The 56168-nt window shown below is 74.6% G+C and carries 51 protein-coding genes and 1 riboswitch (1 of these 52 running past the window's edge); of the genes, 29 read left to right on the top strand and 22 right to left on the bottom strand.

Annotated features, from left to right (window positions below):
* From ABZ945_RS24105 to ABZ945_RS24085, 5 genes are all read left to right on the top strand, one after another.
* Window positions 1-235, top strand: partial view of a S8 family serine peptidase gene (locus ABZ945_RS24105; RefSeq protein ID WP_361273088.1) — the 3' portion only. Its footprint begins 1304 nt before the window's first position; the window shows 235 of its 1539 coding nt (coding positions 1305-1539); its start codon lies beyond the left edge, outside the window; it ends in the stop codon at window positions 233-235.
* Between the two features lie 176 nt (window positions 236-411).
* On the top strand, window positions 412-1878 hold the full coding sequence (locus tag ABZ945_RS24100; protein WP_361273085.1) for a CoA transferase: 1467 nt from the start codon (window positions 412-414) through the stop codon (window positions 1876-1878).
* A gap of 204 nt (window positions 1879-2082) precedes the next feature.
* On the top strand, window positions 2083-3072 hold the full coding sequence (locus ABZ945_RS24095) for a DEDDh family exonuclease (protein WP_361273082.1): 990 nt from the start codon (window positions 2083-2085) through the stop codon (window positions 3070-3072).
* 54 nt (window positions 3073-3126) lie between these two features.
* The gene (locus tag ABZ945_RS24090) at window positions 3127-3363 is read left to right on the top strand and encodes a hypothetical protein (protein ID WP_248634632.1); all 237 of its coding nucleotides are present in this window, start codon (window positions 3127-3129) and stop codon (window positions 3361-3363) included.
* A 707-nt stretch (window positions 3364-4070) separates the two neighbouring features.
* Window positions 4071-4916, top strand: coding sequence for an SURF1 family protein (locus ABZ945_RS24085; protein ID WP_361273080.1), 846 nt, complete (start codon window positions 4071-4073; stop codon window positions 4914-4916).
* A gap of 63 nt (window positions 4917-4979) precedes the next feature.
* Here the strand turns inward: ABZ945_RS24085 and ABZ945_RS24080 are convergent, their stop codons facing one another.
* The gene (locus ABZ945_RS24080; protein ID WP_361273077.1) at window positions 4980-6413 is read right to left on the bottom strand and encodes an SPFH domain-containing protein; all 1434 of its coding nucleotides are present in this window, start codon (window positions 6411-6413) and stop codon (window positions 4980-4982) included.
* Window positions 6414-6560: 147 nt separating this feature from the next.
* Window positions 6561-7067 (bottom strand): hypothetical protein, encoded by a 507-nt coding sequence (locus ABZ945_RS24075; protein WP_361273074.1) that lies wholly within the window; start codon window positions 7065-7067, stop codon window positions 6561-6563.
* A gap of 281 nt (window positions 7068-7348) precedes the next feature.
* Here ABZ945_RS24075 and ABZ945_RS24070 point away from each other — a divergent pair, with 281 nt between their 5' ends.
* Window positions 7349-9208, top strand: a complete 1860-nt coding sequence (locus ABZ945_RS24070; protein WP_361273071.1) for a glycoside hydrolase family 15 protein — start codon at window positions 7349-7351, stop codon at window positions 9206-9208.
* Window positions 9209-9212: 4 nt separating this feature from the next.
* Complete coding sequence (locus ABZ945_RS24065) at window positions 9213-9977, top strand: SDR family oxidoreductase (RefSeq protein ID WP_361273068.1); 765 nt, start codon at window positions 9213-9215, stop codon at window positions 9975-9977.
* A 485-nt stretch (window positions 9978-10462) separates the two neighbouring features.
* Here the strand turns inward: ABZ945_RS24065 and amaP are convergent, their stop codons facing one another.
* The 5 genes from amaP to ABZ945_RS24040 form a co-directional block, all read right to left on the bottom strand.
* Window positions 10463-11026, bottom strand: coding sequence for an alkaline shock response membrane anchor protein AmaP (gene amaP, locus ABZ945_RS24060; protein ID WP_361273066.1), 564 nt, complete (start codon window positions 11024-11026; stop codon window positions 10463-10465).
* Between the two features lie 31 nt (window positions 11027-11057).
* The gene (locus ABZ945_RS24055; RefSeq protein ID WP_361273063.1) at window positions 11058-11639 is read right to left on the bottom strand and encodes a DUF6286 domain-containing protein; all 582 of its coding nucleotides are present in this window, start codon (window positions 11637-11639) and stop codon (window positions 11058-11060) included.
* Window positions 11640-11725: 86 nt separating this feature from the next.
* Complete coding sequence (locus ABZ945_RS24050) at window positions 11726-12217, bottom strand: Asp23/Gls24 family envelope stress response protein (RefSeq protein ID WP_361273061.1); 492 nt, start codon at window positions 12215-12217, stop codon at window positions 11726-11728.
* A 4-nt stretch (window positions 12218-12221) separates the two neighbouring features.
* Complete coding sequence (locus ABZ945_RS24045; protein WP_105870093.1) at window positions 12222-12413, bottom strand: hypothetical protein; 192 nt, start codon at window positions 12411-12413, stop codon at window positions 12222-12224.
* A 126-nt stretch (window positions 12414-12539) separates the two neighbouring features.
* A complete protein-coding gene (locus ABZ945_RS24040) occupies window positions 12540-13043 on the bottom strand; it encodes an Asp23/Gls24 family envelope stress response protein (protein WP_361273056.1) in 504 nt (167 codons plus the stop codon).
* Between the two features lie 223 nt (window positions 13044-13266).
* Here ABZ945_RS24040 and ABZ945_RS24035 point away from each other — a divergent pair, with 223 nt between their 5' ends.
* Window positions 13267-14052, top strand: a complete 786-nt coding sequence (locus ABZ945_RS24035; RefSeq protein ID WP_361273053.1) for a hypothetical protein — start codon at window positions 13267-13269, stop codon at window positions 14050-14052.
* Between the two features lie 44 nt (window positions 14053-14096).
* On the opposite strand, the gene ABZ945_RS24030 is transcribed toward ABZ945_RS24035, so the two are convergent.
* The 3 genes from ABZ945_RS24030 to abc-f all read right to left on the bottom strand — a co-directional run bounded on the left by ABZ945_RS24030 (window position 14097) and on the right by abc-f (window position 17438).
* Window positions 14097-14912, bottom strand: a complete 816-nt coding sequence (locus tag ABZ945_RS24030) for an enoyl-CoA hydratase/isomerase family protein (RefSeq protein WP_361273050.1) — start codon at window positions 14910-14912, stop codon at window positions 14097-14099.
* 245 nt (window positions 14913-15157) lie between these two features.
* Entirely contained in the window at window positions 15158-15382 is a 225-nt protein-coding gene (locus tag ABZ945_RS24025; protein WP_248634645.1) for a helix-turn-helix domain-containing protein, read from the bottom strand.
* Window positions 15383-15839: 457 nt separating this feature from the next.
* Window positions 15840-17438: a ribosomal protection-like ABC-F family protein gene (gene abc-f, locus ABZ945_RS24020; protein WP_361273047.1), complete on the bottom strand. Its 1599-nt coding sequence runs from the start codon at window positions 17436-17438 to the stop codon at window positions 15840-15842.
* A 236-nt stretch (window positions 17439-17674) separates the two neighbouring features.
* Between abc-f and ABZ945_RS24015 the strand changes: the two genes are divergently transcribed.
* Window positions 17675-18565, top strand: coding sequence for a neutral zinc metallopeptidase (locus ABZ945_RS24015; protein ID WP_361273169.1), 891 nt, complete (start codon window positions 17675-17677; stop codon window positions 18563-18565).
* A 132-nt stretch (window positions 18566-18697) separates the two neighbouring features.
* Window positions 18698-19099 (top strand): VOC family protein, encoded by a 402-nt coding sequence (locus ABZ945_RS24010; RefSeq protein ID WP_361273044.1) that lies wholly within the window; start codon window positions 18698-18700, stop codon window positions 19097-19099.
* Between the two features lie 215 nt (window positions 19100-19314).
* On the opposite strand, the gene ABZ945_RS24005 is transcribed toward ABZ945_RS24010, so the two are convergent.
* The 3 genes from ABZ945_RS24005 to ABZ945_RS23995 all read right to left on the bottom strand — a co-directional run bounded on the left by ABZ945_RS24005 (window position 19315) and on the right by ABZ945_RS23995 (window position 22891).
* Entirely contained in the window at window positions 19315-20682 is a 1368-nt protein-coding gene (locus tag ABZ945_RS24005) for a hypothetical protein (RefSeq protein WP_361273041.1), read from the bottom strand.
* A 238-nt stretch (window positions 20683-20920) separates the two neighbouring features.
* Window positions 20921-22051, bottom strand: a complete 1131-nt coding sequence (locus tag ABZ945_RS24000; protein ID WP_361273038.1) for an alpha/beta hydrolase — start codon at window positions 22049-22051, stop codon at window positions 20921-20923.
* Between the two features lie 132 nt (window positions 22052-22183).
* Window positions 22184-22891 (bottom strand): class II aldolase/adducin family protein, encoded by a 708-nt coding sequence (locus ABZ945_RS23995; protein WP_361273035.1) that lies wholly within the window; start codon window positions 22889-22891, stop codon window positions 22184-22186.
* Between the two features lie 218 nt (window positions 22892-23109).
* On the opposite strand from ABZ945_RS23995, the gene ABZ945_RS23990 reads away from it, so the two are divergent.
* The 9 genes from ABZ945_RS23990 (at window position 23110) to cobC (ending at window position 33569) form a co-directional block, all read left to right on the top strand.
* Window positions 23110-24399, top strand: a complete 1290-nt coding sequence (locus tag ABZ945_RS23990; RefSeq protein WP_361273032.1) for an inorganic phosphate transporter — start codon at window positions 23110-23112, stop codon at window positions 24397-24399.
* A gap of 19 nt (window positions 24400-24418) precedes the next feature.
* Window positions 24419-24640, top strand: a complete 222-nt coding sequence (locus tag ABZ945_RS23985; protein ID WP_248634653.1) for a hypothetical protein — start codon at window positions 24419-24421, stop codon at window positions 24638-24640.
* Between the two features lie 220 nt (window positions 24641-24860).
* Window positions 24861-24944: riboswitch (cobalamin riboswitch) on the top strand.
* A 101-nt stretch (window positions 24945-25045) separates the two neighbouring features.
* The gene (locus tag ABZ945_RS23980) at window positions 25046-26083 is read left to right on the top strand and encodes a cobalamin biosynthesis protein (RefSeq protein WP_361273029.1); all 1038 of its coding nucleotides are present in this window, start codon (window positions 25046-25048) and stop codon (window positions 26081-26083) included.
* On the top strand, window positions 26080-27621 hold the full coding sequence (locus ABZ945_RS23975) for a cobyric acid synthase (protein ID WP_361273026.1): 1542 nt from the start codon (window positions 26080-26082) through the stop codon (window positions 27619-27621). The genes ABZ945_RS23980 and ABZ945_RS23975 overlap by 4 nt, the downstream gene beginning before the upstream one ends.
* 88 nt (window positions 27622-27709) lie before the next feature.
* Entirely contained in the window at window positions 27710-29776 is a 2067-nt protein-coding gene (locus tag ABZ945_RS23970; protein ID WP_361273024.1) for a putative cobaltochelatase, read from the top strand.
* Window positions 29777-29828: 52 nt separating this feature from the next.
* On the top strand, window positions 29829-30428 hold the full coding sequence (cobO, locus tag ABZ945_RS23965) for a cob(I)yrinic acid a,c-diamide adenosyltransferase (RefSeq protein WP_248634657.1): 600 nt from the start codon (window positions 29829-29831) through the stop codon (window positions 30426-30428).
* Window positions 30422-31771: a cobyrinate a,c-diamide synthase gene (locus tag ABZ945_RS23960; protein ID WP_361273020.1), complete on the top strand. Its 1350-nt coding sequence runs from the start codon at window positions 30422-30424 to the stop codon at window positions 31769-31771. Before cobO ends, ABZ945_RS23960 begins: the two co-directional genes overlap by 7 nt.
* Window positions 31768-32289, top strand: a complete 522-nt coding sequence (locus tag ABZ945_RS23955) for a cobalamin biosynthesis protein (RefSeq protein ID WP_361273017.1) — start codon at window positions 31768-31770, stop codon at window positions 32287-32289. The genes ABZ945_RS23960 and ABZ945_RS23955 overlap by 4 nt, the downstream gene beginning before the upstream one ends.
* A 221-nt stretch (window positions 32290-32510) precedes the next feature.
* Entirely contained in the window at window positions 32511-33569 is a 1059-nt protein-coding gene (gene cobC, locus ABZ945_RS23950) for an Rv2231c family pyridoxal phosphate-dependent protein CobC (protein WP_361273014.1), read from the top strand.
* 78 nt (window positions 33570-33647) lie between these two features.
* Here the strand turns inward: cobC and ABZ945_RS23945 are convergent, their stop codons facing one another.
* The gene (locus tag ABZ945_RS23945; RefSeq protein ID WP_361273011.1) at window positions 33648-34598 is read right to left on the bottom strand and encodes an SCO1860 family LAETG-anchored protein; all 951 of its coding nucleotides are present in this window, start codon (window positions 34596-34598) and stop codon (window positions 33648-33650) included.
* 477 nt (window positions 34599-35075) lie between these two features.
* Window positions 35076-36161, bottom strand: coding sequence for an amidohydrolase family protein (locus ABZ945_RS23940; protein WP_361273008.1), 1086 nt, complete (start codon window positions 36159-36161; stop codon window positions 35076-35078).
* Between the two features lie 184 nt (window positions 36162-36345).
* Here ABZ945_RS23940 and ABZ945_RS23935 point away from each other — a divergent pair, with 184 nt between their 5' ends.
* Entirely contained in the window at window positions 36346-37449 is a 1104-nt protein-coding gene (locus tag ABZ945_RS23935; RefSeq protein ID WP_361273005.1) for an aminotransferase class V-fold PLP-dependent enzyme, read from the top strand.
* A 70-nt stretch (window positions 37450-37519) separates the two neighbouring features.
* Here the strand turns inward: ABZ945_RS23935 and ABZ945_RS23930 are convergent, their stop codons facing one another.
* Window positions 37520-38542, bottom strand: coding sequence for a LysR family transcriptional regulator (locus tag ABZ945_RS23930; RefSeq protein ID WP_361273003.1), 1023 nt, complete (start codon window positions 38540-38542; stop codon window positions 37520-37522).
* Between the two features lie 649 nt (window positions 38543-39191).
* On the opposite strand from ABZ945_RS23930, the gene ectA reads away from it, so the two are divergent.
* The 4 genes from ectA to thpD all read left to right on the top strand — a co-directional run bounded on the left by ectA (window position 39192) and on the right by thpD (window position 42506).
* Window positions 39192-39752, top strand: coding sequence for a diaminobutyrate acetyltransferase (ectA, locus tag ABZ945_RS23925; RefSeq protein ID WP_361273000.1), 561 nt, complete (start codon window positions 39192-39194; stop codon window positions 39750-39752).
* 100 nt (window positions 39753-39852) lie between these two features.
* Entirely contained in the window at window positions 39853-41121 is a 1269-nt protein-coding gene (gene ectB / locus ABZ945_RS23920; protein ID WP_248634668.1) for a diaminobutyrate--2-oxoglutarate transaminase, read from the top strand.
* An 86-nt stretch (window positions 41122-41207) separates the two neighbouring features.
* The gene (locus ABZ945_RS23915; RefSeq protein ID WP_248634669.1) at window positions 41208-41606 is read left to right on the top strand and encodes an ectoine synthase; all 399 of its coding nucleotides are present in this window, start codon (window positions 41208-41210) and stop codon (window positions 41604-41606) included.
* 3 nt (window positions 41607-41609) lie between these two features.
* Entirely contained in the window at window positions 41610-42506 is an 897-nt protein-coding gene (gene thpD, locus ABZ945_RS23910) for an ectoine hydroxylase (RefSeq protein ID WP_361272995.1), read from the top strand.
* Between the two features lie 124 nt (window positions 42507-42630).
* Here the strand turns inward: thpD and ABZ945_RS23905 are convergent, their stop codons facing one another.
* Window positions 42631-43707, bottom strand: a complete 1077-nt coding sequence (locus tag ABZ945_RS23905) for an alkene reductase (RefSeq protein ID WP_361272993.1) — start codon at window positions 43705-43707, stop codon at window positions 42631-42633.
* Between the two features lie 173 nt (window positions 43708-43880).
* Here ABZ945_RS23905 and ABZ945_RS23900 point away from each other — a divergent pair, with 173 nt between their 5' ends.
* Window positions 43881-44438, top strand: a complete 558-nt coding sequence (locus ABZ945_RS23900; RefSeq protein ID WP_361272990.1) for a MarR family winged helix-turn-helix transcriptional regulator — start codon at window positions 43881-43883, stop codon at window positions 44436-44438.
* 350 nt (window positions 44439-44788) lie between these two features.
* Here ABZ945_RS23900 and ABZ945_RS23895 read toward each other — a convergent pair whose 3' ends face one another.
* Window positions 44789-45838: an aminotransferase class V-fold PLP-dependent enzyme gene (locus tag ABZ945_RS23895; RefSeq protein WP_361272988.1), complete on the bottom strand. Its 1050-nt coding sequence runs from the start codon at window positions 45836-45838 to the stop codon at window positions 44789-44791.
* Window positions 45839-45936: 98 nt separating this feature from the next.
* Between ABZ945_RS23895 and ABZ945_RS23890 the strand changes: the two genes are divergently transcribed.
* A complete protein-coding gene (locus tag ABZ945_RS23890) occupies window positions 45937-46563 on the top strand; it encodes a hypothetical protein (RefSeq protein WP_361272985.1) in 627 nt (208 codons plus the stop codon).
* A gap of 28 nt (window positions 46564-46591) precedes the next feature.
* Here the strand turns inward: ABZ945_RS23890 and ABZ945_RS23885 are convergent, their stop codons facing one another.
* Window positions 46592-47659 (bottom strand): methyltransferase domain-containing protein, encoded by a 1068-nt coding sequence (locus ABZ945_RS23885; RefSeq protein WP_361272982.1) that lies wholly within the window; start codon window positions 47657-47659, stop codon window positions 46592-46594.
* A gap of 163 nt (window positions 47660-47822) precedes the next feature.
* Between ABZ945_RS23885 and ABZ945_RS23880 the strand changes: the two genes are divergently transcribed.
* A complete protein-coding gene (locus tag ABZ945_RS23880) occupies window positions 47823-49274 on the top strand; it encodes a penicillin-binding transpeptidase domain-containing protein (protein ID WP_361272979.1) in 1452 nt (483 codons plus the stop codon).
* A 37-nt stretch (window positions 49275-49311) separates the two neighbouring features.
* On the opposite strand, the gene ABZ945_RS23875 is transcribed toward ABZ945_RS23880, so the two are convergent.
* Window positions 49312-49617, bottom strand: a complete 306-nt coding sequence (locus ABZ945_RS23875; protein ID WP_361272977.1) for an STAS domain-containing protein — start codon at window positions 49615-49617, stop codon at window positions 49312-49314.
* Window positions 49618-49812: 195 nt separating this feature from the next.
* On the opposite strand from ABZ945_RS23875, the gene ABZ945_RS23870 reads away from it, so the two are divergent.
* The gene (locus ABZ945_RS23870; RefSeq protein WP_361272975.1) at window positions 49813-51093 is read left to right on the top strand and encodes a TerD family protein; all 1281 of its coding nucleotides are present in this window, start codon (window positions 49813-49815) and stop codon (window positions 51091-51093) included.
* Window positions 51094-51185: 92 nt separating this feature from the next.
* Here ABZ945_RS23870 and ABZ945_RS23865 read toward each other — a convergent pair whose 3' ends face one another.
* Window positions 51186-52046 carry an RNA polymerase sigma factor SigF gene (locus ABZ945_RS23865; protein ID WP_248634678.1) on the bottom strand — a complete coding sequence of 287 codons (861 nt, stop codon included), beginning with the start codon at window positions 52044-52046 and terminating at the stop codon, window positions 51186-51188.
* Between the two features lie 213 nt (window positions 52047-52259).
* Window positions 52260-53795 (bottom strand): hypothetical protein, encoded by a 1536-nt coding sequence (locus tag ABZ945_RS23860; protein ID WP_361272970.1) that lies wholly within the window; start codon window positions 53793-53795, stop codon window positions 52260-52262.
* Window positions 53796-54165: 370 nt separating this feature from the next.
* On the opposite strand from ABZ945_RS23860, the gene ABZ945_RS23855 reads away from it, so the two are divergent.
* Window positions 54166-56013 (top strand): endonuclease/exonuclease/phosphatase family protein, encoded by a 1848-nt coding sequence (locus tag ABZ945_RS23855; RefSeq protein ID WP_361272967.1) that lies wholly within the window; start codon window positions 54166-54168, stop codon window positions 56011-56013.
* Window positions 56014-56168 lie beyond the last annotated feature (155 nt).

The following is a 56168-nucleotide window of genomic DNA, read 5'->3' as shown; positions in this document are numbered from 1 at the left end:
GATGGCCTCCCCGCATGTGGCCGGTGTGGCCGCGCTGATCAAGTCCACCCACCCGGGCGCCTCGGCGGACAAGGTGGAGCGGCTGCTCACCAGCCAGGCCGAGAGCACCGCCTGCCCGGAGCCGTACGACATCAACGGCGACGGCACGGTGGACGCGGTCTGCACCGGCGGTGTGGACGACAACAGCTTCTACGGCGCCGGTCTGACCAACGCGCTGAGGGCCGTCCGCAAGTAACGGGCCCGCGGGTCCCGTTCCCGTAGGTCATGGGGGGCTTCCCGGAGGTCGAGGACACCGGGAAGCTCCCTTCGCGTACGCCGGGAGGCCCCCTCCGTGTACGCCGGGAGGCCCCCGCTCGTATTCGCCGGGTGGCACCATTCCGCCGCCCGGCGCCGGGTGCCATCCTCAAGATCATGGAACCTCGGGAAGAAGCGGTCGGCATCGGCGGTGGTGCCGCGGGGGCATGGCGGGCGCTCGACGGCGAGCCCGCGCTCCTCGACCGTGTCACCTACCTCGCCGCCCTCGGTGGTGGCGGTCCGCTGCCCGCCCGGCTGCCGGTGCGGGAGCTGGCCCGCTCGGCGGTGGCGGTCTGCTCGCTGGCCGCCGCCGAGCTGGCCGCGATACGCGCCGGGCGGCGATCCGTCCCCCCGGTCTCGGTGGACGACGGGGCGGTGGCCGCCGCCTTCGTCAGCGACCGGCTGGTCCGGCTGGACGGCCGGGCCTGGGACACCTTCGCCCCGCTCTCCCGGTTCTGGCGCGCTTCGGACGGCCTTGTCCGCACCCACGCCAACTACCCGCACCACCGCGCCCGGCTGCTTGCCGCCCTCGGGCTGCCGGACGGCGGCGACGGGCTCCCCGCCCTGGTGGCGCAGGCGGTCGCCGCCCGGACCGCCGAGGAGGTGGAGGAGGCGGTGTACGCGGCCGGGGGCCTCGCCGTGGCGGTACGGTCCCCCGACCGCTGGGTGGCCGGCGAGCAGGGCGCCCTCCTCGCCGGGCAGCCGCTGCTGACGAGGGAGCGCACCGGCGGGTCCCTCCCGCTCCCGGCCGCCGCCGACCCGCTCGCCCAGCCGTGCGCGGGCCTGCGGGTGCTGGATCTGACCCGGGTGCTGGCCGGGCCGGTCGCCACCCGGACGCTGGCGCTGCTCGGCGCGGAGGTGCTGCGGATCGATGCCCCCTTCCTGCCGGAGAGTCAGGAGGCGCACAACGACACCGGGCTCGGCAAGCGGTCGGCCCTGCTCGACCTGGGCCGGGCGGCCGACCGCCGGACCTTCGCAGACCTCCTCGGGCAGGCGGACGTGGTGGTGACCGGGTACCGCCCCGGCGCCCTCGACCGGTTCGGGCTCGGCGCCCGGAAGCTGGCCGCCGCCCGCCCCGGGCTGGTGGTCGCGGAACTGTCCGCCTGGGGCCGCCAGGGGCCCTGGCGGGGACGGCGCGGCTTCGACAGCCTGGTCCAAGCCGCCACGGGCATCGCCGAGCTGGAGGGCTCCCCGGCCGCCCCTGGCGCCCTTCCGGCACAGGCGCTGGACCACGGTACGGGCTACCTGCTGGCCGCCGCCGTGCTCCGCTCGCTGACCGAGCGGCACCAGGACGGCGGCGGTGCCCTCGCCCGGCTGACCCTCGCCCGCACCGCGCACTGGCTGCTCCGCGAACTGCGCCCGGAGCACCCCCCGGCGGCGGGGCCGTCCGGGAGAGGGGCTGCCCGGGAAGCGGACGACCGGGGTGGGGGCGAGCCCGGGCGGTGGATGCGGGAAAGGGTCGGGCCTCTCGGTCTGCTGGGCTATGTGCGCTCACCGGTGTCCTACCAGGGCGGCCCGGTGGACTGGGCCCGTCCGTCGGGGCGATGGGGAGCGGACCCGGCGCGGTGGACGGACCACGGATGACGACGGCCAGCGGCGGCGGCCGACGCCCTGACGATCCATCACGCCCGCCACCACACCCACCACCCCACCCGCCGGCACCCCCGGCACCACACTCCCGTACCGCAATGAAACGGACATTCCACTCGGTCAATCCGCCCATGCCGTACGGGTGTCCGGGCCGCCCGCCGACCGCGTTGTCGGTGGCGGGCTCTATTCTCGGGAACCATGCTCGACGATCCGACGACAGCAGGCATCTGGCCCTCCGCCTACCCGCAGGGGTACGCGGTGGTCGACGTGGAGACCACCGGGCTCGCCCGCGACGACCGGATAGTGTCGGCTGCCGTCTACCGGCTGGACGCCCGGGGCGAGGTGGAGGACCACTGGTACACCCTGGTCAACCCCGAGCGCGACCCGGGCCCGGTGTGGATCCACGGACTGACCAGCGAGGTGCTGGAGGGCGCTCCGCTCTTCGCGGAGATCGCGGCCGAGTTCTCGGCGCGGCTCGACGGGCGGGTGCTCGTCGCGCACAATGCGGTCTTCGACTGGTCGATGATCGCGCGCGAGTACGCCCGGGCGGAGCGCACCGCTCCGGTCCGCCAGCGGCTGTGCACCATCGCGCTCTCCAAGGAGCTGGGCCTGCCGCTGCCCAACTTCCGCCTGGAGGCGCTGGCAAGCCACTTCGGCGTCGTGCAGCAGCGCGCGCACCATGCCCTGGACGACGCCCGGGTGCTGGCGGAGGCGTTCCGGCCGAGCCTGCACGCGGCCGCCGCCGGGGGTGTGCGGCTCCCGCTGCTGGAGTGCCTGCCGCTGACCGAGTGGGCCTCCGGCCCCGCCACCCCGCGGGTCGGCCGGCAGGCCTCGTACCGCCCGGGCGGCTGGCGCCCCACCAAGAAGCGGACGCCCTGCCCGTATCCGAACCCTGGCCGCTACGAGGTCGGCGGGGCGCTGGTGCAGGGGATGCGGGTGGCCTTCTCCGGTGACACCTCGGTGGAGCGGGAGCTGCTGGAGGACCGCGCGGTCGAGGCCGGGTTGCACATCGCCACCAGTGTTTCCCGGCTCACCAGTGTGCTGGTCACCAACGACCCGGACTCGGCCACCTCCAAGACGGTCAAGGCGAAGGCGTACGGGACCCCGGTGATCGACGAGGCGGCCTTCACCCAGCTGCTGCGGGACGTTGCCCCGGCCCCCGGCGGGAGCGCGGCGGCAGACGGGTGACGGACCGGGCGTTGCTCCCCGGCGGGCAGGGTGCCGCGCCGCACCCTGTGGCGCATGGCACGTTGTGAGGTCTGCGGAAACGACTACGGCATGTCCTTCGAGGTGCACGCGCAGGGCGCGGTGCACGTTTTCGACTGCTTCGCCTGCGCCATCCACCGCATGGCGCCGATCTGCGAGCACTGCCGGGTCCAGATCATCGGGCAGGGCGTCGAGGTGGAGGGGCACTGGTTCTGCGGAGCGCACTGCGCCCGCGCGGAGAGGGGGGCGGTCGGCATCGTCGACAAGGTCTGAACGACGCGGTGTCGGGCGCGCCCCGAAGCCGGCCGGCATCACCGCCCGGGCCCACCTCCGCCGAATCGTCGCCGGGGGCGGGCCCGGGCGGCCGCCTGACCCCGCCCCGAACCATCGGCGCGGGGTCCGGCCCCGGGCCCGTAGGGCAAGGTCGGCTAGGCCGTTTCGTTCGGATCTCTGGTCGCAGGATGGGGTGTCCACGTGCACAGGGGGCCGACCGTGGGAGCCGAGTCGGGATCCGTCTGTTGAGTCGGCCCATCACATGGCCTTCTTCTCCTCGGTGACCATCACGGCCACCGATTCCGGTAGATCGGGATCAGCCCGACCCGTAAACCGTTGTCGGCCCGGACCGTAGGCCGAGGTCAGCCGGACCGTCGGCGCGGGGCGGCCGGGAGCGCTGGCCGGGGCCGGGCCTGAGTCGTCCGCCAATCACGGCCTGGGCCCGTAGACCGAGGTAAGCCGGGGTCGTCGGCCGAGCTCGCCCCGGGCCGTCAGCCGGGTGCGGGCCGGACCACCGGGCGGCGGCGTGCGGAACGGACCACCGGGCGGCCGGCTCCGGGCCCGGACCATCGGGTGGCCCCAGTCGGTTCGCCGGGCGACCGGGGCCCCACCCGGGGCGGGCTCCCGGCTCGCGCCTCCCCCGCTTCGGGCGGGCGGTCCGGGACCCCGGGCCTGGCGGGCCGGGGCCCGAGTTGTACGGTCATGGGGTGTACCGCTTCCTGTTGTCCCGGCAGTGGGTGATCCTCACCCTGCTGGCCCTCGTGCTCATGCCCGTGATGGTCGAGCTGGGCTTCTGGCAGTACCACCGGCACGAGCACCGGGTCGAGCAGAACCGGCTGATCGAGGACAACCTGCGGGCGGAGCCGGTACCGGTGACGGAGCTGACCTCCCCGGGCCACACCGTGCCCCGTTCGGACTACTGGCGCCGCACCAGCGTGACCGGCACCTTCGACGCGAAGCACGAGGTGGTGGTGCGCCGCCGCACCTCGGCCGACGAGCGGATCGGTGTGCTGGTGCTCACCCCGCTGGTGCTCCCCGACGGCCGCGCGGTGCTGGTGAACCGCGGCTGGGTCCCCGCCGCCCCCGACCAGATGACCTACCCCGATGTGCCGCCCGCGCCCAAGGGCCGCGTCACGATCACCGGTCGGCTCAAGGCGGACGAGACGACCGGGGCCAGCGGGATCAAGGACCTCAAGGGCCTGCCACCCCGCCAGGTGATGCTGATCGACAGCGAGCAGGCGGCGAAGACCCTGGGGCGGCCGGTGCTCGGCGGCTATGTGGAGCAGACCGCTCCGACGCCCGCCGACGGCCGGCCCGAGCAGATCCCCGAGCCCGACCACGACTCCATCGGCCCCCATATGGCGTACGCGGTGCAGTGGTGGCTGTTCGTCGCCGCCGTGCCGGTGGGCTGGGTGGTGCTGGTCCGGCGTGAGCGCCGCGACCGGCTGGCCGCCGCCGCGGCCGAAGCGACGGCGGCGGAAGCCGAGGGCGCGGGGGGCGCGGACGGCGAGCGTCCGGAGGCGGTGGCGGGGGCCCCGGGCACCGCCTCCTGACCCCTGCCCCCTGACCCGGGCCCCTCCGGACACGCCTGGCCGAGGGCCTCGGCTCCGTCGGCGTCAGCCGACCTGCTCGGCCCTGCCGCCGGACGGGGCGGACTGCTCCGGCACGGGCGCCGTGCCGAGGCTGCGGGCGGTGAGCCCCTTCAGCAGGTCCGCCAGATCGAGACCGGTGGCGGAGTTCAGCAGCTCCATGCCCTGGGCCACGTTGTCCGTGACGGTCCGGGTCAGCTTGGTGGCGCCGTCGGTGGAGATGACCGTCATCTTGTCCACGGCGCTCAGCGGTTCGGCCGCCTTGCCGACGACCTGCGGCAGCACCTCGACCAGCATCTGGAGCACCGCCGCGTCTCCGTACTGGGCGAACGCGTCGGCCTTCTTCCGCATCGCCTCCGCCTCGGCCGAACCCTTCGCGGCGATGGCCGCGGCCTCGGCCTCACCTTCGATCCGCACCGCGTCGGCCAGCGCGGCCCGGTGGGCCTTCTCGCCCTCACCGGTCAGCCGGGCCCGCTGGGCGTCCGCCTCGGCCTCCTTGACCTGGGCGATCCGACGGGCCTCGGCCTCCTGCTCGGCCTGGTAGCGGGCGGCGTCGGCGGGCTTGCGCACCTTGGTGTCCAGCTCCCGGTCGGTGAGCGCGGCCTGCCGCTCGGCGACCTTCTCCTGCTGGCTGAGGATCTCCTGCTGCCGGTCGGCCTCGGCGAGCGGCCCGGCGGCCGCGGCCTTCGCGGCCGCCTCGTCGGTCTCGGCCTTGATCTCGGCCTGCTTGAGCGCGAACGTCCGCTGGGCGATCGCGATCTCCTCCTCGGCCTTCAGCCGGGCCTGCTCCGACGCCCGGCGGGCGACGGCCTCGGCGATGTCGGCCTCCTGGCGGGCGCGGGCGGCCTCGGGCCGGCCGAGGTCCTCCAGATAGGAGCCCTCGGTGGTGATGTCCTGGATCTGGAAGGCGTCCAGCACCAGGCCCTGCCCCGACAGGCTGGCCTCGGCCTCCTCGGCGACCTGCCCGGCGAAGGCCGCCCGGTCGCGGATGATGTCCTCCACCGACATCCGGCCCACGATGGACCGCAGCGCGCCCGAGAGCACTTCCTGGGTGAAGCCGACGATGCCGTTCTGCTGCATCAGGAACCGCTGGGCGGCCGCCCGGATCGAGTCCTCGCCGCCGCCCACCTTGACGATGGCGACACCTTCGAGGTTGGCCTTGACCCCGCGCAGGGTCACCGCACCGCGCACGGCGACGGGGATGTGCCGGGAGGAGAGGTCCAGGGTGAACCGCTGCTGGACGAAGGGGACGACGAAGACCCCTCCGCCGACCACGACCTTCTGGCCGCTGTTGTCGGTGAAGACCCGCCCCGTCTCCGGGTCGGTGGACTTCTTGCCGCGGCGGCCGGTGATGATGAACGCCTCGCTGGGACCGGCGACCTTGTAGCGCGTGATCACGACGAGGCCGAGCAGCACCAGGAGTACGACGACTCCCACCACTGCGATGGCGACCGGACTCATAGGGCGTCTCCCTCCTGCCGTCCCGAGGAGGCAGATCGTTGGGGCTGATATGCGGAAAGGAATGAAGGAAGGGGGCGTACGGAGGAGAAAGGCGGGAGGAGGTGGGAGGGCCGGAGGACGACGGCGGCAGCGGGAGGAAACGACCCGTCAGCGTTCCACCGGGCGGACCAGGACCGCGCTCGGCGACAGCGCCTGCTCGACCCACACCTCCGCGCCGCGCCCGACCGGGCCGGCCGATCGGGCGGCGAACTTCACCGGCTGGCCGGCCACCCGCAGCAGCACCTCGCCGTACCCCTCGCCGGGGATGGCGGTGACCACGGTCCCGGTGGTGCCGATGAGGTCGTCGCCGCGCGGAGCGCCCGTACCCCCGTCGTTCATCAGGGCCCGGCTGACCCGCCAGGTGAGCCACCCGGCGCCGGATCCGGCCACGGCTCCGACCGCGGTGGCGGGGCCCGCGCCCAGCCCGGTGGTGCCGAGCACGATCGCCCCGGTGAAGCCGAGCATCGAGACGAACCCGGCGATCACCGGCAGGGAGAGCCAGCCGTCCAGCAGGCCGCCCACCCCGTCGAAGACGCCCTCCAGCACTCCGTCGAGCACCAGCGAGGCGACGAGCAGCACGATCCCGGCGATGCCCAGCCCGAGGAATACCCCCATGTCCCCCGCCCCCTTCGTACGGACCCCGGTACGGGACGTACCGGCGTACCGGCCCTGCGCACCGCCCCGGAAGGCTTCCCGGGGCCGGACCCATGATCCCACCCGCGCTCGGGCCCTGTCATTGCCGTATCCCGGCAGTTTCGGCGGGCCGCGGCTGCCCGCCGGACCCACCCTCCCCGCACCGCGGCTTCCGGGCGGCCGGACATGGTCCCTCGGCCGGGCGGGGGCGACCGCCACGGCGGCGGGCTTAGCCGTCGTACCAGGTGGGAAGACGCCTGAGCGTGACGCAACGTATCGAGGACTACGCCCTCATCGGCGATCTGCAGACCGCCGCGCTGGTGGGCATGGACGGCTCCATCGACTGGCTGTGCCTGCCGCGGTTCGACTCGGCGGCCTGTTTCGCCGCGCTGCTGGGCACGGAGGACAACGGGCACTGGCGGCTCGCCCCCCAGGGCGCCGGGCGGTGCACCTCGCGCGGCTACCGGGGCGAGTCCCTGGTACTGGAGACGGTCTGGGAGACCCGTACCGGCACCGTGAAGGTCGTCGACTTCATGCCGCAGCGCGACCAGGCCCCGGACGTGGTGCGGATCGTCGAGGGCGTCAGCGGCACGGTGGAGATGTCCTCGGTGCTCCGGCTGCGCTTCGACTACGGCAACATCGTGCCCTGGGTGCGCCGGGTGGACGGGCACCGGGTGGCGGTCGCGGGCCCCGACTCGATATGGCTCCGCAGCGAGCCGGAGGTACGCACCTGGGGCCAGCAGTTCAGCACCTGCTCGGCGTTCGAGGTGTCGGAGGGCGAGCGGGTGGCGTTCGTGCTGACCTGGCACCCCTCGCACGAGGTGCGCCCCTCGCAGATCGACCCGTTCGAGGCGCTGGAGCACACCCTGGAGGACTGGGCCGAGTGGGCGGGGCGCTGCACCTACCAGGGGCCGTACCGGGAGGCGGTGCTCCGCTCCCTGATCACCCTGAAGGCGATGACCTACGCCCCCACCGGCGGGATCGTGGCCGCGGTGACCACCTCGCTGCCCGAGGAGCTGGGCGGTGTACGGAACTGGGACTACCGCTTCTGCTGGCTGCGGGACTCCACGCTCACGCTCGGCGCGCTGATCGCCGCCGGCTATCTGGACGAGGCCGCCGAGTGGCGCGACTGGCTGCTGCGGGCGGTGGCGGGCGACCCGGCGGACCTGCAGATCATGTACGGGCTGGCGGGCGAACGGCGGCTGCCGGAGGCGGAGCTGCCCTGGCTGCGCGGGTACGCGGGCTCCACCCCGGTCCGTACCGGGAACGCCGCCGTGGAGCAGTTGCAGATCGATGTCTACGGGGAGGTCATCGACTCGCTGTGGCTGGCGAAGGAGGCCGGGCTGCCGGCGCAGCGGCACGCCTGGAACCTCCAGCTGAGCCTGCTGGGCTTCCTGGAGTCGACCTGGCGCCAGCCGGACGAGGGGCTGTGGGAGGTACGCGGGCCGCGCCGGCACTTCGTGCACTCCAAGGTGATGGCCTGGGTGGCCGCGGACCGGGCGGTGCGGACCATGGAGGACGACCCCTCACTGCCCGGTGACGTCAACCGCTGGCGCCGGATGCGCGACGAGGTGCACCGGGACGTGTGCGAGAACGGGTACGACCCGGTCCGCAACACCTTCACCCAGTCGTACGGCTCCAAGGAGCTGGACGCGGCGGTCCTGCTGATGCTGCGCTTCGGCTTCCTGCCGCCGGACGACCCGCGGGCGATCGGCACGGTGGACGCGATCCGCGAGGAGCTGGGCCACAACGGCTTCATCCACCGGTACAGCACCGAGGGGGCGGCCGTGGACGGGCTGCCCGGTGAGGAGGGGACGTTCCTGGTCTGCTCGTTCTGGATGGCGGACGCGCTGCTGATGACCGGGCGGGTGGAGGAGGCCCGGGAGCTGTTCGAGCGGCTGCTGGCGCTGCGCAACGACGTCGGACTGCTGGCGGAGGAGTACGACGCCTCGGCCGGCCGCCAGCTCGGCAACTACCCGCAGGCGTTCAGCCATATCGGGCTGGTGAACACCGCCCTCGCGCTGGAACGGGAGAACGTCGATGCCCCGGCCGCCCCGGCCGCCCCGGCCGGCACTGTGGCCGAGGCCCCCGACGGGGCGGGGACGGCGGACACGGCAGGATAGGCGCATGGATCTGGGACTGAAGGACCGGGTGTACGTGGTGACCGGCGCCTCGCGCGGACTGGGCCACGCCTCCGCGCGGGCGCTGGCGGCCGAGGGTGCGAAGGTCGTCCTCTCCGCACGGGACGAGAAGGCGGTCGCCGCGGCGGCCGAGGGGCTGGGGCCGAACGCGGTGGGCGTGGCCCTGGACAACGCCGACCCCGATGCGGCCGAACGGTTGATCGGGACGGCGAGGGAGCGGTTCGGCCGGTTCGACGGCACCCTGGTCAGCGTGGGCGGCCCGGCGCCCGGTTCGGCGCTGGGCAACACCGACGAGCAGTGGCGGGCCGCCTTCGAGTCGGTCTTCCTGGGCGCGGTCCGGCTGGCCCGCGCCTCGGCGGCCGCGCTGGCCGAGACGGGTGACGGCGGGGCGATCGGCCTGGTGCTCTCCGGCTCGGTGTACGAGCCGCTCCCGGGGCTGACCATCTCCAACGGGCTGCGGCCCGGGCTGGCCGGTTTCGCCGCCTCGCTGGCGGACGAGGTCGGGCCGCGCGGGGTACGGGTGGTCGGGCTGCTCCCCGGCCGGATCGACACCGACCGGGTCCGCGAGCTGGACGCCCTCGGCGGCGACCCGGCGGCCTCCCGCGCCGCCGCCGAGCAGCGCGTTCCGCTGGGCCGCTACGGCACCCCGGAGGAGTTCGGCACGGCGGCCGCGTTCCTGCTCTCCCCGGCGGCCTCGTACATCACCGGGGTGATGGTCCCGATCGACGGCGGCAGCCGGGCCGGCTTCTGAGGGGCCCCGGCGGGCGGGGCGGGGACCGGGTTCTACGTTCGCGGGGGAGGTCGGGGCCTGACGGTGCCCCGGGGGGGCGAGGCCCGAGGCCGGGTTCTGGCATTTCGCGACGCCTGGGCCGGTGCCGTGGCCCGGTACGAACGACTCCAGGCTGGAGTCCCGGTCCGGGGGCAAGAACTGAAACCCGGCCCGGGCGGGCGACCGGGGCTCATGACAGCGACCCGCTCCAGGACAGGGCGGCCACCCGCTCCCGGACAAGGCGCCAATCCTCACCCGGGCAGCGCGCCGACCGACCCCGGCAGGACGCCGGACGTCACCTCCCGGGGTGCCGGGCCGGGCGCGTCGCCCCCGGGAGTGCCGCGGCCGAGCGCCCCGGGGTGAAGGACGGGCACCGGCTGCCTTCGGGATGCCGGACCAGGCGCCGGGGCCTCCCGGGTGACGGGACGGGTCCCGGCGGGCGGGGCTTTGGCTGGAGGTGGCCGGCGTCAGCTGACGCGGCCGGAGGGGTGGCGGGCGGCGCGTAGGCGGGCTTCGGTCGGCAGGGCGGGCAGGTCGGCCGACTCCCGGGCGTGGCGCAGGGCGCCGTCCGCCAGCCGGGTCAGGGCCTCACCGGGTGCCGCGTACGGCTCCATCAGCAGCGAGACCCGGGCGGCCGGTGCGGCACGGCGGCCGGTCAGCCGGACCCGGGCCCGGGAGACCCCGTCCATGGCCTCGGCCTCGGCGGCCACCGCGTCCTCCAGGGCGCGCCCGCGCAGCACGGCGCCCTCGCCGTCGCCGGTGTCGACCAGCACCTCCGCCAGCCTCGGCCGGCGCAGTTGGGCGAGCAGCCAGATCAGGGCGAGCACCATGAGGGCGGCCGAGCCGGCGACGGCCGCCGCCCAGGGCACCCGGTCCCGTGCGGCGTCACTCAGCAGCACGGAGTCCGGGCCGTGCCAGGGCCACCAGGACGGCACGTCCAGCCCCAGCGCGGCGGCGAGCAGCACGCCGCCCGCGCCGAGCAGCACCAGTCCGAGCAGGCCCACCAGGGCCCGGTTCGCTCCCCGCAGCATCCCTGCCACCTCTCTGCTCCCGTCTCGCCCGTCACCGCTGGCGCGGTGGGCGTACGACATGCACCGCCAGCGCCGGAGGCCGGGCCAGGCCCAGCTCCCGTACCCCGGCGGCCAGTGCCGCCTCCACGTCGCCGCGCACCTCGGGCAGTTCGCGGAAGTGGGCGACGGCCCGGACCGCGGCCTTGTGGCGCTTGGCCCGTACCCGTACCGAACGCACTCCGGGAACCGCCATCGCCCGGTCGTGCAGCACCCGCTCCACCACGTCCCGGCCGAGGCCGGCGCGCAGGCCGTTGGGCCCGGGCCGCATCGTCAGCACCGCCCGCAGCCCGGGGGTAAGGGCGAGGGCCAGCAGCCATACGCCGAGCGCCACCGCCACCGCCGCGGCGACGACCGTCCACACGTTGTCCAGGGGGCGGGTGGCCAGGTCCTCGGTCAGTACCCGCCGCCACCGCATGCCCGGGCGTCCGGCGCGCACCGACGCCAGGTCGTACAGCAGCAGACCCGACCCGCCGAGCAGTACCAGCGCGAGCAGCGTGGCGGGCACCCGGCGTACCGACCAGAAGCGTCCGGGGTGGCGGGAGGCCGGGGCTTCGGCGGCCGGCGTCTCATCCATACCCGACGTGTCCGTTCCTTCGGCCCCGGTCTTCGTCATCGCTACCGGCCGGGTGGGTGCCGGGTCCGGGTCCGGTTCGGCCGCGTTCATCGGACCCTCCCGCCGCTCACGCTCTTGTCCGAGGTCTGCGCCGAGTGCAGCCGTTCCACATGCACCGCGACCTCCTGTACGGCCAGTCCGGCCAGGGTCTCCACCCGCCGGGTCACCTGCCGGCGCACCGCGGCGCACCGGGCGCCCAGGTCGCAGGGGTAGCCCAGCTCCAGGCTGACGTGCACCCGGGCGCTGTCCCGGTGCACGACCACCGTGGTCCGGGGCGGCCCGGCACCGGGCGGCAGGCCGCCACCCTGCTCGGCCCGGTCAGCCGTCCCGGCAGCGGGCCCGGAGGCGGTGCCGAGCGCCTCCCGCGCGGCCCGGGCGGCGATCTTCGCCACCACCCGGTCGGCGATACTGGTCGCCCCGCGTTCGGCGGCCCTGACCCGGCCGCCCCCCGCTCCTCCGCCCAGCCCGGAACCGTCGTCCGCCTCTCCGCCTTCCGCCGTACGCCGGGCGCCGGGCGGGGAGGCCGTCGCCCCCGCCATCCCGTCACCGCCGCCGGTCGTCGCGGTCGCGGCTCCGGAAGAACTCGCCCGGTTCCAGGTCGCCCTCCAGGAACCGGCCCGCCACGAAGCCGATCGCGCCCAGAGCGGCGACCAGCACGAACGCGCCGAATCCGCCGAAGTAGCCGGCGAAGCCCAGCGCCATACCGGCCAGCAGGCCGACCACCGCCATGTTCATGCGTCCGTTCCTCTCGCACGCTGCCCACACTGCCCGTACTTGACCGCACCGGCCTCAGCGGCCGTACGGTCCCCGCCCGCGCCCGCCGCCGGGTCCTCGCCGCCTCGGCGATCGCCCGGCCGGGCGCTATCGGATCCGGGTCTCCTGCTCCTCGTCCTCGTCCTCCTCGTCCGGCAGCTTCACATCGCTGACGGCGATGTTGACCTCGACGACCTCCAGCCCGGTCATTCGCTCCACGGCCGAGACGACGTTCTCCCGGACGGCGCCGGCGACATCGGAGATGGAGACGCCGTAATCGACGACGATCTCCAGGTCGAGGGCGGTCTGCACCTCGCCGACCTCGGCCTTGACTCCCCGGGACACGCTGGACTTGCCCGGGACCCGGTCGCGGACGGCGCCGAAGGTGCGGGACAGCCCGCCGCCCATGGCGTGCACGCCGACGACGTCGCGGGCCGCCATGCCGGCGATCTTCTCGACCACGCCGTCCGCGATGGTGGTACGGCCCCGGGTGGCCGGGTCGCCGCTGCGGCGCCCGCCGGGCGCCCTTCTGGTCTCCTCGGCCGCCGGCTCCCTGACCCGGGACGCCCTCTCGGACTGGGCCGCCTGCGCGGACTGCGACGTGTCGGTCATCAGCGTCCATCCCTTCCACTCCACGTCACGCCGGAAGCCGATCCGATCCCGATCCCGATCCCGATCCCGATCTTGACCCTGATCTTGATCTCGATCTCGATCCTGATCTTGATCTCGATCCTGATCCCGGCGGAGTCTGGTGCTCCTTGAGTCGAATGCCCTCTTTTGACCACATTACGAGTGGTTCGCGTGTCGCGCGTCGGGGATGCGGCAGGGTGGAGGAATGAGTACGGGAGTGGGCAGGGAGACGGCCGAGGGCGACGCGGGCGGGGACGCCGGTGTGGGGAGCGAACAGGGGCGCCCGGGCGGCGGTGGCTGGACCGCCTCGGTCCGGGGCGCGCTCGCCCCGGGGCTGCTGCTGCCGCTGGGCGATCTCGCGGACGGGGCGTGGATCGCCGAGCGGGCGGCCGCGGAGGTGCTGAGCGAGGCGATGGGCCGGGCGGCGCCGGAGGCCGCGCCGGGCAGAGTGCGGGTGCGCTCGGCAGCGGGCTCGCCCGCGGCGGAGCCCGAAGCGCCGAAACCCGAAGCGCCGGAACCGCCCGGTGCGCTGCCGCGGGGGCCGCTGCGGGTGGAGGCGGACTTCGCGGCGGTGGCCGGGACGGTGCTCCCCGAGGTGGCGGAGCGGCTGCGCACCGCGCTGTTCGCGGCGGCGGACGAGTTGCTGGGGCTGCGGGTGGACGCGGTGGACCTGCGGGCGACCGCACTGCTGGACGCCCTGCCGGAGCACCCGTCCGCCGAGGCCGAGGGCGCGCCCGGGTCGGAGACCGGGGCGGCCGGGGCGGAGGTGGGTTCACCCGAGGCGGTGGCGGCGGCCGTTCCCGGTGTCGCACGGCTGACCGGCACCTTCGGCCGTCCGGTTCACCGGACGGCCGATCAGCTGCGGGTGGAGCTGGCCACCGCCGCGGGCCGCCGGGCGCTGGATGTCGCCCGGGCGGTGCGCGGTGCTCTACGGGCCGCGACGGCGGAGGACGGACCGCCGGTGGTCGTGGTGGTCACCGGCACGCACTGAGGGCGACCGGCCCCCTCCGGCAGGGCGGGCAGGACCGGCAGGGCTCAGTCGGTGAGGCCGGCGAGGTCGCGCAGCCGGCGGGCCTGGGCGGCGCGCTCGGCGGTGCGCTGCTCCTCGTAGGTACGGGCCTGGGCGCCCCGCAGCAGGGCCTTGGTCTCCACGACCGCGTCCCGGGGGGCCGCCAGCAGCGCGGCGGTGAGGTCCCGTACCGCACCGTCGAGTTCGCCGGTGGGCACCACGATGTTGGCCAGCCCGATGCGCTCGGCCTCCTCGGCGTGGACGAACCGGCCGGTGGCGCAGATCTCCAGCGCGCGGGCGTAGCCGACGGCGGCGACCAGCGGATGCGTGCCGGTCAGATCGGGTACGAGTCCGAGGCTGGTCTCGCGCATGGCGAACTGCACGTCCTGCGCGGCGACCCGGAGGTCGCAGGCGAGGGCGAGCTGGAAGCCGGCACCGATGGCATGGCCCTGGACCGCGGCGATGGAGACGATGTCGTTCCGGCGCCACCAGGTGAACGCCTCCTGGTACTCGGTGATGACCGCGTCCAGCTCGGCGTCCGAGCCGCGCGCCAGGTCCAGGAAGGACGGCTCGCCGTCGAAGCCCTCAGGGGTGAAGGCCTGCCGGTCGAGTCCGGCGGAGAAGGACTTGCCCTCACCGCGCAGCACGACGACCCGGACGCTGCCGGGCAGCGAGCGCCCGGCCTCCACCAGCGCCCGCCACAGGGCGGGCGACTGCGCGTTGCGCTTGGCCGGGTTGGCCAGCGTCACCGTGGCGACGGAAGTCTCCACGGTGAGCCGTACGCCGTCCTTCTCGAACACGTCGGCGGGGGCGGGCACATCGGCAGGGGCGGGCGAGGTCATGGCTCCTCCGGATCCTGTGCGGTGGCCGTGGCACGGCCGTGCGTCACGGCAGCGCGCGACGGCCGACCGGCCGCACAGGACGGTCGGCCGTCACACAAGTGACTGCACAGTAACCACCCGGTCGGCGGCGCCGCGGACCGGGTGGACCGGTGACCACGACAGCGCCGTCCGGCGCGCGCACCCGGAGGACCTCCCTCCGCGGGCCCGGAGGCTCGTGGAGGGGGACGGCCTCACGATGCGGAGCGTCAGTCCGTCGAAGCGGCCTTCTTGCCCCGGGTCGCTCCGCCGCGTCCCCGCAGTGTGACTCCGGACTCGCTCAGCATCCGGTGCACGAACCCGTACGAACGGCCGGTTTCCTCGGCCAACGCACGGATGCTCGCACCGGAGTCGTACTTCTTCTTCAGGTCTGCCGCGAGCTTGTCGCGCGCGGCGCCGGTCACCCGGCTGCCCTTCTTCAGAGTCTCGGCCACCCGTGCCTCCTCATGGGAAGTGCGCTCTGGTCTTCTCATGATCACCCCTACCGGCGCTCCTGGCCACCCATTCGACAAGGTCCGTACGGCACGGAGCCGGGTCCGGACGGCCCGAGGAGGCGGCCCCGGCCGCTCCGGAATCGAGAGCGGGGGAAGAAACAGCAGGTCAGAGCGGCGTGATGCAGGCCACATCGGGGGCGGAGCGGAATCCGGGATTCAGTCGCCGCCACGCCGGAGTACCAGACGCGCTCACTCAGATGATGGATCACGCCTAGGCCGAATGATCCATACCGGGGGTGGCCGGAGGGTGGCCGAACGTGTCCGGCGCGGCCGCCGGGCGCGAACCACTGGCGGCCGCGCCGGGCATCGGGCGGGCGGGAAACCGTCGGCGGTCCCGCTCGGGTATCGGACGGGCGCGAACCACGGCCACCGCGCCGGACACCGGACGGGCGTGATGTCAGGCGAGGGCGACCAGGTCGGCGTAGTCGGCGCCCCACAGGTCCTCGACACCGTCGGGGAGGAGGATGATCCGCTCCGGCTGGAGCGCGTCCACCGCGCCCTCGTCGTGGGTGACCAGGACGACGGCGCCCTGGTAGGTGCGCAGCGCGCCGAGGATCTCCTCGCGGCTGGCCGGGTCGAGGTTGTTGGTGGGCTCGTCCAGCAGCAGCACATTGGCCGAGGAGACGACCAGGGTGGCCAGCGCCAACCGGGTCTTCTCACCGCCGGACAGCACGCCCGCCGGCTTGTCCACGTCGTCGCCGGAGAACAGGAACGAGCCGAGCGTCTTGCGGACCTCGACCAGATCGAGGTCGGGCGCGGCGGAGCGCATGTTCTCCAGGACGGTGCGGTCCGGGTCGAGGGTCTCGTGCTCCTGCGCGTAGTAGCCCATCTTGAGGCCGTGACCGGGGGTGACCTCGCCGGTGTCGGGCTTCTCCACCCCGGCGAGCAGCCGCAGCAGGGTGGTCTTTCCGGCACCGTTGAGGCCCAGGATGACGACCCGGGAGCCCTTGTCGATGGCCAGGTCGACGTCGGTGAAGATCTCCAGCGAGCCGTAGGACTTGGAAAGCCCCTCGGCGGTCAGCGGGGTCTTGCCGCAGGGCGCGGGCTCCGGGAAGCGGAGCTTGGCGACCTTGTCGGACTGGCGGATGTCCTCCAGACCGGACAGCAGCCGCTCGGCGCGGCGGGCCATGTTCTGCGCGGCGACCGTCTTGGTGGCCTTGGCGCGCATCTTGTCGGCTTGGGAGTTGAGCGCGGCGGCCTTCTTCTCGGCGTTGGCGCGCTCGCGCTTGCGGCGCTTCTCGTCGGCCTCGCGCTGCTGCTGGTAGAGCTTCCAGCCCATGTTGTAGACGTCGATCCGGGAGCGGTTGGCGTCCAGGTAGAACACCTTGTTGACGACCGTCTCGACCAGGTCGACATCGTGGGAGATGACGATGAAGCCGCCGCGGTAGCTCTTGAGGTAGTCGCGGAGCCAGACGATGGAGTCGGCGTCGAGGTGGTTGGTCGGCTCGTCCAGCAACAGGGTGTCGGCGTCCGAGAAGAGGATGCGGGCCAGCTCGACCCGGCGGCGCTGGCCGCCGGAGAGGGTGTGCAGCGGCTGGCCGAGCACCCGGTCGGGCAGCCCGAGGGCGGCGGCGATGGTGGCGGCCTCGGCCTCGGCGGCGTACCCGCCCTTGGTCAGGAACTCGGTCTCCTGCCGCTCGTACTGGCGCAGCGCCTTGTCGCGGGTGGCGCCGGTGCCGTTGGCGATGCGGTCCTCGTTGGCGCGCATCTTCTTCAGCAGCACGTCCAGGCCGCGGGCGGACAGGACGCGGTCGCGGGCGAGCGTGTCGAGGTCGCCGGTGCGCGGGTCCTGCGGGAGGTAGCCGACCTCGCCGGAGCGGCTGATCGTGCCGCCGGCGGGCTGGCCCTCGCCGGCCAGGCACTTGGTGAGGGTGGTCTTGCCCGCTCCGTTGCGGCCGACCAGGCCGATGCGGTCGCCCTTGGCGACTCGGAAGGAAGCGGACTCGATGAGGACGCGGGCACCGGCGCGCAGCTCGATACCGGAAGCGGTGATCACGGACAGACTCCAGGGCGGCGGAAGGGGCGGAACGGCGGAAGGACGGCTCGGCGGGGCTTCGACGCCGCTCTAATGCGCAAGGAGAATGGCCATACGGGCCAGTCTAACGGGCGCCTGCAACTGCTTTTCGGCCATGCTCGCGGGAGGAGACCGCCGGCCCCGGCGGCAGGGTCCGGGGTGTGCCGGCGGCAGCCGGCCGCTTCGGGTCGGCGGCGGAGGAGGGCGGTGGGCCGGCCGTGCGGTTCGACGATGACGCGGACCTGGACACCTCCGAAGTGTCGGATGTGCGGGGCAGCCGGGTGCCCGGCGGCCGGGCGACGGTGGGCGGCGGGATCGTGGGGGTGATCGCGCTGCTGCTAGGGCTGTTCTTCGGGGTGGGGCCGGAGGAGCTGGGGCTGACCGAGGAGGGCCCCGATCCGGCGGCGAGTTCCACGGCGGCGGAGGGGGTGGCGGCCGCCTGCCGCCGGGGCTCGGACGCCAACACCCGGGAGGACTGCCGGATCGTGGGGGTGGTCAACAGCGTGCAGGACTACTGGCGGGCGGAGTACGCGCGGCGCGGCGGCCGGTACGAGACGGCGCGGACGGTGCTGTTCAGCGAGCGGGTGGGCACGGCCTGCGGGACGGCGACTTCGGCGGTGGGCCCGTTCTACTGCCCGGGGGACGCCCGGGTCTATCTCGACCTGGACTTCTTCGGTGAGCTGCAGTCCCGGTTCGGGGCGCGGGGCGGGCCGTTCGCGCAGGCGTATGTGGTGGCGCACGAGTACGGCCACCATGTGCAGGACCTGATGGGCACGCTGCGGCGGGCGCAGGACGGGCGGCAGGGCGCGGGGAGCAACGCGGTACGGGTGGAGCTCCAGGCCGACTGCTACGCGGGGGTGTGGGCGCGGCACGCGACCACGGCGCCGGACGAGCGGACCGGGCGGCCGGTGCTGTCCGGGCTGGCCGAGGAGGACGTACGGGACGGGCTGGACGCGGCCGCGGCGGTGGGCGACGACCGGATCCAGGAGCGGGCGCAGGGGCGGGTGACCCCGGAGAGCTGGACGCACGGCTCGGCGGCGCAGCGGCAGCAGTGGTTCGCCACCGGCTACCGGACCGGCGACATGGCGCGGTGCGACACCTTCCGGTGACCCTGCGGGCCCTGGCCGGCCGGCGCCCGGGAGGCGTTGTCAGTGGGGGGTGCCAGACTGGGAGTCGTTGGTGATCCAGGTCACAGCACCCTGGTGGGGAGGGGTGCGGTGTGAGGGTGAGGAGTGGTCGGTATGGCGGATGCGGCGACGATCAGCCCGACGCTGCTGTACGAGGACGCGCGGGCGGCGATCCGGCTGCTGGTGGACGGCTTCGGCTTCCGGGAGCTCGCGGTGTACGAGGGTGAGGACGGCTCGGTGGTCCACGCCGAGCTGGCGATGGGCGGCAGCGTGGTGATGCTAGGCAGCAAGGGCCGGGGCGGGGTGTTCGGCGAGGCGATGGCGGGCGCGGGGCCGGCCGGGGTGTACGTGGTGGTGGCGGACGCCGACGCCCACCACCGGCGGGCCGCGGAGTACGGGGTGGAGATCCTGATGCCGCCCACCGACCAGGACTACGGCTCCCGCGACTACATGGCACGGGACGCGGAGGGCAATGTGTGGAGCTTCGGCACCTACGCGCCGGAGATACCCGGGTAGGTCGGGGGCCGGGGCGGGGCAGCGCCCGGGTGGGCCCGGGAGACCGGGGCCGGACCGGGGACGGGCGATAGCCGGGTGGGACCGGGACCGGACCGGGGACTGGCGTTAGCCGGCCGGACCGGGGACTGGGCGTTGGCCGGGTGGGGCCGGGACCGGGGGCGGGGCGGGTGGCCCTTTCCCCGGTCCGGGATCCTCCCCGGGGCGTGCCGGGTGGGTCAGGAGCCGCCGGTGTGGACCTGGAAGGCGGCGCGGCGGACGGCCTTGGCGAGGGCCGGGTCGGGGTGCGCGGCGGCGAGCGCCACCAGGACCTGCACCGTCCTGGGGTGCCCGACCGCGCGGACCTCGTCCAGCAGGGCCGGCACGGTGCCCTGGACGGCGGACTCCAGGTGCCGCACCAGCAGGCTGGTCTCGCCGTGGTCGGCGACGGCCGCCGCGGTGTCCACCCAGAGCCAGGTGGACTCCTCCCGGGTCAGCGTCTCGGCGGCCTCCTCGGGGTCGGCTCCCTCGTACTCGGCGAGCCAGAGCAGCGCGTAGGGGCGCAGCGAGACCTCCTCGGCGGCCGCGCGGACGTCGGCCTCCGCGGGCGCGCCGACGACCCGCAGCGCCTCGAAGGCGAGGCCGCGCAGCAGGGCGTCCTCGCCGCGGGCGGCGGTGAGCAGCTCGGTGACGGCGCCGCGGACCGGGCGGGCGGCGAGCCAGGCGCGGTACTCGGCCCGGGCCGGGCCGGGGGTGAGCCGGGCGCAGCCGCGCAGCATGTCCTCGGCGGGCTGCTCGATATGGCCGGCCGGGCTCTGGGCGGCGACGCAGATCTGCTCCAGCTTGACCCAGACCGCCCAGTTGCCGAGCGGGGTCAGGGTGGCCTGGCGCTCGCCGGAGAGCAGGTCGCCGAGGGTCAGCGCGCCGACCTCGGCGAGCCGTTCCAGCGCCCAGTCCAGCAGCAGGGCGAGGGAGTCGGGGCCGGGCGGCGGGGCGGGCACGGGCCCCTCGGGGACCTCGCAGCGCTCCTCGCGCAGTTCGGCGACGCGCTGCTCCAGCAGATCGAACAGCACCGGCACGGCCACCGGGCCGGCGGACAACTGGAGGAGGGAGAGGACCTGGGGCAGGGCTTCCACGACCTCGGCGACGGCGGCCGGGGCGGTGCCGTCGGGCGCGGGCCGCACCAGCGACCAGGCGTCGAAGAGGGCGACCCAGCCGCGCAGCACGGCGGAGTCGTCGCGGTCCCAGGCGCGCAGCCGCCAACCGGGGCGGGCGGTGTCGCCGTGGAGCTCGACCAGCCCGGCGAGGCGGGCGCGGTCCCAGCCGGCGCGCACCTGGTCGGTCGTCAGGCCCAGCGCGGCGGCCGCGCGTTCCGTGGCCGTGACGGCGGTGACGGTGGCGGGGCCGGGACCGGAGCCGGGGCCGGTGAGGGCGCCGGTGGTGTCCTGGCCCGCCGAGCGGCCGCGGCCGCGGTCGCGTTCGACGGCGGCCCAGCGGGCGATGCGTACGGCGTCGTGCAGGACGGCCCGGGCCTGCCGGGCCAGTTCGGCGGGTGCGGGAGTGCCCTCCGGCGGCCGGGGCACCGGCCGGGTGCGCCGGGTGGTCACGGCCCGCCGGGCCGTGGTCAGGGGCCGCGGACGTACGAGTCGGAGTCTGGAGTTGCGCGCCAGTTGCTCATCAGGCTTTCGAGACGTCACAGGGGCAGTCTTCCCGCTGACGCCCCGAAAGCCCAAACGCGCCGCGATCGGGCGGCCACGGGGAGCCGCCGGGGCGCGGAAAGGGGGCGGGGAAGAGGGGCGTTTTCGGACGGGAGGGTGAAGAGAGGGGTGTTTCGGACGGGAGGGTTCACACCAGCGAGACCAGGAAGCGGCGGAGGTTCTCCTCGTAGCGGGCGGGGTCGGCGTTCCACATGGCGGCGTGCGGGGCGTCCCGGACGGTGTGCAGGGTGACCAGGTCGGGGCGGCGGGCGGCCAGGTCGCGGGAGAAGCTCCAGGGCGCGACGCGGTCGGCGGGGCCGTGGAACACCAGGGTCGGGACGCTCAGCCCGTCCGGGGCGGCGGCCTCGGCGAGCCGGTCGCCGTGCACCCCGGTGGTGCCCTTGGCGGCCCGTACGGCGAGCGGCAGCAGGGCGGCGGGGACGCGGCGGGCGCCGGCCAGGGCGCGCAGGGTGGTCTCCCAGTCCAGCACCGGGGAGTCCAGCACCAGTCCGCCGATGACCTCGCGCAGCTCGGAGCGGTCGGCGGCATGCAGGGCCATGGCGGCGCCGGTGGACCAGCCGTGCAGGATGACGCGTTCGGCGCCGGAGGCCATGGCGTGGCGGATCGCGGCGTCCAGGTCGCGCCACTCGGAGTCGCCGAGGTGGCCGAGGCCGCCGCGCGGGCGGGGCGCTCCGGGGTCGCCGCGGTAGGCGGGGGCGAGCACCGGCAGCCGCATCCGCTGCCAGAAGTCCATCAGGTTCATGGTGTGCGCGCGGGTGGTGCCGAGCCCGTGCACGGCGATCACCCAGGTGGAGCGGAGGGCGGGCACCTGCCAGGCGGGCAGGGGGCCCAGCTCGCCGGGGACGGTCTCGTCCCGGTGCTCCAGGCCGAGCGCCGAGGTGGGGTCGCCGGTGTGCAGCTGGGGGGTGATCCGGACCCGGGCGCCGGTGTCCAGGGTGCCGCCGGTGACGCGTTCCAGGCGCCGGACCACGGTGTCGGCGGAGTGCTCCACATCATCGAGGACGGGGCCGACCACGGCATGGACGCCACCGGGCCCGGCCAGCCCCCAGGTGCCGGGGCGCAGCGAGGTCAGATCGCGGGTGAGGCTGATCTGGCCGGCCGCGGTGGCGTGCACGGTGAGCCGGGACTCGCCGGGCAGGGGCCGGTCGGAGGGCACCTTCAGTGCGACGCCGCCGGCGTAGCGGCCGGCCGCGACGGCGGCCGCGCCGGCACCGACCAGGGTGGTGACGGCCGCGGCCGTCACGGTTGCGGGGCGCATCAGACCAGTGTCGGCGCGGCCGCCGCGGGCTGCCAGTGGACGGGCACCGCCAGGGGTGTGGGCTCGGGTCACACCGACCGTGTGCCCGTCGCCGCCGCTCCGACTCCTCCGCCGCTCCGACTCCTCCGGGGCTCAGGCGCCGTCCGGGTCCGCGGCGGGCTGGCCGTAGGTGCGCAGCCGGGTGGCGACGTCGGCCAGCTGGGCCTCGGTGAGGAGGGCGGGGGTGCGGCCGGGGACGGAGGAGGCGGTGAGCCAGACGCGGCACATCCACTCCAGCTGGGCGGTGCGGTCGTAGGCCTGGTCCAGGGTGTCGCCGTGGGCGAGGGTGCCGTGGTTGCGCAGAAGGCAGGCGCTGCGCCCTTCGAGGGCGGCGCGGGTGTGGGCGGCCAGCTCCTCGGTGCCGTAGGGGGCGTAGGGGGCGACCCGGACCGGGCCGCCGAGGGCCGCGGCCATGTAGTGGATCAGCGGCAGCTCGTCGACGAGTGTGGAGACGGCGGTGGCGTGCACCGCGTGGGTGTGGACCACCGCGCGGGCGGAGGTGGTGCGGTAGACCTCCAGGTGGAAGGGGAGCTCGCTGGTGGGGACGAGCCTCCCGTGCGCCGGGTGGCCGTCGAGGGTGACGGCGAGCAGGTCGGCGGCGGTGAGCCGGTCGTAGGGGACGCCGGTGGGGGTGACCAGCACCAGGTCTCCGACCCGTACCGAGACATTGCCGGAGGTGCCGACCACCAGCCCGTCGGCGACGGTGCGGCGGGCGGTGGCGACGAGGTCGGCCCAGGCCCGCGCCAGCGGCTCCGGGACGGGGAGGGAGGGGTCGGAGGCGGGCGAGGGGGCGGAGGGCATGGGGGTGATCCTGCCATTCGGCGACCGTGACGCTGAGTGAGGGGATGGGGGCCGGTAGCCATACCCGGTGCTGGGGGCACCCGGCCCGGCTCCGCGGCGGTAACCGGAATGGACCACTCCTAGTTGGGGTCACCATGAAGCCCGGCTCAGTTCACCTTCCGTTCACTCAGGTTCCCTACGTTCACCAAGCCACTGACGTCGAACGATTGCCTGGGTTGATGGAACACTTCACGCTGCTGCTCGCCATTGTGGTCGTGACAGCTCTCGTGTTCGATTTCACAAACGGTTTCCACGACACCGCCAACGCGATGGCGACGACCATCTCGACCGGCGCGATGAAGCCCAAGGCGGCGGTCGCCATGTCCGCCGTGCTCAACCTGGTCGGCGCCTTCCTCTCGGTGGAGGTCGCCAAGACGATCTCCGGCGGCATCATCAACGAGAACGGCATCGAGACCTCGGTCATCTTCGCGGCGCTCGTCGGCGCCATCCTGTGGAACCTGCTGACCTGGCTGCTGGGCCTGCCGTCCAGCTCCTCGCACGCGCTGTTCGGCGGTCTGATCGGCGCGGCCGTGATGTCCGCCGGTTTCTCCGCGGTCAACGGCGGCACCATCGTCACCAAGGTCCTCATCCCGGCCGTCGCCGCCCCGCTGGTGGCCGGTATCGCCGCGATGCTCGCCACCCGGCTGACGTACCGCATCGGCGGCACCACCCAGAACAAGTCCACCTCCAAGGGCTACCGCGCCGGCCAGATCGCCTCCGCGGGCCTGGTCTCGCTGGCCCACGGCACCAACGACGCGCAGAAGACCATGGGCGTCATCACCCTGGCCCTGGTCACCGGCGGCGTCCTCGCCCCCGGCGCCAACCCCCCGATGTGGGTCATCGTCTCCGCGGGCGTGGCCATCGCGCTGGGCACGTACCTCGGCGGCTGGCGCATCATCCGTACCATGGGCAAGGGCCTGACCGACCTCCAGCCGCAGCAGGGCTTCGCCGCCCAGACCAGCGCCGCGACGGTCATCCTGGCCTCCTCCAACCTCGGCTTCTCGCTCTCCACCACCCAGTCCTGCTCGGGTGCGGTGATGGGCGCCGGCCTCGGCCGCAAGGGCGGCATGGTCCGCTGGTCGACCGCCACCCGGATGTTCGTCGCCTGGGGCCTGACCCTGCCGGCCGCCGGCGCGGTCGCCGCCGTCGCCGAGCTGCTCACCAAGCAGGGCACCTGGGGCGTGGTGGTCACCGCCGCGCTGCTGATCGCCGGCTCGGGTGCCATCTGGCTGGCCTCCCGCCGCGAGCCGGTGGACCACACCCACGTCACCGGCGACGAGATCCCGGCCGGGGCCACCACCGGGACCGGCCCGGCCGCCGAGCCGGAGCCCGCCGGGGTCATCACCGCCGCCATCGCGGCCGTCTCCCCGCCGCCGGCCGGCCCCACCTCCGCGGTGGGCGGCCACGCGCCCGAGCTGGCAACCGCCGGCTCCTCCTCCCACACCCCGGCGCCCGCCGCCACCGTCTGAGCCTCCGAGGAAACCGCACATGAAGATCGACTGGGCCGCACTCGGCACCGTCTTCGGCGTCAGCCTCGCCGCCACCATCGCCCTGGTGGGCCTGTTCACCCTCGGTATCGCCGGTCTCTCCCGGCACGAGGCGGCCGGTGCCCGCGGCGGCTCCGCCACCCTGGCCCGCACCGGCGCCTTCGCCTGCTTCGGTCTCTGCGCGGCGGCCGTCTCGTACGGGATCTATCTGATCGTCGTCTGAGCACACGGCCCCAGGACATCGAGTGGAGCGGAAGGGCCCCGTCCCCCGCTCCTCCGGCGCCCCGGGAGGCCCAGCCGCCTCCCGGGGCGCCGCCGTGTCACGGCCCGCGCCACCACCCGCCGCACGGCCCGCCCCGGCGGACGGTCTCGCAGGTCAACGGCGAGTTGACGGGCGTTCGCGGGGCGTGGTGGACTGCCGGGGCCATTGACGGCGGCACACGAGAGGAAGCCCGGTGAGAGCCCGGCGCGGTCCCGCCACTGTGAGCCCGATCCGCGCCCGCGCGGCCCGGGTGAGCCAGGAACTCTCGCCGCCGGACACGTCGAACCAGGGCGCGGACCCTGAGTGAGGACCTGAACCCCATGCCGGGCCGCCCTGCCCCGGGGTCGAGAGCGTCGGGCTCCCCCGATGCGCGCTGACCCCACCGCCTCCCCCGCCCTCGACCCCGTATCCCTCCGCCCCGCCGTCTTCGCCGTCGGCGCGGCCGCCGGACTGCTGGTCGACGCACTGCTCGGCGACCCCCGCCGGGGCCACCCGGTGGCCGCCTTCGGGCGCGCCGCGGCCGGGGTCGAGCAGGCGCTCTGGCGCGACCACCGCGGCTGGGGCGCCCTGCACACCCTGCTCTGCGCCGGGGGCACCGCCGGTGGAGTCGCGCTGGCCGCCCGGGCGGTACGCGGCCGGCCCGCCGCCGCCACCGCGCTGACCGCCGCCGCGGTCTGGGCCGTGGTCGGCGGCACGACGCTGGGCCGGGAGGCCCGGGCGATCGGCGGCGCGCTGGACGCCGGGGACCTGGAGGTCGCCCGGGAGCGGCTGCCGCATCTGTGCGGACGCGATCCGCAGGCGCTGGACGGCCCGGCGATGGCCCGCGCGGTGGTGGAGTCGGTCGCCGAGAACACCTCCGACGCGGTGGTCGGCGCCCTGGTGTGGGGCGCGCTCGCCGGGGTGCCCGGGCTGGCCGGGTTCCGGGCGGTGAACACCCTGGACGCCATGGTCGGCCACAAGTCGCCGCGCTACCGCCGGTTCGGCTGGGCCTCGGCCCGGCTGGACGACCTGGCCGGCTGGCCCGGCGCCCGGCTGACCGCGCTGCTGGCCGCCGCCATGGGCGGGGACCCGGCCGGGGCGGTACGGGCCTGGCGGGCCGACGCGCACCGGCACCCGAGCCCCAACGCGGGCCCGGTGGAGGCCGCCTTCGCCGGGGCGCTCGGCGTACGGCTGGGCGGCACCCTCTCCTACGGCGGGCGGGTCGAGCACCGCCCGGTGCTGAACGAGGACGGGCGGGCCGTGCAGACCGCCGACATCGAACGGGCGGTACGGCTCTCCCGCCGGGTCTCCCTGGGCGCCCTCGCGGTGTGCGCGGGCGGCCGGCTGGCGGTGGCGGCGGCCCGTACGCGACATAAGAGCGGCCGGCCGACGGCTCGCGGGCGGCGGAAGGCGGGTACGGCATGAGCGGCGGCGGGCCCGGGACGACGGGGGGCACACGGGGCGGCGGGCTGCTGGTCGCGGGGACGACCTCCGACGCGGGCAAGAGCGTGGTCACCGCCGGGATCTGCCGCTGGCTGGTGCGCCAGGGCGTGAAGGTGGCGCCGTTCAAGGGGCAGAACATGTCCCTGAACTCCTTCGTGACGAGGGAGGGCGCCGAGATCGGCCGCGCCCAGGCGATGCAGGCCCAGGCCGCCCGGGTGGAGCCGACCGCGCTGATGAACCCGGTGCTGCTCAAGCCCGGTGGCGACCGCTCCAGCCAGGTGGTGCTGATGGGCAAGCCGGTGGGCGAGATGAGCGCCCGCGGCTACCACGGCGGGCGCCAGCGGGACCTGCTGGAACCGGTGCTGGACTGCCTCCAGCAGCTCCGCGACACCCATGACGCGGTGATCTGCGAGGGCGCCGGCAGCCCCGCCGAGATCAATCTGCGCCGTACCGACATCGTCAACATGGGCGTGGCCCGGGCGGCCCGGCTGCCGGTGCTGGTGGTCGGGGACATCGACCGGGGCGGGGTGTTCGCCCAGTTCTTCGGCACCACGGCGCTGCTGGCGCCCGAGGACCAGGAGCTGGTCGCGGGCTATCTGGTCAACAAGTTCCGCGGCGATGTGACCCTGCTGGAGCCGGGGCTGGACATGCTGCTGGGGCTGACCGGGCGGCGCACCTACGGCGTGCTGCCGTACGCGCACGGGCTCGGCATCGACGAGGAGGACGGACTGAGGCTGTCGCTGCGCGGCGCGGTCCGCGAGTCGGTGTCCGCCCCGCCGCATGGCGAGGACCTGCTGCGGGTCGCGGTCTGCGCCGTACCGCTGATGTCCAACTTCACCGATGTGGACGCGCTGGCCGCCGAGCCGGGGGTGCTGGTCCGCTTCGTGGACCGGCCGGAGGAGCTGGCCGACGCCGACCTGGTGGTGGTGCCCGGCACCCGCGGCACCGTCAAGGCGCTGGCCTGGCTGCGTGAGCGCGGGCTCGCCGGAGCGCTGGCCCGGCGGGCCGCCGAGGGGCGGCCGGTGCTCGGGATCTGCGGCGGCTTCCAGCTGCTCGGCGAGCGGATCGAGGACGAGGTGGAGTCCCGGGCCGGTCTGGTGGACGGGCTGGGACTGCTGCCGGTACGGGTGCGGTTCGCCCGCGAGAAGACCCTCGCCCGGCCGTCCGGCACCGCGCTGGGCGAGCCGGTGGAGGGCTACGAGATCCACCACGGGGTCGCCGAGGTGCTGGGCGGCGAACCGTTCCTGGACGGCTGCCGGGTCGGCGCGGTCTGGGGCACCCACTGGCACGGCTCGCTGGAGAGCGACGCCTTCCGGCGGGCGTTTCTGCGCCGGGTCGCCGAACAGTCCGGCCGCCGTTTCGTACCCGCCCCGGACACCGCCTTCGGGACGCTGCGCGAGGAGCAGCTCGACCGGCTCGGCGACCTGATCGAGGAGCACGCCGACACCGGTGCGCTCTGGAAGCTGATCGAGAACGGGCCGCCGGCCGGCCTGCCGTTCGTCCCGCCGGGGGCGCCGTGAGACCCCCGGCCCCCGTGAAGCGTTTCCGTATCCCCGTCCGCCGTATCCCCGTCCGCCGCATCCGCGTCAGTGAAGGGAGCGCCCGCTGATGGCCTCCGTCCCCTATCCGTTCACCGCCGTCGTCGGCATGGACGACATGCGGCTGAGCCTGGTGCTCAACGCCGTCTCCCCCGCGATCGGCGGGGTGCTGGTCCGAGGTGAGAAGGGCACCGCCAAGTCGACGGTGGTCCGCGGGCTGACCGCGCTGCTGCCCGCGCTGGAGGTGGTCGCGGGCTGCCGGTTCTCCTGCGCGCCGGACTCCCCCGACCCCCAGTGCCCGGACGGGCCGCACGAGCCCGGCCCCGGGGTCTCCCGGCCGACCCGGCTGGTCGAGCTGCCGGTGGGCGCCTCGGAGGACCGGCTGGTCGGCGCGCTGGACATCGAGCGGGCGCTGTCGGAGGGCGTGAAGGCCTTTGAACCCGGTCTGCTGGCGGCCGCCCACCGCGGCATCCTCTATGTGGACGAGGTCAACCTGCTCCACGACCACCTGGTCGACCTCTTGCTGGACGCCGCCGCGATGGGCGCCTCCTATGTCGAGCGGGAGGGCGTCTCGGTCCGGCACGCGGCCCGGTTCCTGCTGGTCGGGACGATGAACCCGGAGGAGGGCGAGCTGCGGCCGCAGCTGCTGGACCGCTTCGGGCTGACCGTGGAGGTGGCCGCCTCCCGCGAGCCGGAGCAGCGGGTGCGGGTGGTGCGGCGCCGACTGGCGTACGACGAGGACCCGGCCGCCTTCGCCGCGCGCTGGACCGCCGAGGAGGGCGAGCTACGGGAGCGGATCGCCGCCGCCCGGGCGCTGCTGCCGAGTGTGCGGCTCGGCGACGGGGCGCTGCGGCAGATCTCGGCGACCTGCGCCGCCTTCGAGGTGGACGGGATGCGCGCCGACATCGTGATGGCCCGTACCGCGACCGCGCTGGCCGCCTGGGCGGGCCGCACCGAGGTGGACTCCGACGACGTACGGCAGGCCGCGCTGCTGGCCCTGCCGCACCGCCGCCGGCGCAACCCGTTCGACGCGCCCGGGCTGGACGAGGACAAACTCGACCAGACCCTGGAGGAGTCGAAGGGCGACGATGACCCGGAGCCCGACCCGGACCCGGGTGACGGCGGTCCGGACGGCGGCCCCGATGGCGGCGGCCCCGGTGGAGTTCCCCCGCAGGGCGGCCCGCAGGAGGGCGGCCCGGCCGAGGGCGGTACGCCGGAGGGGCGAGCCGACGAGTCCGCCGAGGCCCCGGCCGGACAGGCCCCGGCCCCCGCTCCCTCCCCCGCCGCCGAGCAGCCCGCCGCCTCCGCCGCCGAGCCGTTCCGCACCAAGGTGCTGAGCGTGCCGGGGCTGGGCGAGGGGGCGCAGGGGCGGCGTTCCCGGGCGCGTACCGACCATGGCCGGACCACCGGCGCGCGCCGCCCGAACGGGGCGCTGACCAAGCTGCATCTGGCGGCGACCGTGCAGGCGGCCGCCCCGCACCAGCGGGCCCGCGGCCGGTCCGGGCCCGGTCTGGTGGTACGACGGGACGACCTTCGGCAGGCGGTCCGGGAGGGGCGCGAGGGCAACCTGGTGCTGTTCGCGGTGGACGCCTCCGGCTCGATGGCGGCCCGCAAGCGGATGGGCGCGGTCAAGGGCGCGGTGCTGTCCCTGCTGCTCGACGCCTACCAGCGGCGGGACAAGGTGGGCCTGGTGACCTTCCGCGGCTCCGGCGCCGAGCTGGCGCTGCCGCCCACTTCCTCGGTGGACGCGGCCGCCGCCCGGCTGGAGCGGCTGCCCACCGGCGGCCGCACCCCGCTGGGGGCCGGGCTGCTGAAGGCCCATGACGTGCTGCGGGTGGAGCGGCTGCGGGACCCGGCGCGGCGCCCGCTGCTGGTGGTGGTCACCGACGGGCGGGCCACCGGTGGCCCGGAGCCGCTGAAGCTGGCGGCCCGGGCGGCCGGGCTGCACGCGGCCGAGGGGATCGCCTCGGTGGTGGTGGACTGCGAGACCGGCCCGGTGCGGCTCGGGCTCGCCGCCGAACTGGCCCGTTCGCTGGGCGGCACCGCGGTCACCCTGGACGAGCTGCGGGCGGACGCCATCGCCGGGCTGGTCCGGGACGCCCGCGGGGACTCCCGGGGCGCGGGCAGGGCCGCCTGATGCCCCGTACCGGAATACCGGACACCGACCTCATGGACAGGAGCGTGGCGTAGTGCCGCAGGGACAGCCGGCCGTCGTACCGCAGGACGGCCTCACCACCCGCCAGCGCCGCAACCGGCCGCTGGTGATGGTCCACACGGGCATCGGCAAGGGCAAGTCCACGGCCGCGTTCGGGATGGCGCTGCGCGCCTGGAACCAGGGCTGGCCGGTCGGGGTGTTCCAGTTCGTCAAGTCGGCGAAGTGGAAGGTCGGCGAGGAGAACGCGCTCAAGGTGCTCGGCGCCTCCGGTGAGGGCGGCCGGGTGGACTGGCACAAGATGGGCGAGGGCTGGTCCTGGATCCAGCGGGACTCCGAGCAGTCCAACGAGGAGAAGGCCCGGGAGGGCTGGGAGCAGGTCAAGCGGGACCTGGCGGCCGAGACGTACCGTTTCTACGTCCTGGACGAGTTCGCCTATCCGCTGCACTGGGGCTGGGTGGACACCGCGGAGGTGATCGAGGTGCTGGCGAACCGGCCCGGCACCCAGCATGTGGTGATCACCGGGCGCAACGCCCCGGCCGAGCTGTGCGAGTTCGCCGACCTGGTGACCGACATGTCGAAGGTCCGGCATCCGATGGACGCCGGGCAGAAGGGCCAGCGGGGCATCGAGTGGTAGCACGTCTCGTCATCGCCGCGCCCTCCTCGGGCGCCGGCAAGACCACGGTGGCGACCGGTCTGATGGCCGCGTTCGCCGGCCGCGGGCTCGCCGTGTCCCCGCACAAGGTGGGCCCGGACTACATCGACCCGGGCTACCACGCGCTGGCCACCGGCCGCCCGGGCCGCAACCTGGACGCCTTCATGTGCGGTACGGGTCTCATGGCGCCGCTCCTGGCGCATGGCGCGGCGGGGGCGGACCTGGCCGTGGTCGAGGGTGTGATGGGGCTGTTCGACGGGGCCTCCGGGCAGGGCGAGCTGGCGTCCACCGCGCAGGTGGCCAAGCTGCTGCGGGCCCCGGTCGTCCTGGTGGTGGACGCCTCCTCGCAGTCCCGGTCGGTGGCCGCGCTGGTGCACGGTTTCGCCTCCTGGGATCCGGAGGTGCGGATCGGCGGGGTCATTCTCAACAAGGTGGCCACCGACCGGCACGAGCATCTGCTGCGGGAGGCGCTGGGCGGTTCCGGGGTGCCGGTGCTGGGGGTGCTGCGGCGCGCCCCGGCGGCGGCGACGCCGTCGCGGCACCTGGGCCTGGTGCCGGTGGCCGAGCGGCAGGCGGCGGCGGTGGAGGCGGTGGCCGCGCAGGCCGAGCAGGTACGGGCGGGCTGCGACCTGGACGCGCTGCTGGCCCTGGCCCGTAGCGCTCCCCCGCTGTCCGCGCCCGCCTGGAGCCCGGAGTCGGAGGCCCCGGCCGATCCTCCCCGGGAGCGCCCGGTGGTGGCGGTGGCCGGCGGGGCCGCGTTCACCTTCTCGTACGCCGAGCACCCCGAGCTGCTGGCGGCGGCCGGTGCCGAGGTGGTGCCGTTCGACCCGCTGCGGGACGAGGAGCTGCCGGAGGGCACCCGGGGGCTGGTGATCGGCGGCGGCTTCCCCGAGGTGTACGGGGCGGAGCTGTCCGCCAACGAGCGGCTGCGCAAGGCGGTCGCCGAACTGGCCCGCTCGGGCGCCCCGGTGGCCGCCGAATGCGCCGGACTCCTCTATCTGGCACGGTCGTTGGACGGTCGGCCGATGTGCGGGGTGCTGGACGCGGACGCCCGGATGACCGAGCGGCTGACCCTGGGCTACCGGGACGCGGTGGCACTGGGCGACAGCCCGCTGGCGGCGGCCGGGACCCGGATGCGCGGCCATGAGTTCCACCGCACGGTGCTGGAGCCCGGCGCGGGGCCTTCCCCGGCGTGGGGACTGAGGCAGCCGGAGCCGCGGGTGGAGGGCTTCACCCGGGGCGGGGTGCACGCCAGTTATCTGCACACCCACTGGGCGGCGGTGCCGGGCACGGCCCGCCGGTTCGTGGAGCACTGCGCCCCATGAGCAGCCCGGAGGATACGGGGGCCCTGTTCGTCGGGGTCGGGGCGCGGCGCGGGGTGACCGCCGCCGAGGTGCTGGAGCTGGTCGCCGAGGCGCTGGCGGGCGCGGGGCGCGCGGTGTCCGGCGTTCTGGCGCTGGCCACCGCCGAGGAGAAGGCCGCCGAGCCGGGGATCGCCGAGGCGGCCGAGCATCTCGGAGTGGCGCTGCTTCCGTTCCCCGTACGGGAGTTGGCGCCCATCGCCGTACCGAACCCGTCCGCCGAGGTGGCGGCGGCGCTCGGCACCCCCTCCGTCGCGGAGGCGGCGGCATTGGCGGCCGCGGCGGCCGAGGCCCGGGGGCCCGCCGCCGTGGAACTGCTCGTTCCCAAGCGGGTGTCCCGGTCCGGGCGGGTGACCTGCGCGGTCGCGCGCGGGCGGTTGTCGAACCAGGGACGCGGGTACACGGGCGAGGAGGAACCGGGCTCGTTAGGGTCTCCCGTCCAGGAGGCCCTGGCCCCCCGGCAGGCACCGGCTCGGCGGTAGGGCCCCGCCGAGCGGCCGCCTGGCGGGAGGGCCCGACGGCAGGCGCCGGCGCACCCTGTACGCGTACCGGCGCCTGGCAGGCAACAAGCACCTGGTAGACGTACGAGCACCTGGTAGACGTACCGCACCGACCCGCACCGGAGAACTGCCGGCGACCGCCGGTCCCCTGGACCACCCGCACCAGCCCTCCCCCACTTCCGTCACCCACCCCCCAGGCGGCCATGTACTCCCACCCCCACACCCCCGATCTGCGGCACCACGGTGACGCGGAGGTCAGAGACGAGAAGCTGGTCGATCTCGCGGTCAACGTCCGGTCGGACACCCCACCCGACTGGCTGCGCGAGCGCGTGGCCGCCTCCCTCACCGGGCTCGCCGCCTACCCCGACGGGCGGGCCGCGCGGGCCGCGGTCGCCGAGCGGCACGGGCTGCCGGCCGCCCGGGTGCTGCTGACCGCGGGCGCGGCCGAGGCGTTCGTCCTGCTGGCGCGGGCGCTACCGGTGCGCCGGCCGGTGGTGGTGCACCCGCAGTTCACCGAGCCGGAGGCGGCACTGCGGGACGCCGGGCACGAGGTGCACCGGGTGCTGCTGCGGGCCGAGGACGGCTTCCGGCTGGATTCGGCCGCGGTGCCGGAGGACGCCGATCTGGTGGTGGTGGGCAATCCGACCAACCCGACCTCGGTGCTCCATCCGGCTGCCGTGCTGGCGGAGTTGGCGCGGCCGTGGCGGACCCTGGTGGTGGACGAGGCCTTCCTCGACGCGGTGCCGGGCGAACGGGAGGCGCTGGCCGGGCGGACCGATGTCCCGGGGCTGGTGGTGCTGCGCAGCCTGACCAAGACCTGGGGGCTGGCGGGGCTGCGGATCGGCTACGTCCTGGCGGATCCGGGGACGGTGGCCGCGCTGGAGCGGGCGCAGCCGCTGTGGCCGGTGTCCACGCCCGCGCTGGCGGCCGCCGAGGCCTGTATGAGCCGGGAGGCGCTGGCGGAGGCGGCTGAGGCGGCCCGGCGGGTCGCCCTGGACCGGGAGCATCTGCTGGCCGGGCTGGCGGAGTTCGACGAGGTCACCACGGTGCCGGGGGCCGAGGGGCCGTTCGTGCTGGTCCGGATCGAGGGCGCGGACGCGGTACGGGAGCGGCTGCGCGCCCTGGGCTTCGCGGCCCGCCGCGGGGACACCTTCCCGGGCCTGGGCCACCAGTGGCTGCGGCTGGCGGTGCGGGACCGGGTCACCACCAACCGCTTCCTGCTGGCCCTGGACCAGGCGCTGGTGATGGCCGCGGGTCGGTGAGCGGCGACTGAGCTGTGGGGCCATGGGGCTGTCCTTCCCCGAGGATGGGACGGGGCAGCCCCGATGGCCCCGGGCGGGTCAGCCCTGGCGGTTGGCGCGGGCGCGGCGGGTCAGGGCCAGGGCGCCGCCGCCGGCGGCGAGCAGGGCGAGGGCGCCGCCGGCCAGGTAGGGCGTCAGTGAGCTGCCGCCGGTCTCGGCCAGCCCGGCCTTCTCCGGCTCGGCGCCGGTCTGCGGCCTGGGGTCGGCCGGGGTCGGGTCGGCCGGCTCCGGGGTGGGGGCGGTGGAGGCGGGGGCCTTGGGGGTCTCGCACGTGGCCTCGGCGAGCACCACCGAGCCGTTCACCTCGGCGACGTTGAGCTTGAGCGGGTTGACGGAGACGTCGAGGGAGAGTGCGGTGGCGGCCGCGGTGCGCGAGGTGGTGGCGGTCCTGGAGAGCTGGAGTGTCACCTCGCCGACCCCCGGTACCTCCACGCGGGTGGGCCCGCCGGCGCTCAGCGTGGTCCGCTTGCCGAGCACGGTGACGCTGCCGAGTACATCGGCCTCCGCCACCGGCCGCTTGCCCGTCTCGCAGAGTGCCCGCGAGGTGACCTTCTCCAGGTGCAGCAGGGAGAGCAGGGGCAGGCCGGGGACGTTCAGCCGGGCGTCGGCCAGCTCGGCGCGGCCCTCGGCGCGCCGCTTGTCGGCGGTGGCGGAGGCGGTGGCCACCGCGGCGCGCAGCACCTGGACCGGTCGGCCCTGGTCGACACCGTCGAGGGTGACGGTGAGCGCGGTCTTCTCGGCGCTGGCCGGGGCCTGCACCTCGTTGAGGGTGGCGGCCAGCGGCACCCGTACGGAGCCGCCGAGCAGGGCCACGTCGAGGTCGGTACGGAGCACCACGGCGCTGGAGCGGCCCTGGTCGCCGCCGGTGGCGTACGCCGTGGGCGCGGCGAGGGCGGCGGGCCCGGCGGTGAGGGCCAGGGCGGCCGCCACGGCGGCGGTGCGGCGTACGGCGGGCGTGCGGAGGGTGCGGGTGCAGGTGTCGCTGTTCATGGGGGTGGGACTCCCGGGAAAGACAGGGCAGGGGTCGCCGGCGCCGGATCCACGGGGACACGTGGAGGCGGCGGCGACCGGGACACCCGGATTCTTTACGCACGGAGAGTGAACCGGCCCACACCTGCGGTGAGTTCACCCCAAAGTATGGTTTCCGGCCGGGCTTTCGAATCCTCGCGGCTCCTGCGGAGCAGACGTTCGCTCGCGTCCCGCGTGTCATGCTCGGGGCCCGTAGCGGGCGTTGAGTGGGAAACGAGACAACTCGGGTGTTCGTCACGCCCGGTCAACAACCGGCCGCTCAGGCACCGGTGTCCGCAGCGGAGGGCAGCCGGGTGGCCGGTCGGCCGTGGCCGCGGACGGCAGTTCTCGCCGGGGCGAGCCGGTGGTCGCTGGGAGGGACCGTCTGTTCGTCCGTATGCCGGTCGCCTGTCCTCACCGGACGCACCGCCTGTCCGTCACCGAGCGGCGCGCCGTCCGTCACTGGACCACCCGGCCGTTGACGATGACCCGGCGGGGCGCGGCCAGCACCCGGACGTCGGCGCGCGGGTCCTCGCCGTAGACGACCAGGTCGGCCGGGGCGCCCTCGTCCAGCGCGGGGCGGCCCAGCCAGGACCGGGCGCGCCAGGTGGTGGCCGACAGGGCGTCCAGCGGCGGGATGCCCGCCCTGACCAGTTCGGCCACCTCGGCGGCGACCAGGCCGTGGGCCAGCGAGCCGCCCGCGTCGGTGCCGACGAAGACCGGGATACCGGCGTCGTAGGCGGCGCGCACGGTGTCGTAGCGGCGCTCGTGCAGCCGCCGCATATGGCCCGCCCAGTCCGGGAACTTCGCCTCGCCGGAGTCCGCCAGCCGCGGGAAGGTGGCGATGTTGACCAGGGTGGGCACGATGGCGACGCCGCGCTCGGCGAAGAGCGGGATGGTCTCCTCGGTCAGCCCGGTGGCGTGCTCGACGCAGTCGATGCCCGCCTCCACCAGGTCCCGCAGCGACTCCTCGGCGAAGCAGTGCGCGGTGACCCGGGCGCCCAGCCGGTGCGCCTCCGCGATGGCCGCCTCGACCTCAGTGCGCGGCCAGCAGGCGGCGAGGTCGCCGGTGCCCCGGTCCAGCCAGTCGCCGACCAGCTTGACCCAGCCGTCCCCGCGCCGGGCCTCCCGGCCCACGTACTCGACCAGGTCGGCGGGCTCGATCTCATGGGCGTAGTTGCGGATGTAGCGCTTGGTGCGGGCGATGTGCCGGCCGGCCCGGATGATCTTCGGCAGATCGTCCCGGTCGTCGATCCAGCGGGTGTCGGCCGCCGACCCGGCGTCCCGGATCAGCAGGGTGCCGGCGTCCCGGTCGGTGAGCGCCTGCTTCTCGCTGGTCGCCTCGTCCACCGCGCCGTGCGCGTCCAGCCCGACGTGGCAGTGCGCGTCCACCAGTCCGGGCAGCGCCCAGCCGCGTACGGTCACCGCCTCCACGGCGCCGGGCGGCCGCTCCCAGGTGATCCGACCGTCCACGGCCCAGACCTCGTCGCGTACGTCCTCCGGCCCGGCGAGGACCCGGCCCACCACATGCAGCACCGTGCTCATGACCGCACTCTACGAGGGGGGCGCGCGCCCGCGACAGGGCCACCGGAAGGCCGCGGTCGGGCAGGGGGAGGGGGCGCCGGGGCGCGCTGGGTAGGCTCGGACGGCCCGCACAGCCCCCGGACGATCCCCGACAGCCCCGACAGCCCTGACAGCCCCGACAGCCGCCCCGACAGGAAGAACCGCCGTGACCCACCCTCTGCTGGACCTCGCCCCGCTGACCGCCGCGCGTTTCGCCGCCATCGAGCGCCGGGTCGCCGCGCTGCTGGAGACCCGGCACGACGTGGTGATCACCCAGGGCGAGGCGCTGCTGCCGCTGGAGGGCTGCATCCGCTCCGGCGCCCGGCCCGGCTCGACCGCGCTCAATGTGGTCACCGGCCCCTACGGGCAGACCTTCGGCGGCTGGCTGCGGGACTGCGGCGCCGAGGTGGTGGACCTGGAGGTGCCCTACGACTCGGCGGTCGCCGCCGAGCAGGTCGCCCAGGCGCTGGCGGCCCGGCCGGAGATCGACTTCGTCTCGCTGGTGCACGCCGAGGCGGCCACCGGCAACACCAACCCGGTCGCGGAGATCGGCGAGGTGGTACGGGCGCACGGGGCGCTGTTCATGCTGGACGCGGTCGCCTCGGTGGCCGCCGAGCCGCTGCGTACCGACGCCTGGGGCGTGGACCTGTGTGTGATCGGCGCGCAGAAGGCGATGGGCGGCCCGGCGGGCGTCTCGGCGGTGTCGGTGAGCGAGCGGGCCTGGGAGCGGTTCGCCGCCAACCCGAGCGCCCCGCGCCGCTCGTACCTCTCCCTCCTGGACTGGAAGGAGCGCTGGATCGACGCGGGCCGCCGCGCCCTGCCGCACGCCCCGGCGCAGCTGGAGATGCTGGCGCTGGAGGCCTGTCTGGAGCGGATCGAGGCGGAGGGCCCGGTGGCGGTGATGGCCCGGCACGCCTCGGCCGCGGCGGCGGTACGGGCCGGGGCGGCGGCGCTCGGCGGCGGGCTGGCGCCGTATGTGCGCGAGGCCCGGGACGCGGCGCCGGTCGCCACCACGCTGCGCACCCCGGCCGGGGTGGACGCGGCGGAGCTGGTGGCCCGCGCCCTGGCGGCCGACCCGGGGCTGCCGCTGGTCGCCGGCGGCGGGGCGCTGGCCAAGGAGATGGTCCGGGTCAACCATTACGGCCCGGACGCCACCCCGGGCGCGGTGCTGTCCTCGCTGACCGCGCTGGGCGCCGCCCTCGCGGACACCGGCGCCCCGGTGGACCTGCTCGCCGCCCGCCGGGCCGCGACGGAGGCCTGGGGGGCCTGAGCGGGCAGGGGAGCTACGGCCTGGCCACGCATACGGACTGGTGCGTACGGGACCCAGCCCGCCCCAGCCGTCAGCCGCGGGCGCAGAGGCGGGCGGCCTCGCTCGCGGTGGCGGCGACGGCCGCCCGGGCGGAGGCCGCGGTGCTCGCCTCGCTCACCGAGAGCAGCGCGTCCAGCAGGGCCCGTACCGCGGGGGCGGGCGGCCGGTCGGCGGGGACGGCCAGGGAGACCGGAGTGGTGAGCCCCGGCAGCGTACGGAAGACCACGCCCCGGGGGCCGGAGCGGGCCGGGGCGCCGGCCGGGTACGGCGGGCCCACCGGGTGGAACAGCGTCCAGGACGGCTCGGGGTCGGCGGCCAGCGCGGCCAGGGTCTCCGGCAGGGTGGTGAACGGCGGCCCGGGCGTCCAGGACGGCAGCGCACCCGTCACCAGGTCGTGGAAGGCGGGGTTCGCGGGGCGCGGGGCCAGCCGCAGCGGCAGCCGGGCGAGCCGCGCCGGGTCGGGGTGCTCCTCGGCGGCGAGCGGATGCCCGGCGGGCAGCGCGGCGATCAGCGGCTCCGCCCACAGCGGATGGAGCAGGACGCCCTCGGCGCCGCGGACGGTGCGGACCAGCGCCGCGTCGAAGGTGCCGGAGCGGACGGCCGCGAGCCGCGCCTCCTGAGGGGCGCGCTCCAGCCGCACCCGCAGTCCGCGGTGGCGGGTGGCCAGCCGGTCCACGGCCCGGTACACCCGGTCGGCGAACGCCCGCGCGGTGCCGAGCCGCACCAGGCCCTCGGTGCCGGCGGCGATCCCGGCGGCGGTGGCCCGTACCCGGCCCGCCGCGACCAGCGCGGCCCGTGCCTCGGGCAGCAGCCGCTCCCCGGCCGCGGTGAGCCGCACCCGCGGTTCCGCGGGACGTGCCTCCACGGAAGGTGACCCCGCGGAAACGGCCGGCGCTCCGGGCCTGCGGTCGAACAGCCGCAGCCCCAGCTCCCGTTCCAGCGCGGCCAGCGCGGCGCCCACCGACGCGGGCGGGCGGCCCAGCCGTTCGGCGGCGCGCGCCACCCCGGCCTCCTCGGCGACGGTGACGAAACACTCCAACTGACGCAGCTCCACCCGGTCCCGCCCTCACTGGTCGCCGTACCCGTCGCCGTACCGTCCCGGCGGCCGCCGGTCCCGTGCGGCGCGCGCCGCCACTCTCCTGTACGCGCCGGCGGCCCCGGGTGTTCCCACCCTGATACGGAGCGCGCGGCGAAACGACTCGGCGGAACCATGGCGAGCGGGCCGGGCGGGCGAACGCATACGAGTGCGGGTACGGCCGCGGGTAGGGCGCCGCGGGTAGGGCTACGCGACAGTACGCGCGAATACACTCACAAAACGGAGTCGGCGGTACCCCGCGCTTTCCGGGGCTTTATTTCACCGTCCGAACCCCATGGCGCAGGCATTGCGCAGCGCGATATTCACCTGACAAACACCATATGACTCGGGGGGTAGTTCGCCAGATGCTTCTGCCCCGTTATCGCGGCGGCAAACCTCCTTCATCATCAAGGGACTCCCCGGGCATTCCGGACGCGTTTCCGATGGGTTACGGCCATGTGATCGACTCCACATCGCGCCCGACTTGCCCGGTTAAATACGGGCAAAGACGCACGTGAGAGAGGTGGAGCCGATCGGGGCTCGCGCTCGCGCGATAACACATGGGAGCGGCCCACCCAACCCCTTGGCCCGATGCATTTTCCAGAATCGCTGGGTAAGTTCCAACGACATGACCGCCGCACCAGCAGACCTTGCACGTGCCCGAAACGAATTCGACCGGAAGGCCGACCCGGCCATCGCCATCGACACCCCGCGAGTAGAGGACGGAGCCGCGATCTGGCGTATCGCCCGCGACTCGGAGGTCCTGGACCTCAACTCCTCGTACAGCTATCTGCTGTGGTGCCGTGACTTCGCCGCCACCTCCCTGGTGGCCCGCGGGCCGGAGGGCGAGCCGATCGCCTTCGTCACCGGCTACATCCGCCCGGAGCGCCCTCGGACGCTCGTCGTCTGGCAGGTCGCCGTGGACGACGCCCACCGGGGCCGGGGTCTGGCCGGGGTACTGCTGGACGCGCTCACCGCCCGGGTCGCCGCCCGGGGCGTGGAGACGGTGGAGACCACCATCACGCCCGACAACACCGCGTCCGACCGCCTCTTCACCTCCTACGCGGAGCGCCGGGGCGCGTCCCTGGAGCGTGAGGTCCTCTTCGACGGAGGGCTGTTCCCCGAGGGGACGCACGAGCCGGAGGTGCTGTACCGCATCTCGCCGGTCGCCGCCCAGGCCGCCGCCTGAGCCGGGCGGGCCGGACCGGCCCCCCGCTCCCCCGCTCCCCCCACCCGCAGACTTCGCAGACTTCACCGGCCGCCGCGCCGGACACCGAGGAGAGAACGCAGTGACCATCACCCCGCCCGCCCTGAGTGTCTTCGAGACCGTGGAGTCGGAGGTCCGCTCCTACTGCCGCGGCTGGCCCGCCGTGTTCGACCGTGCGCAGGGCGCCCGGCTGACCGACGAGGACGGGCACAGCTACCTGGACTTCTTCGCCGGGGCCGGCTCGCTCAACTACGGGCACAACAACCCGGTCCTCAAACGCGCCCTGCTGGACTACCTGGAGCGCGACGGCATCACCCACGGCCTGGACATGGCCACGACCGCGAAGCGCGCGTTCCTGGAGTCCTTCCAGAACACCATCCTGCGCCCGCGTGACCTGCCCTACAAGGTCATGTTCCCCGGCCCGACGGGCACCAACGCCGTGGAGGCGGCGCTGAAGCTGGCCCGCAAGGTGAAGGGGCGCGAGGCGATCGTCTCGTTCACCAACGCCTTCCACGGCATGTCCCTGGGCTCGCTCGCCGTGACCGGCAACGCCTTCAAGCGGGCCGGCGCCGGCATCCCGCTGGTGCACGGCACCCCGATGCCGTTCGACAACTACTTCGACGGCAAGGTCCCGGACTTCCTGTGGTTCGAGCGGCTGCTGGAGGACCAGGGCTCCGGTCTGAACAAGCCGGCCGCCGTGATCGTGGAGACCATCCAGGGCGAGGGCGGCATCAACGTGGCGCGGCCCGAGTGGCTGCGCGCGCTGAAGGCGCTGTGCGAGCGGCAGGACATGCTGCTGATCGTCGACGACATCCAGATGGGCTGCGGGCGCACCGGTGCCTTCTTCTCCTTCGAGGAGGCCGGGATCGCGCCGGACATCGTCACGCTGTCCAAGTCGATCAGCGGCTACGGGCTGCCGATGTCGCTCTGCCTGTTCAACCCGGAGCTCGACGTGTGGAGCCCGGGTGAGCACAACGGCACCTTCCGCGGCAACAACCCGGCCTTCGTGACCGCCACCGCCGCGCTGGAGACCTACTGGGCCGACGGCGGGATGGAGAAGCAGACCATCGCCCGCGGTGAGCAGGTCGAGCAGGCGCTGCTGGCGATCTGCGACGAGAACTCCGCGTACGGCGCCCACTACCGGGGCCGCGGCCTGGTCTGGGGTCTGGAGTTCACCGACCCGGCGCGGGCCACCGCCGTCTGCGCCCGCGCCTTCGAGCTGGGGCTGCTGCTGGAGACCTCCGGCCCGCAGAGCGAGGTCGTCAAGCTGCTGCCGCCGCTGACCGTGACCCCGGAGGAGCTGGACGAGGGTCTGCGCACCCTGGCCCGCGCGGTCCGCGAGACCGCCTGAGCCCGCCGCCGGACCGGGGCGCCCGAGCCGCCCCCGGTCCGGCGGCCACCCGCCCCGTACGCATACGTGAGAGGAACCCGTACACCGTGATCGTCCGTTCGTTCAAGGAGATCGAGAACACCGACCGGCATGTCAAGGCCGCGTCCGGGACCTGGGAGTCAAAGCGCATCGTGCTCGCCAAGGAGAAGGTCGGCTTCTCCCTGCACGAGACGGTGCTCTACGCCGGCACCGAGACCTCCATGTGGTACGCCAACCACATCGAGGCCGTGCTCTGCGTCGAGGGCGAGGCCGAGCTGACCAACGACGAGACCGGTGAGACGCACTGGATCGAGCCGGGCACCATGTACCTGCTCGACGGCCATGAGCGCCACACCATGCGCCCGAAGACCGACTTCCGGTGCGTCTGCGTCTTCAACCCTCCCGTCACCGGGCGGGAGGACCACGACGAGAACGGTGTCTACCCACTGCTGACCGAGGAGGCCTGAACCATGACCGCGACCACCGACACCACGAGCACGAACACCGCTCCGCAGGACCTGTACCCGACCCGGGGCGCCGCCGAGGTGCGCACGCCCCGCCGGGACCCGGTGGTGTGGGGGCAGCTCACACCGGAGCTGGAGTCGTTCGAACGGGACGGGTTCCTCGCGGTCGACCAGCTGCTCACCCCGGACGAGGTCGGCGTCTACCAGGCCGAGCTGGACCGCCTGGTGAGCGACCCGCAGGTGCGCGCCGACGAGCGCTCCATCATCGAGCCGCGCTCCCAGGACGTGCGCTCGGTCTTCGAGGTGCACCGGATCAGCGAGGTCTTCGCCAGGCTGGTGCGTGACGAGCGCGTCGTCGGCAAGGCCCGGGAGATCCTCGGCTCGGAGGTGTACGTCCACCAGTCCCGGATCAACGTCAAGCCCGGGTTCGGGGCGTCCGGTTTCTACTGGCACTCGGACTTCGAGACCTGGCACGCCGAGGACGGTCTGGCCCGGATGCGCACGGTCTCGGTGTCCATCGCGCTCACCGAGAACCATGACACCAACGGCGGTCTGATGATCATGCCGGGGTCGCACCAGACCTTCCTGGGCTGCGCGGGCGAGACGCCGAAGGACAACTACAAGAAGTCGCTCCAGATGCAGGACGCGGGCATCCCCTCCGACGAGGCCCTCACCGGCTTCGCGGAGGCCCACGGCATCAAGCTGTTCACCGGCAAGGCCGGTTCGGCGACCTGGTTCGACTGCAACGCGATGCACGGCTCGGGCGACAACATCACCCCGTTCCCGCGCAGCAATGTGTTCATCGTCTTCAACAGCGTGGAGAACACGGCGGTGGAGCCCTTCGCGGCCCCGATCCGCCGCCCGGAGTTCATCGGCGCCCGGGACTTCACCCCGGTGCGGTGACCCGGTACTGCCGGTACTGCCGTTACTGAGCGGCGGCCGCCGAGGCCGTCTCCCACACCGAGGGGCGGGACCCGTCACGCACGGGTCCCGCCCCTCGGCGTACGGGATGCGGGGAGGTGCCGGCTCACACCGCCAGCGCCGGGTAGTCGGTGTAGCCGCGCCGGTCGCCGCCGAAGAAGGCGGCGGGGTCCGGGGTGTTGAACGGGCCGCCGGCCTTCAGCCGGGCCGGCAGGTCCGGGTTGGCCAGGAACAGCGCGCCGAAGGCGAGCAGGTCGGCGGTGCCGTCCTCGATCAGCGCCAGCTCCTCCACGCCGGTGGGACGCTCGCCGGTGAAGGGGTTGAGCACCAGCGCGCCGGAGAACCGCTTGCGCAGCTCCACGGTGAGCTCGCGCCGCCCCTGGGCCTCCATCAGGTGGAGGTACGCCAGGCCCAGCGGCTCCAGGGCCTCCGCCAGCGCGGTGTACTGGGCGCCCGGCTCCGGCTCCTCGATGTCGTTGTAGGCGCCGCCGGGCGAGAGGCGCAGGGCGGTGCGCTCGGGGCCGATCGCCTCGGCGACCGCCTTGGCCACCTCGACGGCGAAGCGGTTGCGGTTCTCCTGGGAGCCGCCCCACTCGTCGGTGCGGTGGTTGGTGTTCGGGGCCAGGAACTGGTGGATCAGATAGCCGTTGGCGCCGTGCAGCTCGACCCCGTCGAACCCGGCCTCCACCGCGTTGCGGGCGGCGGTGGCGTAGTCGGCGATCGCCTCGCGGATCCCGTCGGCGGTCAGCTCGCGGGGGGTGGGGAAGTCCTTCATCCCCTCGGCGGTGAAGAGCTGGCCCTTGGGGGTGATCGCGGACGGGCCGGCCGGGTGCAGGTCGCCGGGCTGGTCGGCGGTGACGGAGGGGTGCCCGATCCGGCCCGCGTGCATGATCTGGGCGAAGATCCGGCCGCCCTCGGCGTGTACGGCGTCGGTGACCGTGCGCCAGGCGGCGATCTGCTCCGCGCTGTGCAGGCCCGGGGTGTCCGGGTAGCCCTGGCCGGCCGCGGAGGGCTGGACGCCCTCGGTGATGATCAGCCCGGCCGAGGCGCGCTGGGCGTAGTACTCGGCGGTGAGCTCGTTGGGCACCCGGCCGACGGCCCGGCTGCGGGTCATCGGGGCCATGGCGATGCGGTTGGCGAGCGGGGTCCCGGCGAGGTCGATGGGGTCGAAGGCGGTGGTCATGGCAGCTCCCGGCAATTCCTTGGTCAGCCAAGTATTTGGCTTTATGTGGTCGGCCAACTTTTCGGTGCGGGGCCCACCGTACACCATTACTTGGCCGACCAAGGTAAAATCGGGGGCACGGGATGTCCGTGGGCTGCTGGACCGGCCCGAGCCCGACAGAGAGCGAGAAGCGGATGGACCACGACGACCCCGGGGCGGACGCCGGACCCGGCTGTCCCGACGCACTGCCCTCCGCGGCCCGCGGCGGCCCGACCTCCCACGCCCTCTCCCGGGTGGCCCGGCTGCACCGGATCACCGCCGGCCGGCTGCTGCGGGCGGCCGGGCTCTACCCGGGCCAGGAGTTCGTGATGATGTACCTCTGGGACTCCGGCCCGGTGCGGCAGTCGGAGCTGATCCGGGTGATGGAGCTGGACCCCTCCACGGTCACCAAGATGCTCCAGCGCCTGGAGCAGGGCGGGCACGTCCGGCGCAGCCCCGACCCGGCCGACCGCCGAGCGGTCCTGGTGGAGGCCACCGAGACCAGCTGCGCCCTGCTGAAGGACGTCAGCGGCGCGTGGAGCGAGCTGGAGGAGCGGACCCTCGCCGGTCTGCGCCCCGCCGAGCGCGCCGAGCTGTCCCGGCTGCTGGGCCTGGTGGAGGCCAACCTCTGCCGCGAGGTCTCCGCGGGCTGCCCGACGGCGGGCGGCTCCCCCGCCGGTGCGGGGGCGCCCGAGGGCGCCGCGAACTGCTGAGGGACCCGGCGCCGCGGTTGCCCCCCCGGGGGGCGCGAACTGCTGACGGTCCTGCCCTGCCCGTACGGCCACGGTCGCGGCGGGCCCGGACGGCCACGGCCCGGCGAACCCGGACGGCTACGGCCCGGCGAGCCCTGCCCGTACGGCTACGGTCGCAGTGGTACGGGGTCCCGGTCCGCACGGCCGCGGCTCCCGCCCGTACGGGCTACGGCCGCGCCCGCCCGCTACCGCACCGGCCCACGCCGTACGGCCACGATGCCGCCCATGCCCGTACAGCCCCGGACCCGCACGGCTCCGACCCGCGTCCGGCGCGACGGCTGAACCGTCCCCGGCCCGGTGCCCCGCGCCCGTCACTCCGCCGCGGCCAGCACCTCCAGGGCCCGGTCCACGTCGGCCGCCGAGTTGTACAGATGGAAGGCGGCCCGCAGATTGCCGTCGGTGACCGAGACGACCACCCCGGCGCGGGCGAGCACCGGCTGCGCTCCGCCCAGTCCGGGGACGGCCACGATCGCCGAGTCCCCCGGCACCGGGGTGTGCCCGAGCGCGGTCAGTCCGGCGCGGAAGCGGGCGGCGAGCCCGGTGGCGTGGGCGTGCAGCGCGGGCAGGCCGATCTCCTCCACCAGGGCCAGGGACCGCTCGGCCGCGTGGTACGCGAGGAAGCTCGGCGGCTCGTCGAACCGGCGGGCCGAGCGGGCGAGCGTGAGCGCCCCGTACATCTCGTCCCTCGTCTCGGCGGCGAACAGCCCCGGGGCGAGCGGCCGCAGCGACTCCTGGGCGTCCTCACGCACGGTGAGGAAGGACACCCCGCGCGGGCTGAGCAGGAACTTGTACGCGGAGGTCACGGTGTAGTCGTACGCGCCGGCCTCCAGCGGCAGCCAGCCCGCGGCCTGGGTGGCGTCCAGCAGGATCCGCGCCCCGTGGGCGGACGCCGCCTCCCGTACCGCCGCCAGATCCGCGACCCGGCCGTCGGCGGACTGGACCGCCGAGAGGGCGACCAGCGCGGTGCCGGGGCGTACCGCGTCCGCCAGCTCGCCCAGCGGCGCGAACCGGAGCCTCAGATCGGGGCGGGCCGAGAACGGGGTGACGACCGAGGCGAAGTCCCGTTCCGGGAAAAGCACTTCGGCGCCGGGCGGCAGTGCGGCGGCGATCAGCCCGGAGAAGCCGGCGACCGAACCGGCCATCGCCACCCGGTCCGCCGCCACCCCGGCCAGTCGGGCGAACGACTCGCGTACCGCCGCCGCCGAGGCGAGGCTGCCGCCGGTCCGCTCGTTGCCCGCCGCGGTGTCCTCGGCCAGCTCCCGTACCGCCGCCACCGCCCGGCGGGGCACCAGTCCGCAGGAGGCGGTGTTCAGATAGGTGGACACGGGCGCGAACTCGTCACCGCCGAGGGGGGTCTCCATGCCCCCACCATGATCCATCCGCCGACCCGGGTCAACGGCGTTCCTCCGGCCTTCGGTACGGTGCACCGCAGTTGACCGCCGGCACTTCGGGGGGAACCGTGCGAACCGTTGGCGCGAGGCGTACGAGGCGTCTGCTGCTGCCGGTCGCGGTGGCGGGCGCGCTGGCCCTGTCCGGCTGCGGCACGGAGCGGCCGGGTCAGCCGGGCGGCCCGTCGGACCCGGCGACGGCCACCGCCACCGCCTCGGGCTCCGCCGGTCCCCAGACCGCGGAACGGGCCGCGCACGACCGGGCCTTCCCCGGGGTGGCGCGGGCCTGCGCCGAGGCTCCGAGCACCGCGCCCAGCGGCCCGGCGCCCACCGGCGCCACCATGGACCCGGAGGCGGCCACGTACGCGGAGAACCACGCGTTCACGCGCGAGCTGCCGATGCGGCCGGACGCCGAGTGCCGGGGCCGGGCGCACGCCGAGCGGATCGTCGGGGCGCTGTCGGGCGCGGCCGGGAAGGCGGCCGCGGACGAGCCCGGACTGCGCGAGGCGCTGGCGGGGCTCGGCTATCCGGCGGAGGGCACCGAGGTGTACCAGGACGGCGGCGGAAGGCTGGCCTTCAGCCTCTCCGTCCCGGAGACCGGCCTTTGCGTCAGCGGCCGGCTCGGCCCCCCGGTCGCCGCCCGGGCACACGGCTACTACGCCGAGGGCGGCTGCGTGAAGCCCAGAGGCGGACACTGAGACCACCGCACCGACCACCGCACCCCGCTCATCCGCCGGAAACCACCGTCGCGGTGTAGTAGACGTTCACCGGGTCGCCCTCGACCGAGCGCACGTCGACCTCCTGGAAGCCGGCCTCGGCCAGCATCCGGCGGGCGGTCTGCTCGCCCCAGACGGTGCCGAGGCCCGCGCCGCCCGCGGAGAGGGAGGTGGTCATGCAGTAGAAGACCGAGAAGCCGAAGAGCAGCGGCCCGAAGGGGTGGCCGATGTTCTCCTCCAGGTTGCTGGAGGCGGCGATGTCCCCCATCAGGAAGGTGCCCCCGGGCCGCAGGGCGGCGGCGATCGCGGTCAGCGCCTCGGCCGGCCGGGCCAGGTCGTGGATCACGTCGAACGCGGTGACCAGGTCGTAGGAGCCGGTCAGCGCGGACGCGTCGCCCACGGTGTAGCGGACGTTGTCCAGCGCGCGGCGCTCCGCCTCCCGGCGGGCCTCGGCGATGCCGTCCTCGGAGCGGTCCACGCCGTGGAAGCGGCTGCGCGGGAAGGCCCCGGCGAGCACGGCGGGCGCCCGGCCCTGCCCGGTGCCCACGTCCAGGGCGTCCATTCCCTCCCCCAGCCGCTCGGCCAGCCCGGGGACGATGGGCACGATGGTGTCCAGCAGCGCGGTGTCGTAGACCCGGGCGGTCTCCCGGGCCTGGAGCGCCTGGAAGCGCGGGTACGCCGAGTACGGCACGCCGCCGCCCTCGCGGAAGCAGGCCAGCACGCGCTGCTCCACCTCCCCCATCAGCCCGATGTAGGGCGCCATCGAGGCGAGGTCGTCCAGGCCGGCGGCGGTGGTGAGGCAGGCGGCGTGCTCGGCCGGCAGCGCATAGGTGCCGGTCCCCGGCTCGTACTCCACGATCCCGCCGACGACCATGCCGCCGAGCCACTCCCGGACGTACCGCTCGTCCAGCCCGGCCCGTTCGGCGATGGCGGCGCTGCCGGCCGGCTCCAGGCCGGCCATGGTGTCGAGGAGCCCCGTCTGGTGCCCGAGGCTGACGAGCATCGCCAGCGCGCCCTTGTTGAGCGTGTCGATCATCTGGCCGGCGAAGGCCTCCTGCCGGCCGGGGTCGGGTGCCATGGTTTCCTCCCGGGTTTCCTCCCGGAGACGGCGGACACCCCCGTCATCCACGCTACGCCGGACCGGAGGACCCGGTCATCCGTCCGCTCACCGTATGAACGTTTGGTGAGAAAACCGGCCGAACGGAACTCGGCCGGACCGCCCGCTCGTCCCCCTGGGCGGGATGAACAAGACGATTCGACGGGCCGCGGTCTTCACGCTGCTGCTGGTGTTCGCCCTGCTGCTGCGGGCGACCTGGGTGCAGGCGTACGACGGGAAGGCCCTGGCCGACAACACGCACAACCGGCGGAACCTGATGGCGAAGTACGCCCAGCCGCTCGGGGACATCATCGTGGCCGGTTCGCCGGTCACCGGCTCGAAGGAGGCCCGCAGCGGCGATCTGCGCTACCAGCGGACGTACCAGGGCGGCGGGCTGTACTCGGCGGTGACCGGCTACAGCTCCCAGGCGTACGGCACCAACCAGCTGGAGGGCATCTATTCGGACGTCCTGGACGGCACCGACACCCGGCTGAAGAATCCGCTGGGCGCGCTCACCGGTGAGCAGGCCTCCCCGGGGGACGTGCTCACCACCATCGACCCGGCGGTGCAGAAGGCCGGGTACGAGGCGCTGGGCGACGCCAAGGGGGCGGCCGTGGCGATGGACCCGAAGAGCGGGCGCATCCTCGGCATGGTCAGCACCCCCTCGTTCGACCCCTCGAAGATCGCCGGCTCCTATGACGGCGACGCCTGGAAGGCGCTCAACGAGGACGAGGACAAGCCGCTGGTGAACCGGGCGATCCGGCAGCCGGTGGCGCCCGGCTCCACCTTCAAGCTGGTGGTGGCCGCCGCCGCGCTGGAGGACGGGCTGTACGGGTCGGTGGACGAGGCCACCGACAGCCCCAACCCCTACCGGCTGCCGGGCACCCGCACCGACCTGCGGAACGAGAACGCCTCGGCGCCCTGCGAGGACGCCTCCCTCCGGGTCGCGCTCCAGTACTCCTGCAACAACGTCTTCGGCAAGCTGGCGGTGGACCTGGGCCAGGAGAAGGTGAAGGCCATGGCCGACCGGTTCGGCTTCGACAACGAGAAGCAGGACGTCCCGGTCCGGGCGTACGCCAGCCGCTATCCGACCGGTATGGACCGGGCGCAGACCGCGCTCTCCGGCATCGGGCAGTTCGATGTGACGGCCACCCCGCTGCAGGTCTCCATGGTGTCGGCCGCGCTGGCCAACGACGGAGTGCTGGTCGACCCGCACCTGGTGTCCAAGGTGGTGGACGCCGACGGCGACCCGCTGGAATCCTTCGAGGACCCCGGCGAGAAGCGGGTCGTCTCCGGGCGGACCGCGGGGCAGCTGCGGGACGCGATGCGCACCGTGGTCGAGGAGGGCACCGGCACCAACGCCCGGATCGACGGCGCGGAGGTCGGCGGCAAGACCGGCACCGCCCAGCGCGGGGTGGACAACAGCGGTACGCCGTACGCCTGGTTCACCTCCTACGCCAAGGACGAGAGCACCGGCAAGCAGGTCGCCGTCGCCGTCTTCGTGGAGGACTCGCACGCCGCCCGCAACGAGGTCAGCGGCAACGGCCTGGCCGCGCCGGTGGCGAAGAAGATGATGGCGGCCGCGCTCGGCCGGTGACGGCGTCCTTCACCGGGCCCTGGTCTCCTCAAGGAGCTCACGGCCCGGTGAGGACGTGCCGGCAGCCGGCCAGGTCCAGGGTGCGGGCCACCAGCGGGCTGCACGCGATGACCCGCAGCCCGCCACCGGCCCGGAGGGCCGCGGTGCGCAGGGCGAGCAGGGTGCCGATGCCGGAGGAGTCGAGGAAGGACAGCGGTTCGAGGTCCAGTTCGACCTGGGCGCCGGACAGCGGGGCGAGTGCCGCGATCACCTCCGGGCAGGTGTGCAGGTCGAGCTCGCCGTGCATCCGGGCCAGTACGGGCCGGATGCCGGCGAGGACGTCGATGCGCAGATCGGTGCCCACTGCCGCGGCCTCCCTGGGGTTTTCCGGCCCTCGTGTCCGGCCGGGAGCGCCGTACGCCCCCGGACACATGATCCACACAGCCTTCCCGCACCTCCTTCACCCGGGGTCGCCGTCCGGCGCGCCGCCGTACGGGGTACGGGCGCCGGGGACGGGAACGGCGGTGGCGGACCGCTCGTTACCCCTGGCATGACAGCTATGACCCCCGGCTCGAACATCCCCCTCCCCGTGGCCCGTGTGGCGGTGGACGTCTCCGCGCCCGTGCGGCTCGACGTATCGGGCCTGCTGCTCACCGCCGACGGCAAGGTGCGGTCCGACGACGACTTCATCTTCTACAACCAGCCGTCCGGCCCCGGAGTGACCTACCGCTCGGGCGGAGGCACCGCCCCCGACGCGATCGTGGTGGACACCGCCGCGCTGCCGCCGGGCATCGAGAAGGTCGTGGTCACCGCCAGCCCGGACGCCGCCGGCCAGAGCTTCCAGGGAATCGAGCCCACGGCGACCGTGCGCGGCGCCGACGACGGCTCCCCGCTGGCCACCTTCACCCCGCCGCGGCTGGGCACCGAGACCGCGCTGGTCGTGGTCGAGGTCTATCTGCGCAACGGCGCCTGGAAGGTGCGCGCGGTCGGCCAGGGGTACGCGAACGGGCTGGCCGGCATCGCCACCGACTTCGGCGTCTCGGTGGACGAGGAGCCCGCCGCCGCCCCGGCCGCAGCGCCTCAGCCCCCGTCGGCCCCGACCCCGTCCTCCGCCGCGCAGCCGCCGTCGGCCCCGTCCGCCCCGCCTGCGTGGTCCGCCCCTCAGCCGCCCTCCGCGCCTCAGCCGCCTTCCGCCCCGCAGCCGCAGGCCGCCCCGCCCGCTCCCCCGGCGCCCGCCGCCCCGGCCGCGCCGCCCACCGGGGGGAAGGTCAACCTGGACAAGGGGCGGGTCAGCCTCCAGAAGAACCAGACGGTCTCCCTGGTCAAGGGCGGCCGGCCGCTGCTGTCGCAGGTCAAGATGGGCCTCGGCTGGGAGCCCGCGTACCGGGGCCGGGACATCGACCTGGACGCCTCGGTCATCGCCTACGGGCCGCAGCGCAACCACCTGGACAGCTGCTACTTCGGCAAGCTGACCATCCTGGGCGGCTCGGTCAAGCACTCCGGGGACAACCTCACCGGTGAGGGCGCGGGGGACGACGAGGTCATCATGGTGGACCTGGGCCGGCTGCCCGCGGACGTCAGCGGGCTGGTCTTCACGGTCAACAGCTTCTCCGGGCAGAAGTTCACCGAGGTCGCCAAGGCGTACTGCCGACTGATGGACGCGGCCAGCGGCGAGGAGCTGGTCCGCTTCGACCTGACCTCCGCCGAGCCGCAGACCGGGGTGATGATGGCCAAGCTGATCCGGCAGTTCTCCGGTGAGTGGGAGATGACCGCGATGGGCGACTTCGTGAAGTCGCGCACGGTCCGCGGGATGGTCAAGCCCGCCGCCCAGGCGCTGTAGCCCGCCGACAGGGCGGAGAACGCCGAACGGCCGGGGCCCCTGGGGAGGGGCCCCGGCCGTTTCCCTGTCCCAAGGATCCGGGAGGGAGCGGTTCAGCGGGTGGTCAGCATGCCCTCGCGGAGCCGCTTCAGGGTGCGGGACAGCAGCCGCGAGACGTGCATCTGCGAGCAGCCCAGGTGCTCGGCGATCTGCGACTGGGTCAGCTCCTCGACGAACCGCATGTGGATGATCCGGCGGTCCCGCTCGTCCAGCGCGGCGATCAGCGGGGCCAGCGCGTGGAAGTCCTCCACCAGCTCCATGGCGTGGTCCTCGGCACCGATGAAGTCGGCGAGGGCGGCCTCGCCCTCCTCGGCGCCGTTGATCGCGGCGTCCAGCGAGGAGGAGTTGTAGCCGTTGGAGGCCAGCCGGGCCTCGGTGACCTCCTCCTCGGTGAGGTTCATCAGCTCGGCCAGCTCCTTGACCGTGGGGGTGCGGCCCAGCCGGGTGCGCAGCTCCTCGGTGGCGCGGGCCAGCTCGACCCGGGCCTCCTGGAGGCGGCGGGGGACGTGCACGGCCCAGGAGGTGTCACGGAAGAAGCGCTTGATCTCGCCCACGATGTAGGGGACGGCGAAGGTGGTGAACTCGACCTCGCGGGAGAGTTCGAACCGGTCGATCGCCTTGATCAGGCCGATCATGCCGACCTGGACGATGTCCTCCATCTCGTCCGCGCCCCGGCTGCGGAAGCGGCCCGCGGCGTAGCGGACGAGGGACATGTTCATCTCGATGAGGGTGTTGCGCGCGTACTGGTACGCGTGCGTGCCCTCCTCCAGGACCGCGAGCTGCTCGAAGAACAGCTTGGACAGGGCCCGTGCGTCCTTGGGCGCCACCTTCATGGGGTCGGCGACCTGCGGCAGCAGCTCCTGGGCGCTGCTGAGCTGGTCGGCCCGTGTCCGCGTCACCGTCGTCACCGTCATGCTCCTTCTGTCCCTCCCTCTACAGGTCGGTCCCCAGTGTCTCGCACGGACCGACGAAGCACCGTCTACCCCGGCCGTTCGAGTGCATGCACACAGTTTTCCGACAGGTCTGCCACGGAAGTTTCGACCGGCGTGTTCGAAGGCCCCGGCCGACCGGCCACCGTCCTCTCCCCACCCTCTTCCGTACCTTCCGTACCGTCCGGGCCCGGCCTCTCAGCTCCCGGCCTTCGACCGGGCCTTGAACGCCGCCTTGCGGGCCTCCTTGGCCACCGCCTTGTCCCGGTGCAGCCGGCCCATGGCCTCCAGCACCTCCGGGGTGGCCGGGTGGTCGACCCGCCAGGCCGCGTCGAAGAAGCCGCCGTGCTGGCCGGTCAGCCCCTCCACCAGGTCCCGCAGCTCCTCCAGGTCCTCGCCGCCGGCCGCGTCGAGCTGGGCCGCGATGGTGTCCACGGCCAGCCAGAAGATCATCGGCTCGGGCGGGGGCGGTACGTCGGCGGCGCCGCGCTCGGCGAGCCAGACCCGGGCCAGCCCGCCCAGCTGCGGATCGTCCAGCACCTCCCGTACGGCCGGTTCGGCGTCCGCGCCGACCAGGGTGAGGGCCTGCTGGCAGTGCAGCCGGCGCAGCGGGGAGCCGGCGTCGGCGCCCCGGGCGGCGGCCAGCAGGTCCCGGGCGGCCGCGGCCGGGTCGCGGGAGGCGAGCCAGGCCTCGGTCTCGGCCCGCGCGGCGGGCTCCGGGTAGTCGGCGACCCCGGCGAGCAGCGCGTCCGCGTCCTTGCCGGCCAGTTCGCCGACGACCGGGGCGGTCAGCCCGGCCTCCAGGAGCCGGGCGCGCACCCCGTACCGGCCGAGCGGGGTCAGCCGGACCATCCCGTACCGCCGTACGTCCTCCTCGTCCAGTTCGTCCAGCGGCGCCGCGGCGGCCCCGGCTCCCCCGTTCCCGTCCTCCTCGTCCGCCTCGTCCTCCTCCGCCATCAGCGCCTCGTCCACCGGCTGGTACTCGACCAGGCCGATCGGCTCCAGCACCCGGAACTGGTCGTCCAGGCGCATCATCGCCTCGGAGACCTGCTCCAGTACGTCGTCGGTGGGTTCGCGCATGTCGTCGGGGACGAGCATGGAGGCGGCGAGCGCGGGCAGCGGGATCGGCGCGTCGGCCGGGCCGCCCTCGGAGACGGTCAGCAGATAGAGGTTGCCGAGGACGGCGTCCAGGAAGTCGGCCTCCTGCTCCGGGTCCCAGTCCAGGGCGCCGAGGTCGATCTCGCCGTCCTCCCCGGTGACGTCCGCGAGGTCGTCCAGGAGCGGGGCGGCGGCGTCGGCGAGGGCGGTCTCCAGGGCCTCCCGCCAGAGCGCCAGCACATCCTGCGGAGCGCCACCGGTCACCAGCGAGAGCAGTTCCCCGGCCACCACCGCCCCGGCGACCTCCCCGTCCTCCCCGTCCGCGTCCGCGTCTCCGTCCCCGTCCCCGTCCCCGTCCAGGTCGGCGACCTCCACCAGTCCGGTGTCCAGGGCGACCCGCCAGGCCTCGCCGGCGTACGCCTCACCGTCCTCGTCGGGGATGAGGCCCAGCGCCACGGCCGCCGCGGCGAGTTGGCCCTCGGCGAGTTCGCCGTCCAGGTCGACGCGGGTCTCCGGGCCGGCCCAGCGGGCCAGCCGCACGGCCCGTACCAGCAGCGGGGCGGCCAGCGCGTCCCGTGCGAGCTCGGCCTCGGACGGCAGCCGAACCGGCGGCAGGGTGGGGCGATCCGGCGACATCAGCGGTCTCTCCTCAGTGTGTACGGGGTGGGTTTCCCCAGGTACGGGCCCTCGGGCGCGGGTTCGGGCGCGGGCCGGGCGCCCCCAGCGTAGACGTCCCTCGGGTGCCTGCCCGGCAGTTCGCCCGAAGGCCACCCGCCGGACACCCGCACACCCTTGACAAGTTCCCGCCCATGACCGGAAATTGACGCGCGTAGAGCAATGCGTGGCAGCACTGCGCAGCGCGACGGTCCGCGGTCCACCGCGAAGCGTCCGGGATCAGCGGTCCGACCGCGGGGCCCGGGCGGTTCCGGACGGCGGACCGGCCCGGCGGCCGGCCCACGAGGCAGCCGTCGGGACGCTTCCCACCCTCATACCAACGGAGCCCCTGTTGACGTCCTCCCACCTGCCGAGAACCGCCGCCGTTCCGGCCGTCATCGCCCTCGCCCTGGCCGCCGGGCTGCTCGCCGGCGCGGGGAGCGCTGCCGCCGACGGCGCGGCCGGCGCGGACCCGGTCCGTATCCACGACATCCAGGGGACCACCCGGATATCCCCGCTCGCCGGGCAGCAGGTCACCGGGGTGGCCGGCGTCGTCACCGGGGTGCGGACCTACGGCTCGCGCGGCTTCTGGTTCCAGGACCCGAACCCGGACGCCGACCCGGCCACCAGCGAGGGCCTGTTCGTCTTCACCAGCTCGGCGCCCACGGTCAAGGTCGGCGACGCGGTGCAGGTCTCCGGCACGGTCACCGAGTACGTGCCGGGCGGGGTGAACTCCGGCAACCAGTCGCTGACCCAGCTGACCAAGCCGGTCGTCACCGTGGTCTCCTCGGGCAACGCGCTGCCCGCCGCGGTGGCGATCACCGCCCGCTCGGTGCCGGACGCCTACACCCCGGACGGCGACCCGGCGGCCGGCGGCTCGGTCAACGCCCTGCCGCTGAAGCCCCGCCGCTACGCGCTGGACTACTACGAGTCGCTGGAGGGCGTGAACGTCAAGGTCGGCACCTCGCGGGTGGTCGGCGCCACCGACCCGTACCACGAGCTGTGGGTGACGGTGAAGCCGGACGAGAACGACAACCGGCGCGGCGGCACGGTCTACGGCTCCTACCGGGACCAGAACACCGGCCGCCTGCAGATCCAGTCGCTGGTCCCGGTGGCCGAGCAGCCCTTCCCGAAGGCGAACGTCGGCGACCGGCTGACCGGCACCACCGAGGGCCCGCTGGACTTCAACCAGTTCGGCGGCTACACCCTGACCGCGCGCACCCTGGGCACGGTGCAGGACCGCGGGCTGAAGCGCGAGGTGACGCGCAAGCAGCGCTCCGGCGAGCTGGCCGTGGCCACGTACAACGTGGAGAACCTGGACCCGACCGACCCGCGGGAGAAGTTCGACGCGCTCGCCAAGGCGGTCGTCGACAATCTCTCCTCGCCGGACATCCTCGCCCTGGAGGAGATCCAGGACGACAACGGGGCGAAGAACGACGGCACGGTGGCGGCCGGTGCGACGGTCCGCACGTTCACCGAGGCGATCAAGGCGGCCGGCGGACCGGCGTACGAGTGGCGCTCGATCGACCCGGTGAACAACGCGGACGGCGGCGAGCCCGGCGGCAACATCCGCCAGGTGTTCCTGTTCAACCCGGCCCGGGTGTCCTTCACCGACCGCGGGGCGGGCGACGCGACCACCGCGACCGGTGTCGTACGGGAGCGGGGCAAGGCGGCGCTGACCCACTCCCCCGGCCGCATCGACCCGGCGAACACCGCCTGGGAGGCCAGCCGCAAGCCGCTGGCCGGTGAGTTCACCTTCCGCGGCCGCACGGTCTTCGTCATCGCCAACCACTTCGGCTCCAAGGGCGGGGACGAGTCGCTGGTCTCGCACCGCCAGCCGCCGAACCGCTCCTCCGAGGTCAAGCGCCTGGCGCAGGCGCAGGCGGTGAACGCCTTCGTCAAGGACGTGCTGGAGGTGCAGCGCTCCGCGGACGTGGTGGTCCTCGGCGACATCAACGACTTCGAGTTCTCCGCGACGACCAAGGCCCTGACCGACGGCCGCGCCCTGCGCGCCGCCGTGAAGTCGCTGCCCCGCTCGGAGCGCTACTCCTACGTCTACCAGGGCAACAGCCAGGTGCTGGACCAGATCCTGACCAGCCCCTCGATCCGCGACTTCGACTACGACAGCGTGCACATCAACGCCGAGTTCGCGGCCCAGGACAGCGACCACGACCCCCAGGTCCTGCGCTTCCGCCCGTAGCCGGTAGCCGGTAGCCGGTAGCCGGTACCCCGGCCGCTTCCGCCGGCGGAAGCGGCCGCGGGCCCGCATGGCGAAGGGCCCGGGGGGGACCGCCCCGCGCGGCGGCGGGGGGGGGCGCCGGCCCGACCCACCGCGCGGGCGACCCGGCGCGCACC

This window comes from Streptomyces sp. NPDC046887, from assembly GCF_040644755.1.
In the GTDB taxonomy this organism is placed as follows: domain Bacteria; phylum Actinomycetota; class Actinomycetes; order Streptomycetales; family Streptomycetaceae; genus Streptomyces; species Streptomyces lichenis.
Note: the sequence above shows the minus strand (reverse complement) of the source record. Positions and strands in the feature narration are given on the sequence as shown.

Bases quoted from the DNA above. Each gene is read 5' to 3' on its own strand.
- ABZ945_RS24100 (WP_361273085.1), top strand. From the start codon at position 412: ATGGAACCTCGGGAAGAAGCGGTCGGCATCGGCGGTGGTGCCGCGGGG.
- ABZ945_RS24095 (WP_361273082.1), top strand. From the start codon at position 2,083: ATGCTCGACGATCCGACGACAGCAGGCATCTGGCCCTCCGCCTACCCG.
- ABZ945_RS24090 (WP_248634632.1), top strand. From the start codon at position 3,127: ATGGCACGTTGTGAGGTCTGCGGAAACGACTACGGCATGTCCTTCGAG.
- ABZ945_RS24080 (WP_361273077.1), bottom strand. From the start codon at position 6,413: ATGAGTCCGGTCGCCATCGCAGTGGTGGGAGTCGTCGTACTCCTGGTG.
- ABZ945_RS24075 (WP_361273074.1), bottom strand. From the start codon at position 7,067: ATGGGGGTATTCCTCGGGCTGGGCATCGCCGGGATCGTGCTGCTCGTC.
- ABZ945_RS24065 (WP_361273068.1), top strand. From the start codon at position 9,213: ATGGATCTGGGACTGAAGGACCGGGTGTACGTGGTGACCGGCGCCTCG.
- amaP (WP_361273066.1), bottom strand. From the start codon at position 11,026: ATGCTGCGGGGAGCGAACCGGGCCCTGGTGGGCCTGCTCGGACTGGTG.
- ABZ945_RS24055 (WP_361273063.1), bottom strand. From the start codon at position 11,639: ATGGATGAGACGCCGGCCGCCGAAGCCCCGGCCTCCCGCCACCCCGGA.
- ABZ945_RS24050 (WP_361273061.1), bottom strand. From the start codon at position 12,217: ATGGCGGGGGCGACGGCCTCCCCGCCCGGCGCCCGGCGTACGGCGGAA.
- ABZ945_RS24045 (WP_105870093.1), bottom strand. From the start codon at position 12,413: ATGAACATGGCGGTGGTCGGCCTGCTGGCCGGTATGGCGCTGGGCTTC.
- ABZ945_RS24040 (WP_361273056.1), bottom strand. From the start codon at position 13,043: ATGACCGACACGTCGCAGTCCGCGCAGGCGGCCCAGTCCGAGAGGGCG.
- ABZ945_RS24035 (WP_361273053.1), top strand. From the start codon at position 13,267: ATGAGTACGGGAGTGGGCAGGGAGACGGCCGAGGGCGACGCGGGCGGG.
- ABZ945_RS24030 (WP_361273050.1), bottom strand. From the start codon at position 14,912: ATGACCTCGCCCGCCCCTGCCGATGTGCCCGCCCCCGCCGACGTGTTC.
- ABZ945_RS24010 (WP_361273044.1), top strand. From the start codon at position 18,698: ATGGCGGATGCGGCGACGATCAGCCCGACGCTGCTGTACGAGGACGCG.
- ABZ945_RS24000 (WP_361273038.1), bottom strand. From the start codon at position 22,051: ATGCGCCCCGCAACCGTGACGGCCGCGGCCGTCACCACCCTGGTCGGT.
- ABZ945_RS23995 (WP_361273035.1), bottom strand. From the start codon at position 22,891: ATGCCCTCCGCCCCCTCGCCCGCCTCCGACCCCTCCCTCCCCGTCCCG.
- ABZ945_RS23990 (WP_361273032.1), top strand. From the start codon at position 23,110: ATGGAACACTTCACGCTGCTGCTCGCCATTGTGGTCGTGACAGCTCTC.
- ABZ945_RS23985 (WP_248634653.1), top strand. From the start codon at position 24,419: ATGAAGATCGACTGGGCCGCACTCGGCACCGTCTTCGGCGTCAGCCTC.
- ABZ945_RS23980 (WP_361273029.1), top strand. From the start codon at position 25,046: ATGCGCGCTGACCCCACCGCCTCCCCCGCCCTCGACCCCGTATCCCTC.
- ABZ945_RS23975 (WP_361273026.1), top strand. From the start codon at position 26,080: ATGAGCGGCGGCGGGCCCGGGACGACGGGGGGCACACGGGGCGGCGGG.
- ABZ945_RS23970 (WP_361273024.1), top strand. From the start codon at position 27,710: ATGGCCTCCGTCCCCTATCCGTTCACCGCCGTCGTCGGCATGGACGAC.
- ABZ945_RS23955 (WP_361273017.1), top strand. From the start codon at position 31,768: ATGAGCAGCCCGGAGGATACGGGGGCCCTGTTCGTCGGGGTCGGGGCG.
- cobC (WP_361273014.1), top strand. From the start codon at position 32,511: ATGTACTCCCACCCCCACACCCCCGATCTGCGGCACCACGGTGACGCG.
- ABZ945_RS23945 (WP_361273011.1), bottom strand. From the start codon at position 34,598: ATGAACAGCGACACCTGCACCCGCACCCTCCGCACGCCCGCCGTACGC.
- ABZ945_RS23940 (WP_361273008.1), bottom strand. From the start codon at position 36,161: ATGAGCACGGTGCTGCATGTGGTGGGCCGGGTCCTCGCCGGGCCGGAG.
- ectA (WP_361273000.1), top strand. From the start codon at position 39,192: ATGACCGCCGCACCAGCAGACCTTGCACGTGCCCGAAACGAATTCGAC.
- thpD (WP_361272995.1), top strand. From the start codon at position 41,610: ATGACCGCGACCACCGACACCACGAGCACGAACACCGCTCCGCAGGAC.
- ABZ945_RS23905 (WP_361272993.1), bottom strand. From the start codon at position 43,707: ATGACCACCGCCTTCGACCCCATCGACCTCGCCGGGACCCCGCTCGCC.
- ABZ945_RS23900 (WP_361272990.1), top strand. From the start codon at position 43,881: ATGGACCACGACGACCCCGGGGCGGACGCCGGACCCGGCTGTCCCGAC.
- ABZ945_RS23895 (WP_361272988.1), bottom strand. From the start codon at position 45,838: ATGGAGACCCCCCTCGGCGGTGACGAGTTCGCGCCCGTGTCCACCTAT.
- ABZ945_RS23885 (WP_361272982.1), bottom strand. From the start codon at position 47,659: ATGGCACCCGACCCCGGCCGGCAGGAGGCCTTCGCCGGCCAGATGATC.
- ABZ945_RS23880 (WP_361272979.1), top strand. From the start codon at position 47,823: ATGAACAAGACGATTCGACGGGCCGCGGTCTTCACGCTGCTGCTGGTG.
- ABZ945_RS23870 (WP_361272975.1), top strand. From the start codon at position 49,813: ATGACCCCCGGCTCGAACATCCCCCTCCCCGTGGCCCGTGTGGCGGTG.
- ABZ945_RS23865 (WP_248634678.1), bottom strand. From the start codon at position 52,046: ATGACGGTGACGACGGTGACGCGGACACGGGCCGACCAGCTCAGCAGC.
- ABZ945_RS23860 (WP_361272970.1), bottom strand. From the start codon at position 53,795: ATGTCGCCGGATCGCCCCACCCTGCCGCCGGTTCGGCTGCCGTCCGAG.